The sequence below is a fragment of the Thalassovita mediterranea genome, assembly GCA_019448215.1.
Lineage (GTDB): Bacteria > Pseudomonadota > Alphaproteobacteria > Caulobacterales > Hyphomonadaceae > Henriciella.
This window is the reverse complement of the sequence record CP080408.1, coordinates 2,140,598-2,198,268: the sequence shown is the minus strand read 5'-3', so window position 1 is coordinate 2,198,268 and position 57,671 is coordinate 2,140,598. Positions and strand designations below refer to the sequence as shown.

Genomic DNA, 57,671 nt, shown 5'->3' with positions numbered 1-57,671 from the left:
GTCAGTCTTGTCGCCCTGCCTGCTTTCGCGGCTCTGCCTGAACCAGTCATGCGCGTCGGAGGTGTGCGAGTAGACCTGATCGATAATGACTTTGAGCCCGAGGTCATGCGCCTTGGCGATCAGCCGGTCAAAGTCTTCCAGCGAGCCGAAGAGCGGGTCCACGCCGCAATAGTCTGCGACGTCATAGCCGAAATCCTTCATGGGCGAGGTAAAGAAGGGCGACAGCCAGATCGCGTCGACACCGAGAGATGCGACATGGTCGAGGCCGCCTATGATGCCTTCAAGGTCCCCGACGCCGTCGCCATTGCTGTCTGCAAAGCTGCGCGGATAGATCTGGTAAATCGTGGCACCCTTCCACCAGGGCTGACTGTCTTCTGTCATGTCGGGTCACTAGCCTTTCATCGGGCGATGGGTGGTCCCATTCATTTCATGCGAAATCGTCAGAGGTAAAGCGACACCTGAACGACGCGTTGAGTTGACGCTACGTTCGCCTCTGAGGCTGCTTCACGAGCCCGCCGATTTCTGAGACGATGACGTCAAACATAAATGTGGGAGGAGAGCGCGATGCTCATCAATGTCAGCGAGACCGCACAGGAAGAGGCCAGCGTCCAGCGCGGCCACAAGTTCGAGCGCGCCTATCCTGTCGCCCCGGCGGCCGACCTCACTGATCTTGATCTCTTCACGAAAGGCCAGCCGTTCAGCGCCTTTGCAGAAATGCGCGAAAAGGCGCCTGTCTGCTGGCATGAAGAGGCCGAAGGCGCAGGCTTCTGGGCCCTTACCGGCTATCACGACGTCCGGGCGACGGAGCTCAACACTCAGTTATTCTCGTCCCAGAAGGGCGGCATCCTGATGAATTACGGGCATGCCGACGCGCGCCACCCCCTGCTCCACCGGGCATCGCTCGACGCCATGATCAACCTTGATCAACCCTACCATATGCCGCTTCGCCGTGAGCATATGCCCTTCTTCACGCCGGGCTATGTGGCAGAGCTACGTGAGCGCGTTGATGCCAAGGTGAGCGCGCTTCTCGATGCGATGGAGGCGAAGGCGCGCGATACGGGCAAGCCAATCGACATGGTGGAGGCGTTCTCTGCCGAGCTTCCCCTCTTCACCTTGTGCGAGATCCTCGGCGTCGCGGAAGCCGACCGACCCAAGCTCATCAAATGGATGCACTACCTGGAGGTCTCCGCTGACACGATGCGCAAGGGCGAAGCGATCGATCCGCAATTCTTCGGCGACTTCGTCAACAATGTGCTGGAGATGTTCGAGTACGGCAAACACGTCCTCCATGATCGCCGCAAGAATCCAAAGCCAGACCTTCTGTCCGCCATCGCCAATGCCAGGGTCGAAGGCGAACTCCTGTCCGATGAGATGCTGGACGGGTCGTGGCTGCTGATCGTGTTTGCGGGTAATGACACGACGCGCAATTCCCTGTCCGGCACGATGAAGCTTCTGACCGAGTTTCCAGAGCAGAAACAGATGCTTATCGAGGATCCGTCAAAGATCCAGAATATGGTGCATGAAGCGATCAGAATGGTCTCGCCGGTCATCTACATGCGCCGTACGGCGAGCGCAGATGCAGAGGTCAACGGGCAGAAAATCGCCGAGGGCGAAAAGGTCGTCATGTATTATGGCGCCGCAAACCGGGACCCGTCCGTCTTTGCTGATCCGGACCGGTTTGACGTGATCCGCGCGAACGCCAAGGACCATCTTGCCTTCGGCATGGGGCCGCATGTCTGTCTTGGCCAACGCGTTGCGAACATGCAGCTGGAAACTGCCTATCGTCAGATTCTGGCCCGTTATCCGAACGTCGAGTGGACGGGTGATATCGACATCGCACCCAACAATTTCGTGCATGCCATCTCGCGTCTCAGCATAGACTTGGGGCTTTCGCGGTAGATATACAAAACCTGTGGGTGATCATTTTCTTTGGCTTGTTAAGGTTTGATTTCCGTCAGAATGATAGAAATTGAAACGTCAAAGAGGTGGGGAAGAATCAGCCTTGGATCAGGCCATTGCAATCGGCTTTACGGTGCCGGCCATCGCGACTGCGATGTGCGCGATATTCCTGTGCTTCTGGTACTATAACCGCGAAGATCGTGCGGCGCTGGTTTTCGCCTTCGCCTTCACGATGTGTGCGGTCGGCTTCACCCTCAATCACTTTTTCCTGGCCAAGGAGTCGCTCGCGAACGCGGTGCTCCACAATGCGTGCTACGCCGCAGGATTGTACCTGCTGAGCGATGGCATTCACCGCGCCTTCGAAAAGGAAACGCCTCGGCGCGCACTGACCACCCTAGGCGTGATCAGCGTTATCGCCGCCGCGTTCATACAACTCAGCTTCGTCGGTCTTTCTGTCAGAATTATCACCATCAACTTCATCCATGGACTGATGCTGATCGTGTCTGCCTGGACACTTCGTGAAATCTGGAGCCGTTCATGGACGGGCACAGCTGTGCTCGCCGCCATGGCGCTTTGCATCATCAACTTCATTGTCGTTTCGCCCATCACCGTGCTTGGCAATACGATCCGCGATGACACCTTCTTCCAGTCAGCCTACTGGCAGATCATCAATCTGATCAGCATCTTTTCGGTGCTCGCCATGGGCGGTGCGCTGGTGTCCGTCTGCGTCATGCAACGGCTGGAAGCGCTGCGCGATGATGCTGAGAGCGATTTCCTCACCGGACTGAAGAGCCGCCGCGCCTTCGACCAGGCTGCCCGTCATTACTGTGAAGCCCGCTCAGGCGATTATGCGGCCTGCGTGATGATCATCGATCTCGACCACTTCAAGAATGTGAACGACGCGTATGGACACGCGGTCGGCGATACAGTCATTCGCGGGGTTGGCACCCTGCTCTCAGCAAAGACACGCATGAGCGATATGGTTGGGCGCATGGGCGGGGAAGAATTCTGCCTGGTGCTACCAGGGACCGATATGGCCGGCGCGAAGGTCCTCGGCGAACGCCTGCGCCTCGCTATATCCGAACTTCCCCTCGAAGGCGTTCCTGACGAGCTGAAAATCACAGCGAGTTTCGGCGTGGCAGAACTTGGCCGCCACATGCTGTTCGAGGATGCCTATCCGATTGCGGATGCTGCGCTTTACGCGGCCAAGTCTCTTGGGCGCAACCGCGTCGAATGTGCTGAGCGTCCGGCCAACACCGGAAAGCCGGTCCGCCGGAAGAAGCTGGAAAGCGTTCCCGGCATGGACGTAAATGGCGAGCGCCTCGCCTCCTGACACCGCGCCAGTCTGCAGGCTCGCCCCTGACCCGAGGTTAGACCTGTTCAGCGCTCCCCTCCCATGCTCTTTCAGGCGAAAGACAACCGAGGAGGATATTATGTCAGACAAGCCGGAAAGCGTTGGCAACGAAGTCACCTATGAGGTGAAGGATCATGTCGCCGTGGTCACGCTGAACCGCCCCGACAAGCGCAACGCCGTCAATGGTGCCGTCGCTGCCGCGCTGGGCTGGATCTGCGAGGAAACCGAGCGCGATGACGATGTGCGCGCCTGCATCCTGACCTCGTCGCTTGAATCGACTTTCTGCGCAGGCGCTGACCTGTCGGAAATCTCCAAGGGTAATGGCGCTGCCCTGTCGACCAAGAAGGGCGGCTTTGCGGGCTTTGTGAAATTCCCACGCACCAAGCCATGGATCGCAGCCGTTCGCGGCAATGCGCTCGCCGGTGGCTGTGAGCTGCCGCTCGCCTGCGACATGATCGTGGCCGCCGACAATTCGCGCTTCGGCCTGCCTGAAGTGAAACGCGGTATCTTTGCCGGTGCAGGCGGGGTGTTCCGCCTGCCACGTGCCCTGCCCCGCAACATTGCGCTGGAGATCGTTGCGACCGGTGACCCGCTTCCAGCCGAGCGCCTGTACCAACTCGGCCTGGTCAACCGCATGGTGGCTTCCGACAAGGTGCTGGATGAAGCGAAATCACTGGCGGCCCAGATCGGCGTGAATGCGCCGCTCGCGGTTCGCAAGAGCCTTGAGGTCGCGCGTCAGGCCTATGACGGCACCGAAAGCGACCTCTGGAAGGCGTCCAACGAGGCGTCCGCCATCGTTTTCTCAAGCGAAGACGCAAAGGAAGGCCCGCGCGCCTTCCTCGAAAAGCGCGCACCTGTCTGGAAAGGCAAATAGCGCCGCGGGTTCGCAAACGGACCTTTTAAACAGAAAAACCCCCGCATCAGGCGATGCGGGGGTTTCTTTTTGGCTAGAGCCCAAACGGGCCGGACGATGAGTTACCAGGCGGCCTGGAAGCCAACGCGGGCCCCCGTGCTTCCGCGGTCGACGCCCTTCGCAATACCGGCATTAAGCTGCCAGGTCGGGTTGAGACGGAACGCTGCCGCCATGGCGAGCGCACCTTCCTCGTCATAGTGACCATAGCCACCGCTGAGAGCGAATTGCTTGCCTTCCGGAACAAACGGCGTGTCGAGCGCGATGGCTGCTGCAATACCGCCGCGATTGTCGCGGATATCGTCAGCGTACTGGCCGAGCAGACGCGTATTCTGCGCGAGCCCCGAAGACAGGGTGTAGTCAGCCGCGAGGTTGCCATTGCGGTCGGTGGTCACCACACCAAGCTCACCCGACTGGGCAGCCGTGCTGGCGGCAGAGTTCAGACCCGCGAAATTGTAGGTCGCATCGGAGCCACCAATCGCGATCTGGTTATCGGCCATTGCCGTTGCGCCGTTACCGATTGCGATGGAGTTGGCACCAACTGCAGAGGTCTGGTTACCGATAGCGACGGAGCCCGCACCGCTGGCATTGGCTGCTTCGCCAACTGCTGTGGAGCGCACGCCAGATGCCGTGGCCAGGTGACCGAAGGCATGCGCGCGTTCAGCCGTTGCTGCCGAGCGCCAACCATACGCGGTTGCCGCCGTCGCATTTGCAACGGACTCGCCGCCGACAGCCGTCGAGGAGGTGCCGCTTGCAATGGCTTCGGTACCCATGGCGACCGCGTCCTGACCGGATGCGACGGCAAGGTTGCCCTGTGCGATGCTTTCGAGGCCTGAAGCAGTGGCCGCTTCACCGACGGCAAGCGAACGAACGCCCGACGCATTGGCAAGGTGACCAAAGGCCTGCGCACGCTCTGCTGTTGCTTCTGAACGCCAGCCATAAGCGCTTGCGCCCGGGCCCATTGCCACGGCCTGACCACCTACAGCCGTCGTGGACGGACCGCTAGCGACGGTGGCCCGGCCGGTTGCACCGTCACGGTTGCCGCCGATTGCGATTGCATCGCCGCCATTCGCTTCGGCTGTGTTGCCGATGGCGATTGCGTTCGTGTCGGTCGCGGATGACTGGTTGCCAAGCGCCACGGACTGATCACCCGAAGCGGTCGCCGCTTCACCTACAGCAGTAGATCTGACGCCGGATGCATTTGCGAGGTGACCGAAGGCCTGCGCGCGTTCTGCGGTGGCCTGTGACTGCCAGCCGACAGCGGTTGTGCCAGCGGCGGTTGCATCACTTTCACCGCCAAGCGCGGTCGAGGACGTGCCTGACGCGTTTGCCTCTGTACCTACGGCGACGCCATCGGTTCCTGAGGCGTTTGCGAGATTGCCAGCGGCGAAGCTCTCAAGACCGCTGGCCGTGGCCGCTTCACCGACAGCCGTCGAGCGGACCCCGGATGCGGTCGCGAGATGGCCGATGGCGTGCGCGCGCTCAGCGGTCGCCGAAGATTGCCAGCCAAAGGCTGTGGCGGCTGTACCCGTTGCGTTGGACTCTCCACCGACTGCGGTGGTCGATGTGCCTTCTGCATTCGAATCAGTACCGACGGCGAGGGCGTCGGAGCCATCAGCGTCTGCGTTTACGCCGCATTCAAGCGAGGTCGCATCGACAGCGCCTGTGTTACAGTCTGGGGTCGCATCAGCCGAAGCCGTGGTGATTGGCAGAACCGCCCAGCTTGCACCTGCAAGCGTGAGTGCACTGACGGTTTTCTTGAGATTGGAGAGTCGCATATTTGCCTTCCCTGTTTCCTCTTGGGACCGGCATGGTCGAGGTAACATGCCGGCTTCAGGCGCGCGCCTGACGCTTCAGCTACGACAGAGAGACGCGGCGGGGTGCAGGCATTGGCAAAATTTTGAACTTTTTTCGTTCGACTGGTTTATCGCGCCGATCAGGCGGGTGGCGGGCCTATCAGACGCTGACATCCTGTCACCGACAGCGCCAATCACCCGAAAGTTACCAATCACGGGTTTACTTTTGTCCGCACGATCTAGTTCATTGGGCAGTGTGAGGGGTGCCCATGAGCAAACCAGAGTTCGCAAAACTCAATCTCGACCTGACGATGGCCCTGGCGGCCTGCGCCGAGGGCGATGCTGCGGCGTTCAAGGAAGTCTACCGTCTGACGGCCCCGAAATTCTTCGCCATCCTCAAAAGCCAGCTGAAGGACGCCGAAGCCGCGAAGGATGTGCTTCAGGAAGCCTATGTCTCCATCTGGAAGAATGCCCACCGGTTCGATGCCGACAAGGGCAACGCCTTTACGTGGATGCTGGTCATCATGCGCAATCGCGGGCTCGACCGGCTTCGGGCTGAAGCACGCGCCCCCGTGACGGAAGAGATTGCGGAAACCGTGCCCGATAGCACTGCCCGCCCTGAACAGCAGGCGCGTACCCAGCACCTCGGGCTCTTACTCGAGCGACATCTGGCAAAGCTGCCTGAGCAGGTCTCGCTATCGATCTCGCTAAATGTGGTTCAGGGAATGACCTGCCGTGAGATTGGCCACATCCTGGAAGTGTCACCAAATACGGTGAAAGCCTGGGTCCGGCGAGGCTTGAAGAAGCTGCGCGCGGACATGCCTGTCGATAGCGTCAGCGCAGTACTCTAAAACTTCAAAGATTACTGAAAATCAGATCGGGCTGACCGCACCGGTGAACACAACCGGCCCGGTTGGACCAGCCTCTGGCGAGCCTCCTTCCGGCTCCACGCTGATTGCGAGCGTATCAGACCCGGCAGCAAGCTCTGTCGCGATGGACAGGTTGATGACGCCATCATCTGACAGCTCTGTTAGAAGGCCGAGCGACTGCGGCGCATCGAGCCCTTCGCGCAGAAGCCAAAGCTGCCACACGCCATCGGCGGGTGGCTGGACATTGGTCAGGCGGCCCGTGATCTGATTGCTGTCCTTGTCATAAAGGAGCACGACAACGGTCGGGGCCTCCTCGCCTGACGTCATCAGCGTCAGCAGCTCTTCCTGGACGCTGGCGACTTCTACAGGTGCAGGCGCCGGCGTTTCGGCATCCGGAATGGAATGCACTGCCAGCGAACCAACCGCCAGAATGAGCGACGCGGCTGTCGCATATTGCCAGGGCCGCTCTGGATGGCGGCGGGCTTTGGAGCTGCGGCGCCGCCTGACACGCTGAGGCGCTTCAGGCACGGGCGTTGGTGCTACGGCACTTGGTGCAGGCTCCGCACCGGTGATCTGAACCATGATGTCGTCCAGCAAACCTTCAGGCGGCTCAGCGTCTTCGCTCAGCGAGCTCAGCGGCGACAGGAATTCCTCCATCTCCGCCACCAGGGTCCGGAAGCTCTGATCTTCAGCGTAAAGACGCTTGAACTCCGCGAGCTCGCCTGCATCGGCGTGCCCGAGGATGACAGCGCTGGCGAGTTCCTGGCGCTTGTTCGGGGTCATGTCGCTCATTGTGCGCCCCCCGATCTGCGGCAGGCGATTTCAGCGAGGCGCGCGCGAACGTCTGCGACCGGCACACCTGTCCGGCTGGCAATCTGTTCGATGCTCTCGAAATTGAGATACGCTGCGGTCAGCATCTCCCGGTCGGCCTCGCTCAATTCTTCCAGGGCGGACATATCCATGTGAGGCGCCCCATCAGAGGGCGCGTTTGGCACATGATGTAAGAGTTCGCCATTGCTTGCATCACTGAAACGAATATCGATCGCTATTTGGTGCGCAATTGCAGCAATAAAATGCATGTAATCGCACCCGGACGCAGGTATCGATGCATGATTTTTCCATAAGCGCAGATATGTGGTGGTGAGTGCGCGCTGCGCAAGCTCCGGCGTTTTCAGGAGCGCGACGAGCTTGCCGTAGATTTTCGGAGAGGTAAGCGCAAACACCTGCTTCATCGCCTCGGCATGGCCTTGGCCGAGCGCGCGCATGGCGTCATTCAACTGTTCGCGTGCCCCAGAATTCATCTGCCTACCGTTTCCAACGCCGCCGCACCTGTTCCCCACTGGTCCAGCGCCAGATATGTTAACCTGTAGAAGCGTCAATAAACAGGTTTTGTTCCCCGTTATATTTATCAAGGCTCAAATAATTCTTTGCCTGCCGCTAAGGTGTGAATGCTTGTAGTGCTATTGAGAAGTCCAAAGAAGTCTATCTATGAGATCGGCACGCGTATTTTTTGAACAAGTTCTAAAATTTCTTTGGGCGGAGGCTTTGTCGCCAGCGTCGTGACCACGCCAACACCTGCGGCCAGCCACATGAACACAAAACCGATACCCTCCGGCGAGACGCCAAAGAGCCAGTGCGCCGGATCGGTATCAACGAATTTGAACCAGTAGATATAGCCGAACGTCGTGATGAGGCCGGTCAGCATGGACGCGATGGCGCCTTCCTTGTTCATCCGCTTCCAGAAGATGCCAAGGAAGATCACCGGGAACAGGGACGCCGCCGCGAGGCCAAAGGCGAACGCGACGACCTGAGCGACAAAACCCAGGCTATTGGAGAAGATGCCAAGCAGCCCGGCGGCAAAGACGGCACCCGCTGCCGCGCCGCGCGCAACGCGGAGCTCTGTCTTGTCGTCCATGGATTTGAACAGGGTCCGCCGGCAAAGATCGTGGCTAACGGCAGAACTGATCACCATGAGCAGGCCAGCCGCGGTGGACAGGGCGGCAGCGAGACCACCGGCGACAACCAAACCAATCACCCAGCCCGGCAGATTGGCGATCTGCGGATTGGCGAGAACGAAGATGTCGTTGTTCGGGCTGACTTCATTCTCAAGGCCGTCAGGGGCGTTCGGCCCGCGATACTGCATGACACCGTCGCCATTCTTGTCTTCGAAGGCGACGAGCCCTGTCGGCTCCCAGTCCTTGTACCATTGGGGCACTGGCTTGCCGCCTGCGGCCTCAATCTCGGCGGAGCGGGCGTCATAGTCGTCGTCGTCAGCGATGTAGGTCGCTTCATTCACGGTATCGATGAAGTTGATGCGTGCGAACGCGCCGACCGCTGGCGCGGTGGTGTAGAGGATGGCGATGAAGATCAGCGCCCAGCCAGCCGAGACGCGGGCGGCATCGGCGCTTTTTACGGTGAAGAAACGGATGATGACGTGCGGCAGGCCCGCCGTGCCGAACATCAGCGCAGCGGTGATGCAGAATACGTCGATCATCGACTTGTTGGTCTCTGTGTATTCCAGAAAGCCGAGATCGGTGACGACCGTGTTGAGCTTAGCGAGCATCGAAATGCCCTCGCCTTTCGCTTCGCCGATGAAGCCAAGCTGCGGCACAGGGTTTCCGGTGATGATCAGCGACATGAAGATCGCAGGCACCGTGAAGGCAAAGATCAGCACGCAATATTGCGCGACCTGCGTATAGGTGACGCCCTTCATCCCGCCAAGCACGGCGTAGAAGAAGACGATGACCATGCCGATGATGATGCCCCACTCGAACGGCACGCCAAGGAAGCCGGAGAAGGCAACACCCACGCCTTTCATCTGTCCCGCAATATAGGTGAAGGATACAAACAGTGCGCAGACGACCGCGATCACGCGGGCCGTCGTAGAATAATACCGGTCGCCAACGAAGTCCGGCACGGTGAACTTGCCAAACTCCCGCAGGAATGGCGCAAGCAGAAGCGCGAGCAGGACATAGCCGCCCGTCCACCCCATCAGATAGACAGACCCGCCATAGCCCATGAACGCGATGAGCCCGGCCATGGAGAGGAAGCTCGCCGCCGACATCCAGTCAGCTGCCGTCGCCATGCCGTTTACGGTCGGGTGAACATCATGGCCCGCAACGTAGAAATCATCGGTCGAACCGGCCCGCGCCCAGATGGCGATGCCGATATAGAGCGCGAAGGTCGTGACAACGAAAAAGAGTGTCCAGGGATCCAGCATATCAGCCCCTCACCCCATGCTTCTTCTCGATCTCGCGCATCGCCCAGCAATAGAAGAAAATCAGGACCACAAAGACATAGATCGAGCCTTGCTGCGCAAACCAGAAGCCGAGCGGCGCGCCGCCGACAGCCCATTGGTCGAGGAAATCGCGAAACAGGATGCCTGCGCCGAATGAAACGGCGAACCATATGACCAGCAGACCGATGGTCAGCCTGATCGTCGCCTGCCAGTAGGCGCGGCCTTCATCTGCGCTCGTATTTTCCTGCACGGCGCCCTCCCTCTTTTATTTGGTGTGAGCCTGCCGCCTTAGGCGCCGCTTTGCAATGATTATGGACGAAGCTGCCGCGAGGTTTATTGCGTTGGCGCAAAATGAAAACGGCGAGGCCGAAGCCTCGCCGTCTCGTTTCCGGTCAACCAGCCGACGTTCTAGTTACTCGGAACGTCGAGGGGGTCGCTGGTCCGATCAATCGGTGTGATCGTGATCGTGTCCGGATCAATTGGCGCGCCGAAGCGGGCCGTAGCAAATGCCGCCCCGAAACCTGCTCCAAAGCTCGACGCCGGATCGACCTGCCCTCCCGGGGGCGGAGGCGGCGGCGGTGGAGGAGGCGGTGGTGGCGGTGGAGGCGGAGGGGGTGGTGCTGGGGGCGGCACAGTCGGGCCGCCACCTCCATTGTCGCCCCCACCGCAGGCACTGATCCCCATGGCGGCAACGCCAGCGAGCAGTGCGAGCTTCAGATAGGAGTGTCTGTTGGTTTTCATGATCGCGCCTCCCTAGTTGTTCGGTGAGCCGGCGATCGGCGTGTTGAGGTATGGGAACTGGTTCTGCAGTTCGACCGCAGTGATCGGCGCGCCGTCGGTGAATGGCGCGGTCCCGACATTCGCATCCTCAGGGTCGCAGAAGCCGAGATCCGTTGAAGTACCGCCAATCGTTACCGGATGGCAGAGGCGCCCCATGACCACGCGCAGTGCGATGTCGACAGTGTCATCGCCTGGCCTGCGGCCATTCGGGAAGCCAGCAAGATCATCGCCCAGCACACCGAGATTGTTTTGCGACCCTCGCGGCGTTGCCGGAATGCCCATATTGAGGCGCATCATCTCTGACGGCGTCACACCGGCTGGCTGGTTCAGGCCTTCAATGCCGGTCAGGAATGCGGCAACCAGGTCCTGACGCGGCAGGTTCGTTGGCGCGATTGTCTCGAAATCCGTTCCGAGCGTGCCGTTCACGGCATCGCGGAAAAGGATATCGAGCAGGACTGGCAATGTCGGGTTGGTGACATAGTCGGCCAGAGCTGAGTCCTGCGTTGGCTGAGCTGCGTTGAACAGATCCTTGTCCGGCAGGCCAATGACGACTTCGTTCACGAGCGGCGCAGACAGGCGCGACTGCTGGACAAAGGCGCCGCCATAAAGCGATGTCTGGTTGTAGGTCGGCGACGGATCTTCAATCTCGGCCTGGGGCAGGCTCGCTGTTGTCCAGCCGCCGATAATGCCATCGCCATCCTCATCAAGGCAGCTGATCGGCACTTCAAGCGCAAGTGAGGTGACGTTCGCCTTGCCGACGAGATCGTCATTGGCGCGGTCCTGCGTAATCCCACCTGGGAAACCATTGCCATCGCCGGCACCAGCACTGCTGTCGCCCTCGATCGGCACAAGGTTCACCAGATCAAATACCTCACCGAGATTGACGGCGAAGGCCTCGGCACGCTGGCCCGCGAACACCCGGCCGGTGCCGCAACCTGGAATATCAATCGTGGAAATGAAGCTGTTTGCGTAGCCGGCATAGTCCGGCAGCGTCTTGTTGCCGATATTGTCGACTGGCTTTGTGAACCTGCCGAGCTCGGTACGTGTGCCTTCGCGGCGGTCGCCGGTTACAAGCGCAACTCTATAGGTTTCCAGTTCGCCGAGCGAGGCCTGATTGCCTGCACGAATCTGCCCCGCCTGACGAAGCGGGATGGAAAGTTGCTTGTCGCCTACCGGCACGGTGATACCAGTGCCATCGCGAAGGGTGTTCTCGAAATCGAACTGGAAGGTCAGGTCCTCAACGGCGTCACCATCGACGTCGACGTGAATCTCGTAGATCGCGTCCGGGTCCATCGTGAAATAGTTCGGCCCACCATATGGCGCCTGTAGCGGCTGATAGTTGGCGATAAAGGTCACATAGTCCGACCGGCCATTCTCATAGCTGCGGAACATGTAGAAGTCGGTGCCATCTACTTTTGGCTGTTCGGTGATTCCTGGCGCTTCGCGGTGGCTGGACGCCAGTGCTGGCGCGAGCAACGCGCCTGCAGCGGCGACAGTCAACGCTGCCATGGAGACATGAGACAATTTCATTTCGGCGTTCCCTCTCAAGAAAAGTTTGTCTGGCGCCCTTTCGTGTCAGACGCGGGGACAGTTACGACCCGGAAAGGTTTGAAGGTGCGCCGGCGGCAAAAAAAATCTGGCGGGAGCGCCGCGTGCGCTGCGAGGTCGAAGCGCTGCACCCGTTTCAGGGCGCCCATCGTAACTGTTTTGCATTTTGAGGAGGACAACCATGAAGCGCATGATTTCACTGTCGATTTTAGCCGCCACGGCGGTAGCGGGCAGCGCGCACGCCCACGATTTCTGGGTCCAGCCAGAAACCTTCACGCCAGCCGAAGGTGAGGGCTTGCCCGTCAGCCTTTTTGTCGGGCATGGCTCCGACAAATCAGATTGGCCAGTCAGCCCGCACCGCATAATCGGCTTTCAGACCCTCGGGCCAAATGGACCGCAAAGTCAGGTACGCGGCGCTGAAAGCCTGACCGGAGAGCTCTCGGTCACCCTCGACGCGCCGGGGATGCACCTCATTTCTGTCGAAACAACGAACAGCTTCAGCGAACTCGAAGCGGGCAAGTTTAATGACTATGCCGAGGAAGAAGGCATTCGCCCGATCATGCTGGATCGCGCCGCCAATCGCGCAGAAGACCAGCCCGGCAAGGAGCTTTACTCTCGCCGCGGCAAAGCGCTCGTTCAGGTGGGCTGCCCGGCGGAAGTGTCTGACGTCTGGGGCAAGGAGCTCGGCCTGACGCTCGAAGTCATTCCCGGTGCAAACCCGGTGGAGTGGGACGACGGCGACGTGATGCCAATCAAGGTGCACTATCACGGCGCCCCGGTCTCAGGCGCGACGCTTCATATCACGGATCTCGATGATGAAACGGTCCACTTCAGCGCCGAGACCGACGCCGAGGGAGAAGTTGATATCTCAGCGTCACTGACGGAAGGCCGCTGGCTCGTCCACACTGTCTGGGCTGAAGCCGCAGCAGGCCTGCTGGAAGGCGCTGACTATCAGACGGTCTTCTCAAGCTTGACTTTCGACACGCAAAGCCCCTGCCCCAGCTAAGAGGGCAGGCCGCCGGTCTAAGCGTCGACTTCTTTCAGCTCCTTCATCACCTTGTGCTCATGGCGCATGCCGAGGAAGAGGCTGATACAGCTTGCGAGCAGGATGGATGTGAAAGGCAGCGCGGCCGTGATCGTACCGGCCTGCAGGGAGTTTAGTGTATCGCGCCCGCCGCCATAGAGAAGCATGGAGGCCGTCACACCCAGCATGCACGCCCAGAAGACGCGCTGTGGCACGGGCGAATCCGTCTTGCCGCCAGACGTGATGCTGTCGATCACAAGCGCGCCAGAGTCTGCCGATGTGACGATGAACACAACGAGCAGGAAGATCGCGGCGCAGGATGTAATGATCGAGAATGGCAGGCTGTCCAGCATGTGGAAGAGCGTCAGCGCGGCGGTCGTCATGCCATCACCAAGCTCGCCCTGCCCGGCCTCATATTGCTGGATGGCGGTTTCCCCGAAGGTCGTGAACCAGAGAACGCATATCGCGACCGGCGCGAGAAGGACGACAGAGAAATACTCCCTGACCGTACGGCCTTTTGAAATGCGGGCGATGAACATGCCGACGAATGGCGACCAAGAAATCCACCAGGCCCAGTAGAAGATGGTCCAGTCGTGGAACCAGGCGGTGTCCTCACGCCCAAACCAGTTGGTCAGGCCCGGCGCATCCTTGATGTAAGCGAAAAAATTCTCTCCAAGTCCGCTAATGATGGCGATCGTCGGACCAGCGACGAGTACGAATAACATCAGGATGACCGCAATGGTCATGTTGATGTCCGACAAAAGCTTCACGCCGCCATCGAGACCGCGCAGCACGGATATGACGGCAAGGCCTGTGATGGCTGCGATCAGGAGCGTCTGGAGACCGACGCTGACCTGCATGCCGGTCAGGAAGCCAATGCCGCTGCTGGCTTGCGCGGCGCCGATGCCAATGGTGGTCGCGAGGCCGAAGACGGTAGAGATGACGGCGAAGGTGTCGATGACATGCCCCCAGAAGCCCCAGACGCGATCACCCAGGATCGGATAGAAGGCTGACCGGATAGTGAGCGGCAGACCTTTATTGTAGGCGAAGAAACCCAAGGCGAGGCCGACGACAGCGTAGACACCCCATGGGGCAACACCCCAGTGGAACAGCGTGGCACTGAAAGCGAGTTTGCGGGCCTGCTCACTGTCAGCCTCGACGTTAAGCGGCGTGCCGAACCAGTCTGAATAATAGGCGAGCGGCTCTGCGGACCCGTAGAACATGAAGCCGATGCCGACACCGGCCGCAAAGAGCATGGCAACCCAGGAGGGGATGCTGAACTCAGGCTTCGCATCAGGTCCGCCGAGACGGATTTTGCCAAGCGGCGAAAAAGCAAGCGCAAGACAGAAGAGAAGAATGAGCGGCGGCGTCAGCGCAAACAGCCAGTCGAACGTCTCAAGGGTCCAGGTTCTGGAAGCCTGCAAGGCAAAGCCGCTGGCCTGCGGGAATACGAGTGAGGTGATAGCGAAGACAAGAACAAGACCGGCGCTCAGGAAAAAGACCGGGTTGTGAATGTCGAGCCCGAACCATTCGACGTTGTCCTGTCCGACCTCATAATCTGTCGTGTACTCAGTATCACCGTCAGGTTCACTCATAATTCAATGTCTCCAGTATGGAAATCGCCGTCGATTGTTTGAAAGACGAATAATTAGAATAGTCCTGATCTTTATATCAGGGGCCGACTTTCAAGGTTTCAACAAATATCTAAACATGTTGCAATGTTGCAACCACGCATAAACATATTGAAATTATTGAATTTTTTGCACCGCAGCATACGTTCGGGTCCACAAACATGGCAAATTATTGACTATTTTATTTTATTTGATGAACTAACGCCCTATGTGGGGTCGGTGCCCGGGCGCGATTTGGTTTCAGACTGAAACCCGCGAGGGGGCCTTTCGCATGTCTACACGCGACCACGAATAAATGGGGTAATTCATGAACAAGCTTTTCGGCGGAGCATCGTTGCTCGCCATCGGCACTATTGTAGCTGCCACTCCGGCAATGGCGCAGTCTCAGGAACCGGCTGCCCAGAACAACAGACGTCTGACAACCGTAACGGTCACCGCGACCAAGCGTTCCGAGAGCGCGCAGGATATTCCTGTCACGGTCAGCGCGCTTGGCGAGCAGGAGCTCGACAACCTCGGCGTCAAGAACTTCAGCGACTATCTGGTCCAGCTGCCTGGCGTGACCGCTGGCGGCTCCGGTCCAGGCCAGAACACGATCTATATCCGCGGCCTCGCCTCCACGACACCAAACCTGACGGTTGCTGGTGTGGCAGGCCTCGCACCGAACGTCTCTTTCTATCTCGACGAGCAGCCTCTGGCGCAACCAGGCCGTAACCTCGATGTGTACGCAGCCGACCTTGAGCGCGTAGAGGTCCTCTCCGGCCCGCAGGGCACGCTGTTCGGCGCGAGCTCGCAGGCAGGTACGGTCCGCCTCATCACCAACAAGCCGTCGCTTGCTGGCTTTGACGCCGGCTTCAAGGCATCGACCGCGTTCACCGATGGCGGTGAGATGAGCAACAGCGTCGAAGCGATGATCAACCTGCCGGTGACCGACAAGCTCGCTGTGCGCGGTGTTGTCTATACCGACACCCAGGGCGGCTATATCGACAATGTCGGCGGCACGCTTTCGACCCGCGAATCCGCTCGCTTCCGTGCACAAGGCACCGTCCGCGACAACGGCGTTCCGGTCTCTGCACAGCGCGAAGGCTTCCAGGCCGGCGCTGACCTTTCAGGCGTGACCTTTATCGATGCGAATAACGGTACGATTGCCGAGAACGACGTCAATGATGTGACGTATCAGGGCTTCCGTCTAAGCGGCTATTACGAGTTCAATCAGGACTGGGACCTGCTGATCCAGCACTCGCAACAGGGCATTGAAGCCGACGGCGTCTTTTTCGCTGACCCAGAACTCGACGATTACGACATCGTCCGCTTCACGCCTGAAAAGATCGAAGACGACTTCCACTCCACCGCCTGGACGCTCGAAGGCCGCCTCGGCATGCTCGAAGCGATCTATACCGGTGCGTACACTGAGCGGACGACTGATCAGGTCGTCGATTATTCCGACTACCTCTTCGTTGGCCAGTATCTGCCCTATTATATCTGTGACTATGACGTGACCTATCCGACGGGCGCTGCGCCTGCGGGCACGTGTTACGCCCCGAACCTTTCGGTGCGTTCGCACTCGGAAACGAAGGTCCAGACGCACGAGCTGCGCTTCAACACGCCAGATGAATATCGCTGGCGCGCAACCTTCGGTGCGTTCTACAGCGACCTCGAACTCGCTGAGCGCAACGACTTTATCTATCCGGGCTCCACGCAGGTGGTTTACACCGATGGGTCTGTTGGCTTCGCGCCAAACTTCCCGCTGACCAATGGCGCGGCGACGCCGGGCGATGTGGGCGATGAGACGCAAGGCTATTTCAGTCAGCCTGGTCCGTTCCCGGCAGGCGTCATCTTCCGCAATGACGTACTTCGCACTGACGAACAGATCGGTATCTTCGGTGAGACGACATTCGACCTCACAGACCAGTTCGCCCTCACGCTGGGCGCACGGTATTACGATGTCGAAGTTGACCTTGAAGGCTCAGCCAACTCGTCCTTCTTCAACCTGTTTGCTGACACCGACCAGCAGGTCTTCGGTACGAACATCTCGTTCCTGTACGGACCTAACGGCCCTGCGGATGCTCCCGACAAGGCAGCGACCGACGGCGTTATCCTGAAAGCGACCGGTGAATGGACGCCGACCGAGAATACGCTCTTCTACGCGACGTATTCCGAAGGCTACCGCGCTGGTCTTCTCAACCGTCCAGGCGGCGCAGCAGGTCCGAACAATTACACCGTGCCTTACGCCGTCGATACGGATGAAGTTCAGAACTATGAACTCGGCTGGAAAACCGAACTGTTCGACAATTCGCTTCGCTTCAATGGCGCAGCCTTCTTCGTCGACATTGAAGGCCTCCAGACGACCATTTTCGACCCGTCCATCGTCAACCTCTTCTTCTCCGATAACGCGGCGAATGCAGAGCTGAAGGGCATCGAGGGTGACTTCACCTGGCTTCCGGCAAGCATTGATGGCCTGACCGTTGCAGGCGCCTTCTCGCTCCTGGATTCGGAAATCACGGACGTTCTTGTTCCTACTGACGATGTCGTCGTGGGCTCCGAGCTGGCTTTCGCGCCGGCCTATCAGGGCAATCTGCGCGTTCGCTATGAGTGGGATCTCGAGCAGGAGATTGCCGGTCAGCGCGTGCGGGCTCACATCATGCCGCAAGTGGTCTTCTCCGATGACTCCGTCACCGACGTGATCGAGATCAACAAGATGGACCTCGATGGCTATGTGACCTTCGGCGCCACCGCAGGCATCACGGGTGACAATTGGGGCGCGGAACTCTTCGCCACCAACCTCACCAATGAATATGCCGAGCTTAGCGGCAGCTTCATCTTCGACCGTGAGCGGGTCACCCCGATCCGTCCACGCACGATCGGCATCCGTCTGAAGTACGACTACTAGTCGTCAACGGAGCCAAACTTGCTTCTATCGCAGCGTCCCGGTTATTCGGGACGCTGCATTACTTTTGAATGGATGAAATGACCGAAGCGGAAACGACAGCCGATCAGCTGAAACAGGTTCGCGCTCTGATGCAGCGCGGGGAGTTCAAGGCAGCTTCCGATGCTTTGGATATCATCCTCAAGGACACACCGGACCATCAGGACGCCATCTATATGGCTGCCGCCTGCGCCCGGTATCTGGGTGAGACGGACACCGCCTTCCGTCATCTCGATCACCTCAAACACCTGTCACCTGATTTTGGCCGCGCCTTTCAGGAAGAAGGGCATCTGCACCGCAAGACCGGCCACGGCGATGCGGCGCTGACCGCCTATCAGCGCGCCGTGCGCTACAATCCGGCGCTTGTCGCCAGCTGGACGGCGCAGGCCGAAATCCTCTCCGCATCGGGGCGCGCTGAAGACGCCGCCCATGCTCGCGCGCAGGCCGACAGGCTGAAGCGGCTGCCTCCAGAACTGCTGGCCGTCACCAACTATGTGCATGAAGGCCGCCTCATCCATGCAGAGCGGATTGCCCGCGCCTTCCTTCAGAAGAACCCGCGTCACATTGAAGGCATGCGCCTTCTTGCAGATATCGGCACGCGGCTTGGTGTGCATGAGGATGCAGACTTTCTTCTGGAGACAGCGATCGAGCTCGACCCGGCCAATCCGCAGCTTCGCATCGACCATGTTCAGGTGCTGCGCAAACGCCAGAAATACGAAGCGGCCCTCACGCAGGCCGAACAACTTCTGAAGCATGACCCGGAAAGCCCGGTCTTCAAATCGATCTACGCCATCGAGGCCATGCAAGCGGGCAATTATAACGAAGCGCTGGGCATCTTTGACGAGGTACTCAGCGTTCTTCCCGACGATCTTGCAACGTTGACCTCGCAAGGCCACGCGCTGAAGACCGCTGCGCGCACCGAGGAAGCGATTGCATCCTACCGCCGGGCCGTTGAGGTAAACCCGCTGCACGGCGATGCCTGGTATGCCCTCGCCAATCTGAAGACCTACAAGTTCAGCCCCGCCGATATCGACGTCATGCGAGGGGCGCTATCCGATCCCAACCTGCACTTCATGGGCCGCGTCCACCTCGCCTTTGCGCTCGGCAAGGCACTGGAAGACGCGAAGTCCTATGATGAGGCTTTCGAGGCCTATAGCAGCGGCAACGGGCTGAAGAAGGCGCAGATCCGCTACACGACCGAGCAGATGCGCGCCGAGGCCGATGGACAGATCGAGCACTGTACGCGCGATCTGTTCGAGAAACGCGCCGGTGCTGGCCATGGCGACCCGGCCCCTATCTTTATCGTCGGCCTTCCCCGTGCAGGCTCGACGCTGATCGAGCAGATCCTCGCTTCGCACAGCCAAGTCGATGGCACGCTGGAATTGCCGAACATCCTTTCGCTGGCTCACCGGCTGCGCGGGCGCAAACAGATTTCAGACCGTGAGCGCTATCCGCGGATTCTGCATGAATTGCCGGATGAGGAGCTGGCAGCCCTCGGCCAGGACTATATCGCCAATACGGCGATCCATCGCCGCGGCGCGCCCTTCTTTACAGACAAGATGCCCAATAATTTCAGGCATATCGGGCTGATCAGCCTGATCCTGCCAAATGCGAAGATCATCGACGCGCGCCGTGAACCGATGGCCTGTTGCTTCTCAGGCTTCAAGCAGCTCTTCGCTGAAGGTCAGGAGTTCAGCTACAGCCTCGACGATATTGGCAATTACTACCGCATCTATATCGAGATGATGGCGCATTGGGACCGCGTGCTTCCGGGCAAGGTGCTGCGCGTCCAGCATGAGGATGTCATCGACGATCTTGAAGGTCAGGTCCGGCGTATCCTGGATTATTGCGGCCTGCCTTTTGAGCAGGCCTGCGTCGACTTCCACAAGACAGAGCGCGCCGTCCGCACGGCAAGTTCGGAACAGGTCCGCCAGCCGATCAGCCGCTCCGGCGTCGACCAGTGGCGCAACTTTGAAGCGCATCTCGGCCCGCTGAAAGACGCGCTTGGCCCTGCCCTCACGGACTATCGCTAGTTCTCAGGCAAAGTGCAGCCGGCGGTACTTGCCCTTGAAATAAAGAAGCGGATCGCGGCGCGGCTCGTACTTTGCGCGCTCCACCTTGCCGATGAGGATCACATGGTCCCCGCCATCATGCATGTCGAACTTGATACATTCGAAATTGGCGAGAGCGCCTGAAATGAGCGGCGATCCGTACTGACCTTCCTGCCATGGCGTCTGCGAGAACCTGTCCTCGCCCGGCATGGCAAACGTGTTGGAAACAGGCTGCTGGCCAATATGCAGGACGTTGACGGCAAAGCGCTTCGAGGCCTCCAGCGCTTCAAGACTGGACGAGCTTTTGGCGATGCAGACCAGCAGCAGCGGAGGGTCCAGCGAGACCGAGGTAAAGGAGTTTGCCGTCAATCCGACTGGCTCACCTTCTGCCGACATGGTGGTGACGACCGTCACCCCGGTCGCAAAGCAGCCGAGCGCGTCACGCAGTGTTCGCGCATCCGATCCCTGCTTGTAATCAGGCATCACGCGCGGGACGCGGCGTTCCAGAAAGTCGAGCAGGACGGCGCTGAATGCATCAGACCGGTCGAATACGGCAAGGTGGCCGGCGTCTTCGATCTCTGCGAACTCTGCGGTGGCAACCTTCTCGACGAAGCGGTTTGCGGCGTCGCGGTTGCCAAAGCTGCTGAGAGCGCCGCGGACGAACAGGACCGGCACTTTGAGGCCGGAGGCGGCGAGCGATATACGCTCACTCGACTTTTCGACATCGATCACGTCACCGAAGACCGGATCGACATTCTCCGTCTGAGCCGGGGCCGAGCGGATAGAGGCCGCGAGTGCGCCAGCGGTGCGAAGGTCAATTTCTGGCGGGGCATCTGCGAGGACAAGGCCGGATGCGAGGTGGGCCCCGTCCTCCCCGATTGCCGTCAGCGCGATCCAGCCGCCGAGCCCTGCTCCGACAACAACAGGACGCGAAGCAAGCTGCGCGAGCACGGCGCGCAGGTCTTCCACGCAAGCATCAAATTCATAGCGCGCATCTTCAGAGCGCGCGCTGCGGCCATGGCCGCGAAGATCAAGACTGATGACATGGCGGCCCGCCTTCACCAGCGCGTCGGCCGTTTCCTGCCAGACGTGACGGGTCTGCCCGCCGCCGTGAAGCAGCAGAACGGACGGGTCATCTTCCGATCCGCGCATGTCTGCGCTGAGTAGAAGACCGCCGAAGCCTTTGAATTCGCGTTCTGCCATCAATCCTGCCCGTTGCCGCCTGAGACGTGCTCACTGCCTCATTTAGGGCGCTTTACCAATCCGCGAAGGGGAGAAACATTGGCAGAAACAGTCGATTGCTTCGTCGTCAGCCCATTTAACTAATTCGCGTAATCGGCGACATGCATCGACGTGCCGGGCAAGTTTGGTTACTAACTTGTGCAGGGCTGCGCATGAGACGCCGTTACTGGAAAGGATATCAGGATGAGCGATCAAACAGGATCAAGCAGATCCCGGCCAAAAGTGGGGACTTTGAGGCGGATCGAAAAGATCACGCCACTGCTAGTTTTCCCCTTTATAGTTTACGTCATCATGGCCGTTATTGCGGGCGGCCAGCACATGGACGAGACGCCAGCGATTGCTGGAACGCTCAATGCAACGCTGTTCTCGATTTCGATGGTGTCCGGCGTCAGCTGGAAGATGCAGGTTGGGGATATCCTGCTACTCGTCTCGCTGGTGCTGCTGTCAATCGAACTCATGAAATCGACGAGCTCGCGCTCCAGCGCCATGATTAATCACATGGCGTCGATGGCGGTACTGCTAACCTGCATCGTATGCTTCATCCTGTTCGCCAATTTCGCGACCGCCACTTTCTTCCTCTTCACCTGTCTCGTCCTCATCGACGTCATGGTGGGCGTGATCGTGAGCATCGTGTCGGCCCGCCGCGACTTCGGCGTTGGCGACGGCTTCGGCAGCTAGCTTTCAAAATTTAACTCAGGATGCGGGCGCAGCTTTATCGCTGTGCCCGTTTTCATTTTCGACACGGCTGTCTGGCACGCCGAAGATGCGCAGATGGATGGTCAGCAGGGCTGGCAATATGAAGATGAGAAGGAAGGTCCCGATCAGGATACCAAAGCCAAGCGAGATGGCTGTCGGGATCAGGAACTGGGCCTGAATGCTCGTCTCGAGGATGATTGGCGTCACACCAAGGAAGGTCGTGAGCGTCGTCAGCAGGATCGCCCTGAAGCGGTCGAGCATGGCCGACACGACCGCTTCCACAGGCTCTTCACCATTCTCAAGCCGCTCATTGAGGAAGTCAGTCACCATCAGCGACGCGTTGATGATGACGCCCGAGAGGCCAATGATCCCGAAGAAAGACAGAAGCGTCAGGTCCGCGCCGAGCAGGCCATGTCCGATCAGTGCGCCCACATAGCCGAACGGGATGGCGCCCATGATGACGAGCGGCTGGCTGTATGAGCGAAAGTTGAGCGCCAGCAGGCTGTAGATCACGATAAGTGCCAGCATGAAGTTCCGTGCGAGCACAGGCTGGGCTTCGGCCTGATCCTCCTGATCGCCGGAAACCTGCATGGTGAGGTCTTCATAGTCCTGCTGAAGCTCCGGCAGGGCCTGTTCGAACATATAGGCCGAGACGGTGTCAGCCGTGGTGATGTCCTCATCGACGAAGGCGTTGAGCGAATAGATACGCCGCCCGTTCACGCGGTTGATGGCTGCCGGTGCGGGCGCGATGGTAAGGTCGGCAAGCGCCTCCATAGGGATATAGCCTTCACCCACTTTCACGCGCAGGCGCTTCAGCGTCTCGAGCGAAGCCCGCTCACCTTCCGGCAGGCGGACGCGGACGGGAATTTCCTCGCGGTCGCGCTGGATGCGGACGGCTTCTGCGCCAAAGAAGGCCGCACGAACCTCCCGGGCCAGATCGCTCTGCGTGAGGCCGTAATTGCGCGCGAGCGGTTTCAGCTGGATCTGGACTTCTTCAGTTGTCCGGAAGCGGTCGTCACGAACGTCATAGACGCCGGGGCGGCTTTCGAGTGCGCGTCGAAGTTCCAGCACGGCTTCGCGTGTTTCCTCGTCTGTGCGCGCAGATATCTGTAGCTGGATAGGCGCGCCGGGACTGACGAGGTCAGAGGTGAAGGTGAGCTTTTCTGCGCCGGGGATGCGGCCAACCTGTTCGCGCCAGGCGCGCTCAAAGTCACGCGCGGCAAAATCGCGGCTGCTCGACTCCTGAAGCTGGGCGACGACGAAAGCGCGGTTACCCGAGATGGCGCCGGCGCCGCCGCCTGTGGCGTTGGCTTCGTTACCGCCGAGTGGTTCGGCGATCTGCCACAGCACACCCACGAGGCCGTCGTCGCGGCTGGTTACATCTTCGATCGCGAGCGTGGCGGCCTGTTCGATCTGCATCGCAAACCGGCGCGTCTGATCTTCCGAGCTGCCTTCAGCAAGCTCCAGTTCCGCAGTGACGTAGTCGCCCTCTACTGCTGGGAAGAAGATGAATTTGACATAGCCGCTGGCCGTCAGCGCCTGCGTGGCGAAGAGGATGCCAAAACCCATCAGTAGGACCATGACCGGGCGCAGGACAACAAACTGCATCGCTTTCTTCAGCGGCCCTGCAGAGAATTTGCGCAGCGCACCGGCAACACGGTCGCGCACCGGGTCGGCAAAGCGGCGGGGCGAATATCGTCCGGGAGGCTCATCGCTGAGATGAGAGAGATGCCGCGGCAGCACGAAGAGGCTTTCGACCAGCGACAAAAAGAGCAGCACGATCACGACGGCTGAGACCTGACCCAGAAACTGTCCGAACAGGCCCGGTACGAGAAGGATCGGCACGAAAGCTGTCATCGTAGTCGAAACCGAGAAGAGGACGGGCCGCGCCACGCGCGTCACACCGAGACGCGCAGCCTCCATCTGCCCTGCCCCGGCACGCCAGTTGGCGTGGATGTTCTCCCCCACCACGATAGCGTCATCGACGATAATGCCGATGGCCAGGATGAAGCCGAACAGCGAGAGTTGGTTGATGGTGATGCCAAAGATGAGCATCGGGAAGAAAGCGCCGACAAAGCTGACACCCACCCCCAGCGCAACCCAGAAAGCGATCCTGATGTCGAGGAAGAGTAAGAGCAGCAGCGTCACCAGCACCAAACCCAGCACGGCGTTGCGGACGAGAAGATCGATGCGCGAGCGAAGGTTTACCGCCTCGTCGCGCCAGAGCACATACTCGACATTCCCCGGCAACGCCGCGTCGATCTCAGTGTCGAGATACTCACGGACAATCTGCGCATTATCGAGCGTCTTTTCCCGCCCGACCCTGAAAACGGACACCGTGACCGCCGGGTCGCCTGCATAATTGGCCTCTACCGGATCATCAGAAAGTCCGTCATGGATGGCTGCGATATCCTCGAGATAGATTGGCGCGCCATTGCGGCCTGCGCCAACCACGATGTTCTCGAACTCAGCGCCAGTTCTGCGTTCTCCGACGGCGCGCACACGAAGAAGCTGGCGGTCATTCTCGATCTCGCCTGCGGACAGATCGAGACTCTGCTGGGATATCACCTGCGCAATCGATGTGAGGCTGAGATTGCGCGCACGCAGCTCTTCTTCGGAAACGGCGATTTCGATCAGATAGTCAGCAACGCCGCCGATCTCGACCAGCGAAAGGCCGTCCTTGGCTGCGAGTTCTCTTCTCACACGGTCGGCGGCCTGTTTCAGTGTCTGCCGATCTGTATCGCCATGAAGAATGATCTGGGCGACCAGCTCGTCAGCCTCGACCTCTGAAATCTGCGGGGCCTCTGCCGCCTGAGGGAAAACAGTGATCCGGCCGATCTCGTTCTTCACCTCGTCGAGCATCTCGGAGATGTCTTCGCTTTCGGGAATATCGACGACGACATTGCCAACGCCGGAGGCGGCGAGACTGGTGATCTTGTCGATCCCCTCAAGTCCTTCCAGCCGCTCTTCAATGGGGCGAACAATGGAAGTCTCTACGTCCTCAGGCGTCGCGCCCGGGTAAGGGACGGTGACGGAAATCGTATAGGTCTCAATCGGCGGAAAAACGCGTACATTCAGGGCAGACAGAGAGGCCAGTCCCGATATGACGAGGAAGACCATCAGGAGGTTTGCCGCCACCCGGTTGGCAAGGACGCCCTCGATCATCCGGATCAAGACTGGGTCTCCTGCAGGTGCACCCGCATCCCGTCGATTTCTTCTGCCAGAACTGTAAGCATCAGACTGTCGCCGGCAGACAGTCCCGGCGCGCGGATCAGCACACCGTCCTCATCACGATCAACCGTTTCGACATTGACGCGGCGGATCTGTTCATTGGTGCCGACGACCCACACAAACGCATCCTGACGGACCGCCCCGTCTGGCACACGCCACATCGGCGTATCGGAGCGTCCTTCGATCAGGAGGTCCATATAGTCGCCTGCAAAGATGTCGCCCTGGTTCTCTGGCGCGAAGGCGTCCGGGAAGACGGCGATGACCGTTGCCGTGCGCGATTGCTGATCAATTTCAGGCGAAAATTCAGCGAGATAGCCATCAATATCTGTCGCACTGAGTGAAGTGGCGTTTGGCACAGCCCTTACGGGCAGCTGAGTGTCACCGCGCACCGCCAGTGCACTGCGCACAGCCCGGACATCCTTGGCAGGCAGGCCGGCCTGTATCTCGCCCTCGCCTGCGCTGATCAGCCGGGCGAGCGGTTGGCCCGGTGAGACGAAGGTGCCCGGCGCAACTGTTTCGGAAACGACAATGGCGTCGAAAGGCGAAACGATCGACGACTTCTGAAGATTGCGTCTTGCGATCACAAGCTGGGATCTAGCCTGCCTGACGCCGGCCTCGGCGTCCTCATAGGCGGCGATGGCTTGCTCGGCAGCCTTTTCCGGGGAGGCGCCAATGTCAGCGAGATTGATCTGGCGATCACGTTCGGCTTCGGCCTGACTCAGGCGTGCTTCAGCTGTCGCGAGCTGCGCTTGCGCACGCTCCAGATTGGCGCGGAGGTCTCCGTCATCGATCTGCAGGATGGTTTCACCCCGGCCGATACGCCCACCGGCCTGCAGGTCCGGATTGACGTTTGTGACCTTGCCAGACACTTCGCCCACTAGGTCGAGACGCTCGCGGGGCTGGATACGGCCCGGCGCCCTTACCATGAAGGTCGAGCCAGCCTGCTCGGGGCGAACCGTCTCGACATAGGGAATGCTGTCTTCCTGCGCGACGGCGCCTTCTTCAGGACCACTTCCCGCACCGGCCAGCATCATGATCAGAATACCAAGGCCAAGCACCCCGAGACCTGCGAGCCACCAGATCCAGCTCGGCTTCTTTTCAGATTCCTGTGATCGGTAATCTTCAGACATGGCTGTTTCGATCTTGTTGGCGCATTAGGTCTCTTGTTCGATTGGATATAGATCGACAGGTTACAGACAAGAGGTCAGCGAGCCGCAGGACTGTCATGATGAAAACTCTGCTTCGGATACCGGCAGTTGCTGCCTGCGCGCTCTCCCTCTCAGCGTGCCTGACCGTCGGGCCTGAATATGATCCGCCAGAGACAGAAGTCTATCAGGATAGTTGGGTCGCTGGAGATTCCGATGTGCTCGCGCCCGGCCAGCTGCCCCGGTCCGACTGGTGGACGGCGTTCAATGACGAACTGTTGACGGCACTGATCGAGGACGCAAAGGCTCGCAATCCAAGCATCGAGGAGGCGGCTGCGAATGTCGCCAATGCGCAGGCGGCCCTGGGCGCTGCGCGCTCTGCCGCCTTGCCAATGGGTGCCCTCAACGCGTCGGTGGTACGCCAGAAGCAGTCAGCCGCGAGCCTTGGCGCCAACGTACCTTTCGAGTTTGAAGCGCAAACTCTGTACTCTGCGGGCGCAGAACTCAGCTGGCAGGCTGATCTGTTCGGACGCACGGCGAACGGCATTGCGCAGGCCGAAGCGGCGCTCGGCGGGCGCGAGGCAATTGCAGCCGATGCGGCGCGCGCGATCCTGGCTGAAACAGCGCGCACCTATCTCACCCTTCGCGAGCTCGATGCCCGCATTTCAGTGAATGAGAGGAATGTCGAACGCCAGGAGGATGTGCTTGGCCTGACTGTTCGCCTGCGTGAAGCGGGTGAAGTGGCCGATATCGATGTCGAGCGCCAGACCAATCTGGTGCAGACGACCAAGGCGGCGGTCAGCGCGCTGAAAGCGGCCCGCGCGCAGACCGTAACTGGGCTCGCACGCCTCACCGGTTACACCCTTCCTGATTTCTATGAGACGTATCCAGCGCTCCAGCCGGGCGGCACCGACGCACTTGAGCCGGTGGAGGCTTTCGGCCCGGTCGAGATCGGCCAGCCGAAGGAGCTTCTTCGCCGCCGGCCCGATATCCGCGCGGCCGAGCGCCAGCTTGCTGCTGCGACCTACAGGGTCGGTATTGAAACGGCTGACCTCTATCCAAGCCTGACACTCTCCGGGCAGGCAAACTACCAGGCTGGCGAGCCCAGCGAGCTCTTCAGCGCCGATGCGCTGGGCTATAATTTCGGTCCGCGGCTGAGCTGGGGCATCTTCAACCTGCCGCTGACCCGTGCACAGATTGAGCAGGCGGAAGCGGATGTCGAAGCGGCTCGGGCCAATTTCGAAGGCACAGTGCTCGACGCGCTGACAGAGGCGGACGCCGCGCTGCTAGGCTATAATTACGCCGTGGAGGAAACAGCCTTCAGGTCTGGCGCTCTCGAGGCAGCCACGCGCGCCCGCGACCTGATTGAAATCCGGTACCGCGAAGGCGCCGAGAGCCTGCTGAGCCTGATCGATGCCCAGCGCCAGACCTTGTCAGCTGAGGACGGAGAACTTCAGGCCCGCTACGAAGCGCTCCGCCGCCGCGTCGGGATATACGCCGCCTTCGGAGGCTGACGCCGCGTCCGGTGTTTTCGGACGGCCAACTCAGTGTAAGAGTGGCCGAAACATAAAACACAGGGCGGAACATGTACTACGAGGAACTCAAGCGGGCCAAAAGCGAACTCACCGGCCCAGGCGGCGACTTTGAAATCGTCGAGCAGGAAATTCTCGGCAACCGGATCCGGGCCTGGAAGACCGCTCCGCCCAGCGTGCGTGAAGTCTGGCTCTCGACGCTTGAATTCGCTGACCGCGACTATCTGATCTATCACGACGAAAAGCTGACCTATGGCGAGACGCACGCGCTCTCCAACTCGGTCGCGAACTGGCTGTTCAAGCAGGGCGTGAAGCCCGGCGACCGCGTCGCGATCTCCATGCGCAATTTCCCCGAATGGATGATTATCTACTGGGCCTGCTGCGCGGTCGGCATCACCGTCGTGGGCATGAATGCCTGGTGGACCGCTGAGGAGATGGCCTACGCGCTGAAGGACTCCGATCCGGCCGTGCTTTTCCTCGACGAGGAACGCCTCGCCCGCGTGCGCCAGAAGCCGGACATGGTACAGGGCGCCAAACTGGTCGGCGTGCGCCTTGATGAGGTGCCCGAAGATGTCATCGACTGGAAAGACGTTATCGCGACCGGCGGCGACCTTCCTGATGTCACCGTCGACCCGGACAGCGACGCCTGCATCTTCTACACGTCCGGCACCACCGGGTTTCCGAAGGGCGCCCAACTTACCCATCGCGGCTGCGTGTCGAACCTCTACAATATGCTCTATGCGCGCGCCTCATCTGCGCTGGCGGTGATGTATGCGACGGGCGAGGTGCCGCCTGATCCACCACCTGTTCCGGTGACGCTGATCAATACGCCCCTCTTCCACGTGACGGCCAATAATTGCGCCGCCTATGCGGTGACCGCGGCGGGCGGGAAGATGGTGCTGATGTATAAATGGGAAGCGGGCGAAGCGCTGCGGCTGATCGAGAAGCATCGCATTATGACGGTCAGCGGCGTTCCCGTCATGGCACGTGAGCTGATCAACCATCCAGATTTCGACAAGACCGATACGTCCAGCCTCCTCGCGCTTGGTGGCGGCGGGGCGCAGGTGCCGCCGGACCTCGTGCTTGCCATTGAGGAGAAGGTCGCCACGGCCCGCCCGAATACGGGCTATGGCATGACCGAAACCTGCGGGATCATTACCTCCATCGCCGCAGACTTCTATGTTGACAGGCCAGATAGCGCAGGCCCGGCCATGCCGAGCTATGAGGCCAAATGCGTCGACCCTGATGGCAATGAAGTCCCGACCGGTGAGCGCGGTGAGCTCTGGGTGCGCGGCTCATCCGTCATCAAGGGGTATATCAACCGCCCTGAAGCGACGGCGGAGACCATCACGGATGGTGGATGGCTTCACACTGGCGACATCGCCAAGATGGATGAGGATGGCTTCATCTATATCGTGGACCGCAAGAAGGACATGGTCCTGCGCGGCGGCGAAAACATCTACTGCGCTGAGGTCGAAGCGGCCCTTTATCGCCACAATGACGTTGCCGAATGTTCTGTCTTCGGCATCCCCGATGAGCGCCTTGGCGAAGAAGTTGGCGCAGCCATCGTTGCAAAGCCCGGCAAGCAGGTCACCGAAGACGCGATCCGCGAGCATTGCGCCGCGATCATGGCGAAGCACAAGGTGCCTCGTTACATCTGGATCCTTGATGAGCCCCTGCCCCGCAATGCCAGCGGCAAGTTCCTCAAGCGCGAGCTACGCGACAGGCTGAGCGCCAATATCTAGACCTGCAGGGTGACGCCGGGCCGAAAGGTCCGGCGAGCCTATTCGTGACCAATATAGCCCAGCGTCGAGGCGCGCTGGATGGCGCGGGCCTTTCCGGCCACGCCAAGCTTGGTCGCGCTATTGGTGATGTGGAACCGCACCGTTGGCACTGAAATGTCCATGATTGTGGCTATTTCTGCATCCGTCTTGCCAGCAGCCGCCCATTTCAGGCACTGGATTTCACGGCGCGTGAGATAGACCGCAGGCCCCTGCGGCCCCAGATCGCGCGCATCGTGATAGGTGGCAACGAACCGCAGGGCGAGCGCGTGCAGGTAGTCTGCCTGCTGGGCGAAGGCTTCGGTGATGTCGATCGCCTGATCAGAAGCCCAGACAACGGCACCGATCGCGCCACCGGGAAGATGGACCGGGCAGATAATCGCCGCACCGATGTTTGCCGCTGCGTACTGGTCCGGGTCCGTAGCTGCAACGAGCGCATCATTTGGCCGCCAGCTCATGACCTTCCCACCGGAATAGAAGAAGGGCTCAGCGCAGGTGCGCGTCGCATGAACCAGAGTTGAGCGCAGGGCAAACATCCGATCTTTCCAGTATTCGAGCTTGGGATCGATCCAGTGAAAGATTGTCTCGGCAAAGGGGCGGCCTTCGGCATCGCACATGGGCTCTGGGCTGGAGATATCTGCACTCACAGCATTGAAGGGCAATCCTATGCGCTTGCCAGCATCAGCGACTTCGCGGGCAAGGGACAGCAAAGCATCTTCGAGCGACCGGGAGGACAATGCGTTGGACATGATCTGACCTATTATTAGTATTAGCTTGTTCTTGACCGCGCTATTCTGCAACCCTGCCGCTAAGACATGTCGACACCGATCATCAGAAAAAGGGCGCAGGGATGAAGTTAGCACTCGAAAAGAAGCATGAACTGTTTCGTGAGGAAGTCCGCAGCTTCCTCGCAGAAAACCTGCCACCGGAACTTGCGAAAGCAGGACGTCTGACCACGAGTGCCTTCAGCGAGCCCGAACATAACCTGCCCTGGCTCAAAATCCTGAATGAAAAGGGCTGGGCTGCGCCGCATTGGCCGGAAGAGTATGGCGGCCCGGGCTGGGACGAGATGCAGAAATACATCTTCGCGTCGGAGTGCGCGAAGGCTGGCACGCCGTCTCTCTCGCCCATGGGGCTGCAGATGGTTGGCCCCTGCATCATGGGCTACGGCACTGAGGAGCAGAAAGCCTATTACCTGCCGCGCATCCTGAATGGTGAAGACTATTGGTGTCAGGGCTATTCAGAGCCCGGCTCTGGCTCTGACCTTGCCAGCCTCCAGATGCGCGCGGTGTCCGACGGCGACGACTATATTCTGAATGGCTCCAAGATCTGGACGACGCAGGCCCATCACGCGAACAAGATGTTCTGTCTCGTACGCACGTCGACCGAAGGAAAGCCGCAGCAAGGCATCACATTCCTCCTGCTCGACATGAAGACGCCAGGCATCCGTGTCGAACCAATCATCACCATGGCCGGCGAGCATGAAGTGAACCAGGTTTTCTTCGACGATGTCCGCGTGCCGAAATCAGGCCGCCTTGGAGAAGAGAATGACGGCTGGACCGTCGCCAAATATCTGCTCGAATTTGAGCGCGGAGGCGGGTCCTCCGCAGGCATTGAGGCAGCATTGGAGCGGGTTCGCGTCATGGCGCATGCAGAGGCAGGCCATGATGGCAAGCCGCTGGCGAGCGATCCTGCCTTCAAGCGTCGCTTCTCTGACACAAGGATCGCGCTTGAAGCCATTACCGTCACAGAGCAACGCGTTGCGTCTGCTCTCGCGGGTGGCCAGAATCCCGGTGCAGCCTCATCCATGCTCAAGACTGCGCGCACCGAAGTGATGCAAAAGGTCGATACGCTCGGGATTGAAGCGGCAGGCCTTTACGGAAATGTCGACCAGATGGCTGCGCGCCAACCCGGCTCCAACGTCGAACCCGTCGGCCCGGACTACAGCTTGACCGCAATGCCCCGCTATCTCAACAACCGCGCGGCTACGATCTATGGCGGCTCGAACGAGGTTCAGCGGAACGTGATGGCGAAGCTGCTCCTGGGCCTCTAGCAATTGTTGCAGAATTGCATCCCCTGTCAGTTTCAATAGCTTGTTTGGGAATGACTCTGAGGCGACCCTCCCCGGGCATAACAACCGGTCAAAAGCCGGAATCCCAGGGAGGAAAATTTGATCCAACGAGTCACACTACGCCACACCCTCATCTCGAGCACGGCTATCGCGCTTGCAGCAGGCCTGTCGCCGGCTTTTGCGCAGGACACCTCGAGCGACGAGACGGTCACCACCACGCAGCAGGAACCTGAAGAGGCCCAGCGTCGCCTCACTTCGATCCAGGTGACCGCCCAGCGCCGCGAGGAGTCCGTTCTCGACGTGCCAATGTCGATCCAGGCTTTCGGTGAAGACCAGATCGAAGACCTCCGCGTCGATAGCGTCGATGACCTTCAATCAGTCATCCCGAGCTTCTCGGTCTCGCAATCCTATCAGGGCGTGCCGACCTACACGCTTCGCGGCATCGGCTTCAACACGATCAACGTCTCGGCGACGTCCACGGTCGGTACCTATGTCGACGAAGTCGCCTATCCGTTCCCGTTCATGAACTCAGGCCCGGTGTTCGACGTGAACCGCGTCGAAGTCCTGAAAGGCCCGCAAGGCACCCTCTTTGGCCGCAACACCACGGCCGGCCTGATCAACGTTGTCACCAACAAGCCATCTGACGAGCACGAACTGTTCCTGGTCGCCGATGTCGGCAATTATGATACCTTCAACTATGAAGGCATGATCAACGTGCCGATCGCTGATACGCTGCAGTTCCGCCTCGCGGCCCGTCAGGAGACCAGCGACGAAGGCTGGCAGCGCTCCGATACCCGTCCAAACGAAGACCGCGGCAAGGTCGACAAGCTCGGCTTCCGTGCGGCCATCGCCTGGCAGCCGACCAGCAATATCGATGTTGACCTGTCATGGAATGGCTGGACCAACCAGTCTGACACCATTGGTGGTCAGGCCATCGGTCTTACGCCGGCAACCAACCCGTTCAGCCCGTTCGCTGGTGGCGGTGCGGGTGCGAACGCCCCCGGCGTCGTCAACTATGTGCTGAACAACAATCCGACCGAGGCTGAGCAAGCCGACTGGGCCCCGTACACGGCCCGCGCAGATACCGAATTTGGTATCACCGGCTTCCGCGGACCGCTTGAAGAAGACTCGACCTTCAATGCCTACAAGCTTGGCGTCGACTGGGGTCTTGATAACGGCATGCGGGTCGTGTCGCTGACCGGCTACAACCAGCTTGAACGCGAAGCGCTTCTGGACTGGTCGGGTGCGCCTGCCGCGATCCTTCTTCAGGACATCAATGCTGAGATTGATTCCTTCAGCCAGGAACTTCGTCTTGAAGGCTCAACCGGCATCGCTGACTGGATGGTCGGTGCCTACTACTCCAAGGACGAGATCACCGACGCCAACCAGACACTGCTGCGCGACAACGCAAACAGCAACTTCATCAGTGCTGTCGCGACGGGCCTTGCCTATGACACTGCCAATACGCTCGCCCTTCTTAACGGCGTGCCAGTTGGCGCCCTGCCGCCAGCCCTCGTCGCGCAGACACAGGCCTTCATCAACGCAATCAACGTCGATCCGGAAACCGGCCTGCCATACACGCCGAATGAACTTCTCGGTTCCTTCCAGAAGTATCAGGACATCGGTGAGTTCGAGTCGACCAGCGCAAGCATCTTTGCGAATGCCAACTGGCGTCTGACCCCAGAATGGGAGCTCATCACAGGCGTTCGGTATACCGAAGACGAGCAGGATTATGTCGGTTGCTCGGCGGACATTGATGGCTCGATGCAGCCGAACGTGAACGTCTTCAACCGCTTCTTCTTCGTGAACTTCTATCCGAACGTGAACGTGCCACCGGCTCCGGTTCTGGAGAATGGCTGTAACACCTATAGCGATGTGAACAACGCGTTCGGCCCTGTGGTGTCGAATGTGAAGGAAGACAACGTCTCTTGGCGCGTTGTGGCGAACTACACGCCAGAGCGCTTCCAGGACCTCCTCCTCTTTGCGTCCGTGTCGAAAGGCTACAAGTCGGCTGCAACTCCGGTGAACGCTGCATCGAAGGCAGAGCAGAACTTCCCGGCGACGCAGGAAAGCCTGCTTGCCTATGAAGTCGGCATGAAAGCTGGTCTTCTCGACGGCCGCATGCAGGCAAACGCTGCCCTGTTCTACTATGACTACACCGACAAGCAGGGTGCACAGTTCTTCCCGGATCCGATCTACACGGCGCTCTCGCAGCTCCAGAACGCTCCGGAAGCTGAAGCCTACGGCCTCGACGCTGAAATCACCTGGCTGCTGACGGACAATCTGACGGCAATCGGTGGTCTGACCCTGCTCAACACCGAGTATGGCAGCTTCGACACGTTCGACTTTGCTGGACGGCCGACCAATGTTCAGGGCGATCCGTTCCTGTACAGCCCGGAAACGGCAGCAAGCCTGACCTTCCTCTATGATCGTCCGCTGAATGAGAGCCTCGGCTTCTCCGCTGCACTCAACGGCCGCTGGCAGAGCGACTCCACGGCTGGCGACCCGGACAACCCGCTGTACGACATCGACTCCTACGGCCTGCTCAACGGGTCGGTCGCGCTCTATTCACTGAACAGCGGCTGGGAAGTCTCGCTCTGGGGCAAGAACCTCACCGACGAGTATTACTGGCAGCAGATCACCTCGAACGCGAACGTGATCATGCGCTTTGCTGGCAAGCCGCGGACCTATGGTGCGAGCCTGTCCTACCGGTTCTAGGCCCAAAGGGTCTTTTGCCCGACCAAAACAGAAAGTGCCGGCCTCGTGGGGTCGGCGCTTTTTTATTGGCTGAGAGAAAAGGTACGCTCTGCGCGGCCTTGCGCCGATCCACAGCTTCCAGACTAGTGCTTGGTTTTCTCGATAATCTCGTCTGCGCGCACACGCATCGTCATGCTCGCACGGATGGAGTCGCTCATCTCGGACGCGGCTTCCTCAATCGCGTCGGCCTCACACGCATTGGCGAGCAGCACGAGCGCCTCGCTCAGAAGCATCATGGATGTCGCCCGCTCACGTTCAGAGCTTGGCAGGTCCACCCGGTGATCTTCAATGTTCAGCAGAACGGTATCACCGTCCATAATACAGAGTTTCATGAAACTCTCCCCTTCCCCCCACGCACGCTAATCAGCGGTTTGACGGCTTGTCCAGCCCTCTTCAACCGTCGCGCGAATCCATGCGTATGCGGAAGGCCTCAGGAGGCGATGCTGGCCTTCATGGCACGCGCCGCATCATCGCGGTAATAGCGCGCAGCAAGAATCAGACAGATCACGCTTGCGGCGTTGAAGCCAAGGATCACCTTCAGGGCATCCGCCAGCGGGCTCGCATGACCGGCCGCCGCGAAATAGTCGCTGATCGTGCCCGCGATGAGCGGTCCCCCGCCGATGCCGATAAGGGTCAGGCAGAACAGGGTGAAAGCGGCGCCAACCGAGCGCATCCGGACCCGCACCAGCTCCTGCGTCGCTGTATAGGCGATGGAGGCGTAGATGAGACCGACAAAGCTCGGAACGATGTTCCAGATATAGGCCATCTCAACGGTCCGCGCGCTCAGGAACATCCAGGCAAATGGTAGCGCGACAGCGCTGGTCGCGGCGATGATCCATGGACGCCAGCGCAAATCCTTTGTCGAGAGCCGGTCACACGTCGCGCCAAGGATCATGGCCCCTGCCCCGCCGACACCGCCGATGAGCAGCCCGAGCGGCAAGGAGACATCCTGTGGCTGCAGATCGAATGTGCGCTGCAGATAGCTGGAGGTAAACGCGACGAAGGCGTTAGCCGAGATACAGATGAGAAGACAGCCAAGCAGGATGAGCATGTAGCTGCGCTGGCTCAGCATGAACTTCATGGTCTCGCCGAAGCCCGGCGCGTCCTCAGTCGGCTGGCTCGCGTCAGAAAAACCGCGCACCGGCTCCTTCACCGTGAAGCGGACCAGCAGGGCGAGGACAAGCCCCGGAATACCGGCGGCAAAGAAAGCCGCGCGCCATCCGAAATGGGCGTAAACATAAGCGCCCAGAATGTAGCCGATCATGATCCCGAAGCCGATCCCGCAGGTGTAGACACCAAGCGCAAAGGCCCGCTGCTGGGGCGGATAGAGGTCTGCAATCATGCTGGTCGCGGGCGGCGTGCCACCGGACTCGCCAATGCCCACGCCCATACGGGCAAGAAAGAGATGCCAGAAGTTTTGCGCAAAGCCCGACAGCGCCGTCATACCGGACCAGATGGTGAGCGCGAGCGCGATGATATTGCGCCGGTTACCGCGATCCGCCCACATGGCCACCGGAATACCCAGCGTGGCGTATAGCGCTGCGAAAGCGAGGCCCGTCAGCCAGCCAATCTGCCCATCGGAAAAACCAAACTCCGCCTTGATCGGCTCGATGACGGTGATGAGGATCTGCCGGTCAACATGGTTGAACGTGTAGACAAGGGTCAGGACAGCAAGCACCCAGGCGCGCCCGGGGACTGAACTGGTGCTCGGGGCGGCGGCTTGCTGGCTCATCACTTGGTCTCCAGGCGCTGAAGGAATGTCGAAATGGCGCTGATGGTGGCGGGCTCATCAAGCAGAGGTGCATGGCCGCGATCCGGAATGGTCACTAGCTCGCTGGCTGGATGCCGGCGCGCCATCCGTTTGGCGGTCGATGTCGTCAGGATGTCGGACGTCTCGCCGCGCAGGATCAGAATCGGCACCGATTTCAGTGACCCAAACAGACGCCACATCGCAAATCTGGTCATAAGCCCGGCCTTCGCTTCGCCGAGCGAGCGCGTGATTTCGGGGTCATAGTCTGCACGCACAGAGCCATCTGGCTCCTCGCGCCATGTCCTCTTTGCGAATGCCATCCAGTCATCATCGCCAAAGCCCGGAAAGGCGTCGGCCTGCGCGGCTTTCACTTTCTCGGCCGCCGCTTGCCATGTCGGGGCAGGCTTGGGGTCCTTCGAATAGGCGGCGATCCGCGCAAGGCCAGCCGGGTTCACCACGGGGCCGACATCGTTGAGGACCATTCCACTGATCCGCTCCGGCGCGACCCTCCCCATGATCATGGCCATGAGGCCGCCCATGGAGGTTCCGATCAACGCCATGCGGGAGAGCTGAAGCTGGTCAGCGAGCGCGAACATGTCCTGTGCATAGACTTGCGGCGAGTACGTTTCAGGCTTGGTCGACCAATCCGACTGGCCACGCCCCCGAACATCGACCGCGATAAAACGGTACTGAGGTCCAAGCCGCTCAATCATCGGCTCGAAATCCTTATGGTTCCGCGTCAGCCCGTGCATGCAGATCACGCTGAGCGAGGCATCCTCCGGACCGTAGGATTTCGCGAACAGGTCGAGACCGTCGGCGGACTTGTAGTGAATATCGCTCAAGGCACGTCCCTACCGTAAAAAACAGGGTGCGGCCGGCACAAACTGGCGCCCGCCGCACCCCTTGGGAGGAAAGATCTGACTAGAACCGGTAGTCGATACCGGCCGTCACCGTACGCGGGTCGCCATAGAAGGCGGTCAGCGTGCCTTCGAGACCCAGCGTTGGCGTGAACGTGCCGTTCGGGTTCACCGTCACGAAGTTATAGCCAGCAACGATGTACTCTTCATCGGTGAGGTTCTTGCCGGTCAGATTGAAGCCCCAACGGCCATCCTCGGTTTCCCAGCGGATGCTGGCATCCCAAAGCGTGAACGCGTCCTGATCGAGGAACGGGTTTGGCACTTCGAACTGGCTGGACTCGCCGCGATAGGAAAGCTGCGTGTTGAGAAGCAGATTGCCCCCGGCAAACGGCGTGTCATAGGAAATCCGGCCGTTCGCGGTCCAGTCTGGCGTGTTCTGGATAACGCGCTGGTCAGAGACATCATTGCCGAAAGCATCGATGAACTCGTCATACTGCGCATCGAGATAACCGACAGACCAGCCAAGGTTCAGAAGGTCGCCTGCGCGCGCCATGTCTTCGGCAAGCGTTGCTGTCCCTTCGAACTCGACGCCCCAGATCGTCGCCGCGCCGGCATTCGTGGTCACGCCCGAGAAGGAGTCGTTGACGCCGTCACCATCGGTATCGACACCGATAGAACCAGGCACCTGCACGTCCTTATAATCGGAATAGAAACCCGCGAGGCTGTAGTTCACACGGCCGCCAAGCTGGCTCGCCTTGTAACCCACCTCGTAGGAGTCGACCTCTTCCGGGTCGAACTGCATGAAGGTGTAGATTTCATCCTGCGAAACCGTGCCATCCTGATTGAGGTCAGGTGCCGCCGTCGTCTGACCGCGTGGGTCGAAAGAGCCGCCTTTGAAGCCCTGCGAGTAGGTCGCATAGAGGTTCGACTCTGGCGTCACCGCATAGCTGAGCGAGATGCGCGGGCTGAAATCGTCAAACGTCGCTTCGCCATTAAAGTCTGACGTTGTCGCGATCGGGATGCCTGCGCCGCCGAAGAATTCGGAGAAGCCGCCGATATAGGTGCGACGCTGAACGAGCGAGGTGCGTGTATCCTCAGTGTAGCGCCCGCCAAGCGAGAGCGACCACTGATCGGTCAGGTCATAGGTGAAATCACCAAAGATCGACCAGGTTTCCGTGCCCACATCACCAAAGGTCTGCGCATTGAGACCCGGAAGATTGAGGACAGCACCGGTCGTGGCCAGCAGCACGTCGAAGACGGTCGAAGCATTGGCGTCGAGATAGTAGACACCGATGAGACCGTTCAGACGGTCGCCCGAATAGAGGAACTGAAGCTCTTCGGAGAACTGGTCGTTCTCATAGATCGCCGGGACGTCGACATCGGCTTCAGGCAGCGAGTCAAAGTCGATCGGCGAGGTGCTTTCATCCTCGCGGTAAGCCAGGATATTCTTGATCGTCCAGTTGTCGTTGAGGTCCCACTCAGCGATGAGAGAGCCGCCATAGGCTTCGACGCGCTGGTCGACCGCATTCAGGCCAGCGCGCGTGTCAAACACGTCGCCAAGCACCGGATAGGTGAAAGGCGGGAACTGGTCCGGAATCAGACGGTGGCCCTGACGGGCGTTCGACTTGTCCAGCGAGTAGTCGGCCGCAGCGCGCAGCTGGAAATTATCGGCAAGGTCGAGCTCGGCTGAAACACGCGCACCGAAGAGTTCCTTGTTATAGTTCTCTTCGCCGGTGATCCGGTTTTCACCGAAGCCCTCACGGTTAAAGCTCGCAACAGCTGCGCCGACACGGAAGGTGTCCGTCACTGGCAGCGATGTGGTCAGGACGCCATCAAGCTGGCTGTAGCTACCAACTTTGACATTGGCTTCAAAGGTCGGCTCATCCGAGAGACCGCGCGTCACGTATTTGATCGCGCCACCAATCGTGTTGCGACCATAGAGCGTGCCTTGCGGGCCACGCAGGACTTCGACGCGCTCAACGTCATAGACATCAAGCACAGCGCCCTGCGGACGGTTGAGGTAGACGTCATCGACATAGATACCGACGCCAGCCTCAAAGCCTGCGACTGGGTCCTGCTGGCCAACGCCGCGGATAAAGGCCGACAGCGTCGTGTTCGTGCCGCGGGAAACTTCCAGCGTTACGTTCGGCGAAATCTTCGCGACTTCTGTCAGGTCAGCCACGCCAAGGTCTGCCAGAAGCTCGCCATCAAAGGCCGAAACGGACAGCGGAACGTCGACAAGGCTCTGTTCGCGGCGCTGGGCGGTGACGGTCACCGTATTGAAGCGGCGCTGGTCCTGGACTTCGTCAGCCGTATCGGAAGCGGCTGTGTCGGTCTGGGCCGTAGCGGCCATACCGGCGGTCAGGGCAATGACCGAGACGAGCGCCAGGCGAGCGGAATGCGGGGTACAAAGTTTCATGATATCCTCCCTTCATGCATCTTCGCGCATTGCAGGCAGGTGTCTCATCTTGCCGGGTCGCCGCCATGACACTTATCGTCAAGGCCAGTGAACACTTTCGCTCAATCGACGGTGATCAGGACTGGAAATCCTGCGCAAACGCGGCGGGCGTCTTCCCCTTCCAGCGCTTGAAGGCGCGGTTGAAAGCGCGGATGTCGGAATAATCCAGCGCCTCGGTCGCCTGTGCCACGGAGGCGCCCCGTTTCAGCATGCCTTCAGCGCGCAGGAGGCGTGTCTCAAGCAAGAGATCGCGGAACTGGACCCCCTCTTCCGAGAGGCGCCGGCGCAGTGTTGCGACGCTGATATCCAGCTTTCGGGCCACGTCAGACTGGCGCGAAAGACCATCCTCCAGCAAATCACGCGTACGCGCCGCAATGCTGCGCTCTCCGTCAATCGCTTCGCGCGCATCAAGGTGGCTGATGACGCGCGAGAACAGTCCGTCCGTACTCATATCGACAGTTTCGCGGATCTGAAGCGGTGCGCAGGCAAGGTCGAAATCGTAGATCAGCTCATAGGCTGGCGCGCCATACTCGAGTGGTACCGACCAGAATGCGTTCTGCGGCCGGCGCGTCTCGCCTCGCCGTCGCTTGAGCTTGATCCGCCGTAGCGCCGCACTCGCTGCCCCTTCGGTCAGACTGTCCAGCAGGCAGTGGATCTTGATCGTCAGGCAATCGCCGACCAGCTCGACGAAGTCAGTATTCTCACGCGAGCGATACGGAAAATGACTGTCATCAATGATCAGGGCCAGGCGGCTATCGCCGAACCGGACCGAGTTATACGTGTCACCATGCATCATGTTCATATGCTCAGCGAGGATCTCGATCGTCGCCATGAGCGAGGTGGCATTCTGCATCTGTGCGATGAGAAACTGGCCGGTCTTGAAGGTCAGCTTCCGGCTGGAGATGACCGCCGTGAGGTCGTCAGACGCGAGCGCCAGCGATCTCTGGATGCGGAAATAGTCAGCAATCTCGATCCTGGCGTCGCCGCCCTCGTCTGAGCGCTGAATGAAAGGCGCAAGATCGACGCCATGCTCAACCGCTGCATCAACGAGCGGCTGGATATCCCCGATCTCTACAAATGCTCTGGACATCGGCCTGCGCATACTCTGACGAAACTGTACAGCGACCCGCAAAAGCGGCTCTCACGAAAGTATACCACAATTCACGCCGGGCCGATGCCCCAGCGCAAGCAGCTGAATTATCAAGGAAAACAAACCCGAAAATGGTGCCAGGAGAGGCATCAAACCCACCAATCAATCTCTTGATTAATTTGGATATTTAGAAAGTCGTCTGTCAAAATACCCGCAAATGTACCCGCAATAATCTTGGGTGCTCTGCCGGTTCGGAGCGTTATTTACTCGCCATTCGTCTCTAAGAATGGCTCAAATGCATCCTTGAACGTCTTGTTGGTCGCGCCTGTTTCGTTGAAGAATGGCAGGCCATAGACCGCGTAGTCCTTGCTTTGAGTGACCAGTTCAATCCGCGCTTCCTTGTGCACGTCCGACAGGAAATCCGCTTTCCACGCATCGTCTTGGAGCAGGTGCTGTCCCTTAGGCTCTATGAACAGCTGCATCATGGTCGCCTTAGCTGCCCCTTTCTTCTTCAGGAATAGCAGAAAGTCCGGCTCAAAAGCTCGCCCGTCCCTAAAAGCGTAGACCTTTACAGCCTTCTCATTCCTAAGAAGATAGAACTCTTCATAGAGATCCATCAACCGTTCGGCCTGATCGTGCATGAATTTTACGAAGTGCTTCTCCTGATCGGTGCCATAGCAGTCATCGTAGGCATGCCAGTCCTTGCTATTCAGATCGATCTGATCGAGCCCCGGAATCTCACTTTCCGCCCAGCTGCGGCCCGTTTCACCTTCCAAGCGAAGTTTTAGTCTGGTGTCGATGAAGCGCTCACGGATGAGGTGAGGCTTGAAATCCCTCGTGCCTACAAAGTCGATACTCTCACGCTTGATACCGGCCTCTATCTGGTTGAGGATATATTGGGTTATTTCAAGCTTTTGACCGGCCCGTAGGTTTGCCAAATCGGACGGCAGGCCACGCACGCTGACGGTGACGCCGCCCAAATAGCTTTGCGTTGTCATGAACTCAGCAATGCCCTGCAGCTCCGGGAAGTAGGAGCGAAGTTTGCTGAAGTGAAAAAATGCGTTCGCGTCCAATGCGAACTGCAAGATTGGTCGCCCAAAGTCCGAAAGCTTGAACTCTCTGGAAACGGGCTCTTCTCCAGCCTTCTCAGAGCCTGGCTGCGCCCCACCGAAAGCAGAGCTCTCTGTAATGCGGCCGGTCATTAGTGTGGGGTAAGAAAATTGTGTCCCGACTTGGTATGCCTGCAGCTCGCAAATACCTTCTCTCGAATTGGCTTTTCGCTCATTCAGCCAGACAAATTCCGACTTGTAGAAGTCTGTGTCCTTGAAGCTCGCTTTCAGCTTTAGCGATACAGTTCTCGCCGCCTCATCCAGCATACCCGTTTCGCGAAGGGCATTTCGGATGTCTAGGATGTATTTCGGGTTGTGGGAGCAGTGATAGTGAAGCTCTTCCAGTATTCTTAGAGGATGCTCGATCGCGCTATCGTACTTGCGCTTTTCCTGAACCGCGTCAGGCTGGTTCGGAGCCACGAAGGGGAAGTACCTCGCTCCGCGTCCGATCAACTGAGCCTCGGCCATCGTGGTCTTGCCCACTTTGTTGGCCTTCCCGTCGCGAGTGTCGTACAGGCGCACAATGTCAAACAGGTTTAGTACGTCCCAGCCTTCGTTCAGCTTATCGACGGCGAAGATCACCCGTATCTCGTTGTCACGGTCCTCCAAGGCGTTGAGTTCTATTTGTCTGTTTTCCAAATCCTTGGGGTTGTTGACGTTCACCACCTTCTCGGGCGCAAAATCGCCCTTTAGCTCACGGGCGAAATCCGCTCCGCTCATGTCCCTTTCATCCATGATGAAGGCGAAGGCTCGCGAAAGGGTCTCATCGCCCCCAGAAGCCGCCCTAAGCGCTTCGAGCGCCTCGCCCGTCAGTCCCGCGACCATCGCCGTGAATGCGGCTTCGTTGTCGGCGCTTTCCTTGATCGTCTTGGACTTCATCAGGATCACCGGCTTACAATGCAGCCCATGCGCCTCGGCCACCTTGCGGCGGTATTGGCTCAGGACCATCGCCTGCATCATCCGGGCCTCGGGTGGCAAATCGGCCTGCCGCAACTCGATGTCCTTGGAATAGCCGTCTTCCCGAAACTGCCGCAGCGAGTAGTCGTAAAGTATCTTGTCGGCATACTTCGCCCGTATCGCCTCATGGCTCAGGTCCACCGTCGCGGTAAACTCCAACAGCATGTTTTCTGGGTGCTGGCGGAAAATCTCGGATACCGTGCCTTCCCAACTGGCCTTCTCTGCCTTCTCGCCTTGCGTCAGCGTCTTCTTGGTCTCGGCGTTCAGGTGGTGTGCTTCGTCCGAGATCATCACCACCTTGTAATCGCGGAAGTCTTCGATTGTGACGGCGTTCTCTTTTGGGGCCTGCATCCTTGTGTGCAGCCCTTGAATGGTGGTGAAGTGGATGTTGATCGCGTCCGTGTTCACCGCGTCGAAGGTGTCCACTGCGCGGATATCCACGGGCTTGTTATCAATCCGCACTGTTGGCGCGAACAGGTGCTTGGCCGATGCGGGGTTGAGGAAGTTGTCCTTGGTCTTCTCGATGATCTGGGCGGAGTTCACGAAGAACAGGAAGTTGCGATAGCCGCGCTGATACAAATCTAGGATCAGCGCCGCCATCAGCACCGTCTTGCCGCTGCCCGTGGCCATGTGGAACAGCAAGTGCGGGGCCTTGGGGCGCGCGTCGTATTTGTCGATGTAGAACAGCCAGCGTTCCAGCGCCGTGCGCTGATATGGGCGCAACTTGATCTTGGACGCTAGATTACCGGTAACGTCGTCGGGGATGTTGGCCTTGAGCATCCCAAACTTGGCAACTGCGTCAATCTGTTCGGTAAGGGTCTGGCTCATGCGTCCAGCCCATAGAAAGAGCGGGTCGCGCGGGCGTCTTCGTCGGAGATGTTAAAGTCCGCATCCCCTAGAGAACCCAGATTGACACACAGGTGGTTGGCATCGAGGCAGTCCATCAACACGCGCTTGGCGTCGTCCAATGGAAGTACGGCGAAGTCGTCGGTGTCGAAGGCGCTCAGATCAACGTCATAGCGCAGATAGCCGGTGGCTTGGATGTCGGCATGTATGGCTTGTAGCGCTGCCATGTCCGGCGCCGCTTCAATACGGTCAGCAAATGCGGAATTGGAGGCCGCGAGTTCGGCATAGACAAACGATCCGCCGCCTTGCCACTCGACAGCTTTAGAGATACCGCCCTGTTCCCCTGCGACGACTTTCTTGAGGCGTGAGTTTGGTAGATCAAGGATGTAGTCCATCTGCTCCACGGCAAGCCATTTTCTACCCAACTTATGAGCCACCGAAGGTGTCGTTCCAGAACCTGAAAAGAAATCCAAAACAGTATCGCCAGCGTCCGTTGCTATCTCGATTATGCGGCGCAAGAGTTTTTCTGGCTTCGGCGTTATGGAAAAGTCTGCATCCCCGAATAGCCCTTTGGCCTCGGACCGAGAAGTTCGGTTTCCTCCTACGTCTGCGTTAAACCAAATGGTCTCCGGCGGACGAGTGCTATTTTGGTCAGCATAAATCCGGTAATAAGGTGTCCAGTTACCATCATTTGACACCCACTCAATACGATCAGCCTCGCTCTGAGATTTACCTCTACTCCACCGCCAAGCACCGTCCCGCCCATCTTGCCGAACCGGGAAAACCTCTGTGCCATCCGGTGCAGTCAAGGCGTAATACAGGTTTGGGCGTGCTACTCTGGTGTCACCTTGCCCACCCATCGCCCTCAGCGGCTTAGTATAATATTTTCGGCCTTTTTCGTCTTGCTTCGTATAATGTTCCCCAATGTCCTCATCACTAACTTGCAGGTGCTTCCAGTGCGCTCGCTCCTTGTCTTTCGCGTAGGCCAAGATGTGGTCATGACGACTTGACACGTGAATGGCATCCATACGGGGACTGTCCGCCTTCTCCCAAACGAAGTTTGCGATGAAGTTCTCACGTCCAAACAAGTCGTCCATCATCACTTTGCAATAGTGCGCCTCGCCATCGTCCAAATTGACGAAGATCGTGCCATCCCGGCTTAGCAACTCTTTCGCCACCTCAAGCCGGTTCCGCATAAACGTCAGCCATGCAGAATGGTTGAAGCGGTCATTGTACCGGAACCCGTCGTTGCCGGTATTATAGGGCGGGTCGATATAGATCAGCTTCACCTTACCGGCATAGCGCGCTTTCAGCGAATACAGCGCCAGCAGATTGTTGCCCTTGATAAGCAGGTTGTCGTCCTCCGACACCGCGCCCACGGGCTTGGCCTTGCCCTCTGCCACGGCCTCCGCATCCCAGCGTTCCCAGCCGGTCAGCGCCTTGGGTTCAAACAGCCGCGTAATGTCATCGGGGGCCAACGTCGTGTTCCAGAACACCTCGTTGCGGCCCCGGTCCTCTTTCGTCATGCCGCCTTCCAGCACGCAGTCCTTATAGGGCCACGCCAGCACCACGTCGCGCGATTGGCTCAGGTAATCGCCGCGCCCATCCGTCAGGCCGATCCGGTTCTTGAAGGCAGTGTAGCTGTCGGGCAAGAAGGCTTTGTTGGACACGAAGTCCTGAAACTTCACCTTGTCGAAGACCAGCGCGCCCGCCACCGGCGTAAAAAAATGCGCCTTGATTGTGTCGGACTGCATCAGCAATTCCAACAAGCGAGCATCCATGTTCAGCGCCGCCTCGATCACCGCATTCTTGAGGATCGCCCCATCCGAGATGAATGCCTGTTCGGCCTGGAGAAGTTCTGTCAGGTCATCGAGAAGGTTTTGCATGAAGGAATCGCTTCTTGGCTTTAGGAACGTGCGAAATCATCGAAGGCCAAAGCCGCAACGCCTTCAAGTCTCAATCTTTGAGTTAGCTGCGTCCTCTTGCGCACGCGCACGAGAAAATTGGGTTAGCGTTTCAACTTCGGAAAGCCGCCGGTATCGCGCGGAAACGTTTCCAACATTTTCGTCCCCCTCCCAATTCTTGAACTGAGGAGACGCGCGGAAAGGATATGAAGCCGGTTTTAGCGCTTGTAGTCTCAGAGATTGCCATGCCCCCCCTACGACCGCTTTCGCCCCAACCTTAAAACGCTTTGTGCGAGTACAGCATCAATCCGTATCTGCGCTGCCCAGTCCGCCTCCTGCAGCCGGTAATAGGTCTTCCAATGCATGCCCTTAGGACGATCGGGGAAAGCATAGGCGAGACCAATCTCACCCTTCAGCTTCTTGCGCACGCGCATCGCACGGGTCACGCCAGGGGCATAGATGCGCTCATATTGGCTTTCGTAGGTGAGGCGGCGGCATTGCCTGCAGCGGAAGTATGTCGCGCCATAGAGTACCCTGCATTGGCGTCCGCAACCATTGCACTCAATCCACCAACGCTGCCCGCCTAGCGGCTGCTCAGTTGGGCACATGACAAAGCTTTCCTCTATGTGCTGGCGCTCGCCATCTTTCGGCACGCTGTAGCGCAACACCATGCGATCGGGCGACAGGCGGTAGCCAACGCTGCCGGTCTTATGATCACCGCGTGACCAAGTGACCGTGCCGGACAGGTGACGCTGAAACCATTCACGGGGAAAGTCCGCCAGATCCAGCTTATGAAACTGATCGCTCCTGGCGGCGCATCGCGCATGTCTTCCAGATCCGTATCCGCCCATGTGTCAGTCCTCGGTTTTCGCAATCATGTGGGAAGTGGATGTGTCGGGACCTTACTGGACCGCCGCCCGCCTTGCCCCGCTCGTGTGAGCGGCGGGGCGGCGTTAGGCTCAGCGTCAGGTTTTGTCAGGTTCAGCATGTCTGCTGCAACGCTATATGGTTCGAACGGGAATTACTGGCTCCAGCTACATCTCGATTAAACACTTGCTGTAGCTTAGGTTTTCTCAGGTTCACCAGCATGCCCAGTTCTCGTCAGACGCATCAGATTGTAGGCGTTCACACCACAGATTTAAGGTGTGCCGACTTTTGCTTCCGCTGCCAGGTCTTCACGGGCAAACTCGGATCGCCAACGCTCGTCTCTGTGTCGTACTGCGTCAGCGAAACGATCCTTTCCCGGCCCGACGCCTTGCCTCTGTTGCGGCCTTTTTGTTCAAGCTTAAGAAAACCGCCTTCAATCAACTCATCAATCGCATTTTTGGCAGTCGCAGGCGCGCATCCGATCGTTTCAGCCATGCGGCTTTCGCCCACTGGGAAGACATTTGCTTGGTCTGGCCGATAGCTAGCCATCAGCATAACGATTGCCTTGAATGCAAACGGCGAAAGCTCTCTCCATGATGCATGTTCAAGATAGTGGTCATAAATCCGCGCGTGTGGAAGATCCTTTCGACGAACTGAAAATAGAGCATAGGACAAAGCAGCCGCTCCTACCCGGCAACTAAGCCGCGCCCTTCTCGATCAGCTCACGAATGTCTTCGACACGCCAGACGGTCACGCGTGCGCCCAGCTTCTTCGGCTGCGGAAAGCGCCCGTCTTTCACACCAGCCCACCAAGTCGATTTGCTGACAGGGATGGGACCATGAGGCGCGAGGATGGACTTCAGGCGAAGGAAGCCCGTTTCAGGAAGTTCGGAATGGTGGAACATAGTTTGTCTCCGTCTTTGCGGTGACAATAAAGTCCAGCGTAGAGGCCGGTGATAATAGGCCCCACGGTTTCAGAAAGTTCAGACCAGGTAAGACGACAACCTATTGCTGGCTTGACTCAAAACCTTAGAAGATACACAGCGGCGGAGCGCATAATACATTGAAATAGCGCGAAAATTAAAATGGGATAGAATTTTCGCCCATTTGCCTTGGAGCGCCTCCGGAGGTCGCCCAATTTGCAACTTTGGCGAGTTCCTCAATAACGGATTCGCTCGGATTTCCATCTTCATTGGTGAGCCCAAAACGGGCAGCATTCAACCTGAGCCACTTTGCTAAACGCTGCTTCACGGTGCCAGGCTCAACTGAGTTCTCGTCGAATGACTGCCAAGCCTCCACCACTGCCGCAAGCTTTGCGGAGTACCGCGCGTGTGCCGGGTCACTGAAAGCAGCTCTATTCCGGCGGTCCTGAAAAAAGAAGCAATCCGTCAGGCCGCAACTTTCAAGCCATGCCATTAAACTCTCTCTGCACACCCAAGAACTTCTTGCGTCCATTGAGTCCTTCACCTCTTCGATGCCTTCCGGATATACCTCTTCATAGCAAGGCAGAACGAGACCCTCTACTTTGCCGCCTTTTATGGCCGCTCTGAGGGCTGACAATATTGCCTCGTATCCACTCGGAAGGTCCTTATCAACGCAACGGTCAACCTTATAACGCGCCAACTGCGGCTCGAGACCCAGAACCAGAAGCGCCGCGTCTTGCACCTTCAGTTCATCAGAAAGAAGCCAGAATTTCGAGACGTTTCGATACCGCGACCACGCATCTATAGGCGCGTTATCGAAAACCGGGTCCCAGTCTGCCCCTTGGCTTTCAAAGTCCTCCAGGCAATGCTTCACGCCCATATCTGGTGCTCCTAGCCGATCCCATAACAACCTATAGCGTACCGTATGGTCCTTTTGTGACAGTTTTGTTTCAAGCGTACTTTTTATGTTCCGCCCATGCAAAGCAAAATCCTAGGCTGTGGAAAACTCCCGTGCAATTTGTCTGGCCCACCAGTTCGCCATCTTCACGCGCTCGTCCCAATAGAGCGAGCGGTGATAGGCCCTACGCACTTCATCCGCACCAACATGACCAAGCTCCGCTTCGATCGCATCAGCATTCCAAAGACCGCTTTCATTCAGCAAGCTGGACGCACTCGCTCGAAAACCGTGCGAGGTGTGCTCGTGCTTGTCAAAGCCCATGCGGCGTAGCGCCTGATTAAGCGTGTTTTCGCTTATCGGCTTGTCGCGCGCGATCGATGACGGAAAGGCGCGGTAGTTGCTACCGGTTTCAACTTGCAGACCTTGAAGAATCTCGACTGCGAGAGGAGGCAATGGCTTCACATGCTCCCGACGCATCTTTGTGCGATCCGCTGGAATGGTCCAGATAGCGCGCTCAAGATCGAACTCTTCCCACAACGCCAACCGCATTTCGCCTGGGCGCGTGTACAGGAGCGCCATCAGCTTCAAAGCGGCGCGTGTTGAGGGTGAACCGCCGTCATAAATCCAGATGGCTTTCAGGAGCGCTGCAAAGCCGTCCCAGTCTGTAATCGCTGCCATGTGCGAGACCCTTGGCGTGATCAGCGCACCTCTCAAACCAAATGTGGGATCGTTTTCTGCCTTCGCGGTCGCAATGGCATATCGAAACACTTGCCCGATTGTGGAGCGCAAGCGTCTGGCGGTTTCGTAATTGCCTTTGTCTTGCACCTTCTCAAGCGGCTTCAAGATATCAGCGGCCGTAATCGCTGTTATGGGTCGATTACCAAAAGCGGCATTCGCCATATCCAGGAGCCATTGTTTCTTCGAAAGCGTGACGTCCGCCTTGCCTTCTTTACGCAGCTTCTCCAGCAGTTCTGCGGCTATCTTCGAGAAGGTGTGTTCGGTGACCGCTTCTTGCGCTGCCTTCTGCGCCTTCGCGTGCGCGCCGGGATCTATGCCCTCAGCCAGGAGGGCTTTGGCTTCTGCCCGAAGCTCTCGCGCCCGCGCCAGACTGATCGCCGGATATGCCCCGAAGGCCAAAAGCTTTTCCTTGCCATCAAAGCGATAGCGTAGCCGCCAAAGCCGTGAGCCGGTCTTGCTGACGTGAACATATAGACCGCCGCCGTCGGCGCTCTTGTAGTCTTTTTCTCGCGGTTTGAGCTGGCGAAGTTGAATATCGGTGAGCGGCATTGCGGGTATCTCGGTCAGCAAAGCGGGTATTCTTACCCACGATACCCGCAAATCTACCCGCAAAATACCCGCATGCCAACGCACATACCCGCACCGCATCGGACAATGCGAGAGGGTCTGATATCAAAAAAGCTCTACTTTAGAAGGCTTTAAGGGCCGCATTGGACGTTTTGGGATTTTCCGATGGTGCCCAGGAGAGGACTCGAACCTCCACGGATTGCTCCACACGGACCTGAACCGTGCGCGTCTACCAGTTCCGCCACCTGGGCACTTTCGGAAGGCGGGTTGATAGGACTGCTGCGCGCCGAGGTCAACGCGAAATTCCAGTGAGATGACCAGCAAGCGGCAACTTATTTCTGCGGGCAAAACAGCGCTTGACCCTCCCATGCGTCAGCCCGCTAGCGCTGGAAGATGAACGCCGCCGCAAGAGCAGGCGTCTGATACACCGCAGGGAGAGACACCATGTCAGAGACAGACACTGCCGCCAGCGTCCTTTATGAGGTCGACAATCATATTGCGACGATCACCCTGAACCGGCCAGAGCGGCGCAATGCACTCAATTTCGACGCCTATGACCGGCTGGAGCGCGCGCTGCGCCGGGCTGTCACAGACGCCGATGTACGCTGCGTGATCGTGACCGGGGCAGACCCGGCCTTCTGTTCTGGCGATGATGTCCGCGAGATCATGGCCGCGCCGAAGCCAAAGGACGCCGCGCCAAAGTCCCCAACCGTCCGTCACCAGCCAACCCCTGCAGCGATGGCTGCGCTCGAATGCGACAAGCCTCTGATCGCGGCCATCAACGGCGCCGCCATTGGCTGGGGCATGGAGCTTGCGCTTTACGCCGATATCCGCATCGCCTCAGACAAGGCGAAGTTCTCTGAGATGTTCATCAAGCGCGGCCTCGTTTGTGATGTGGGCGGCTTCTACCGCCTGCCCTCGATTGTCGGGCCCGCCAAGGCCGCCGAGCTTCTGTTCACCGGAGACGTGATCGACGCGCAGGAGGCAGAGCGCATCGGCCTCGTCTCCCGCACCGTTCCGCATGAGCAGCTGATGGATGAGGCAAGAGCGCTTGCCGGGCGCATTGCAGAGAACCCGCCGCTCGCGCTTCGCTATATGAAGGAAGGCATCCGCAAGGGGACCTATGGCGACCCGCGCGAGCTTGGCGCGTGGGCGATCGAAACCATCCGCGCGCTGATGCAGACCAAGGATCACAAGGAAGGCGTGGCGAGCTTTCTGGAGAAACGCCCGCCTGTCTTCAAAGGCCGCTAGGCTGCCTTTGCAGCGCGCCGGTCGAACAGCTCGAAGGCCAGCATGCCCGCTGCCATCGCCGCAAGGAAACCGAGCGCTGGAACGCCGCCAATCGTAAGCGCCGCGATCGCTGGCCCCGGGCAGAGACCGACAAGGCCCCAACCGATGCCGAACAGGACAGCGCCTGTCGCGAGCTTCGCGTCGACCTTGCGGTTGCCCGGCACCTGGAAGCTCTCTGCCAGAACGGGGCGTGGGCGCAGCCAGACGAGGCGATAGCCAACTGCCGTCACGATGAGCGCGGCGCCCATGACGAAGGCAAGCGACGGGTCCCAATTCCCGAAGAGGTCGAGGAAGGCGATTACTTTTGCCGGGTTGACCATTTGCGAGATAACCAGCCCGAGACCAAAGGTGAGGCCCGCCAGAAGGGCCATGAGATTACGTGCCATGAGCATCAGGCTCCGATCAGGGGTTTGAGAAGCGCGACAGTCGCCATGCCGGCGGCCATGAACAGCACGACCGACACCATGGACCGCGGCGACAGGCGTGACAGGCCGCAGACGCCATGTCCGCTCGTGCAGCCCGAGCCAAGCCGCGTGCCAAAGCCGACCAGCAAGCCACCAGCGATGATGAGCGGCCAGCCTGCCTCCAGTTCAAACGCAGGCTTCTCAGCAGCTGCGAGCCAGTAGACGAGCGGCGCCGCCACCAGCCCCAGCACAAAGAAAACACGCCAGCTCCGGTCACCCTTGGCCGCGAAGACCGTGCCGGAGAACAGGCCGCTGATCCCGGCAATCCGTCCGTGAAACGCCATGAGCAGGACGGCTGACAGGCCAATGAAGGCTCCGCCGATGCTGGCGCTGACAGGTGTGAAATTTTCCACTTTCGACTTCCCAAACTAACAATTTACGCTTATGTAAAATGTAAAGTGACTTTGCGCAAGATGTATCGGACCTCGCTATGATCAAGGATGTGAAAAACATGGAGCCGCTCGCCCGCGAGGCGACCACGCTTCTGAAGTCCCTGTCACATCCGGACCGGCTCATGGTCTGCTGCCAGCTTCGCGGCGGCGAGATGAGCGTTGGCGAACTTGAGGTCCAGCTCGAAATTCCCCAGCCCCGGCTCTCGCGTGAACTCGCCAAGCTTCGCGAGGAAGACATCATCTCAGCCCGCCGGGATGGCAAGGTCGTTCACTATTCGCTGATCGATGCACGCGTTCATGCGCTGGTCGACGCAATCTGCACCGTGATGCTCGGCTCGAACGCGGACCCGGACGTCCGCTTTGAGCCAGAGCCCGAAGGAGAAAACCGATGACGAAACCCGAAGTGAAAGGCTTCTTTGACGAGGCCACGAATACAATCAGCTATGTGGTCTGGGACAAGGCCACCAAGCAGGCAGCCATCGTTGATTCACTGCTCGACTTCGACCAGGCATCCGGCCGTACAAAAACAGACTCAGCAGACGTCATGATCGCTTTCGTCAAGGAAGCCGGCCTCACCGTCGACTGGATCATCGACACCCATGTCCACGCCGATCACCTGACAGCAGCGCCTTACATCAAGAGCCAGCTAGGCGGGCGCACGGGCATCGGCGAGCACATCGCCACGGTTCAGAAAGTGTTCGGTGAGATCTTCAATGAAGGCCAGGAATTCCACACCGATGGCAGCCAGTTCGACCATTTGTTCAAGGATGGTGAGACCTACAAGGTGGGCAATATCCATGCCCGCGCCATCCACACGCCGGGCCACACGCCTGCCTGCATGAGCCACCTGATCGGTGATGCGCTTTTCGTCGGCGATACGATCTTCATGCCTGACTTCGGCACGGCGCGCTGCGACTTCCCGGGCGGGGACGCCGGCACGCTCTACGACTCAATCCAGAAGCTGTTTGCGCTGCCCGGCGAGACACGCGTATTCCTCTGCCATGACTACAAGGCACCGGGCCGCGATGAGTATGTGTGGGAGACCACGATCGCCGAGGAGAAGGCGCACAATAAACACGTCCATACGGGCATCTCGAAAGAAGAGTTTGTGAAGATGCGCACCGAGCGCGATGCTACGCTCGCCATGCCAAAACTCATCCTGCCATCGGTGCAGATCAATATGCGCGCCGGCGAAATGCCGCCCGCCGAGGAGAATGGCAAACGCTACATGAAGATCCCGATCAACGCGCTCTAAACCCTTAAGGACGCCGAACATGGCATTCCGAGCCGCCAGATATTTCCCCATACTCGAATGGGGCCGCGAATACCGCCGCGACACGCTGATCAACGATCTGATCGCGGCGGTGATTGTGACGATCATGCTGATCCCGCAATCGCTGGCCTATGCGATGCTGGCGGGCCTGCCACCCCAGATCGGGCTTTATGCATCCATCCTGCCGCTCATCGCCTATGCAGTCTTCGGGACCAGCCGGACGCTGGCTGTCGGCCCTGTGGCCATCCTCTCGCTGATGACCGCGGCCGCTGCCAGCAAGATCGCACCGCAAGGCAGCGAGGCCTACATACAGGCCGCGCTGATCCTCGCTTTCCTGTCAGGGGCGATCCTTCTGGTGCTTGGCCTGTTGCGTGCCGGGTTTCTGGCCAACTTCCTCAGCCACCCTGTTGTCTCCGGCTTCATCACGGCGTCGGGGATAATCATCGCGGCGTCCCAGCTGAAGCATATTCTGGGCATCAATGCAGGCGGCGGAAACCTGCTGGAGATCGTCACATCCCTCATTGCCAATGTGGCCGACACGAACGCGCCGACTTTCATCATTGGCGCGGCCTCGCTCATTTTCCTGTTTGGCTCGCGTAAATTCCTGAGGCCCGCGCTGATGAAGCTTGGCTTGCCGGAAAAAGCCGCAGCCATCATGACGCGCACCGGACCGGTCTTCGCCGTAGTCGCGAGCATTCTCGCTGTCGCCTTTCTGCAGCTAGATGAGGACGGTGTCCGCATCCTCGGAGAGGTGCCGCGCAACCTGCCCGAAATCGGCCTTCCGGCCTTCGACCGCGAAATCTGGATGCAGCTTTTAGGTTCTGCAGCCCTGATCAGCCTGATCGGCTTCGTGGAATCGGTATCGGTGGCCCAGACGCTCGCGGCCAAGCGCCGTCAGCGCGTGGACCCGGATCAGGAACTGGTCGGCCTCGGTGTCTCCAGCCTCGCAGCAGGTATCTCGAGCGGCTACCCGGTCACGGGCGGTCTCGCCCGCTCAGCGGTGAACTTTGATGCAGGTGCTGAAACCCCGGCCGCAGGCGCTTTCACGGCTGTCGGTATCGCTCTCGCAACGCTGTTCCTGACACCCTACCTCTTCTTCCTGCCGCAGGCGGTGCTGGCAGCGACCATCATCGTCGCCGTCCTATCGCTCGTCGACTTCAAGGCGCTCCGCCAGGTCTGGTCCTATTCAAAGTCTGATTTCAGCGCGATGGCCGCGACGATCCTCGTCACGCTGTTTGCCGGCGTGGAGCTTGGCGTCACCACGGGCGTCGGCCTCTCGCTCTTCCTTCATCTCTACAATACCAGCCGTCCGCACTTTGCCCTCGTCGGACAGGTGCCGGGCACGCACCACTTCCGCAATGTGAACCGTCACCGCGTGGTCATTTCCGACACGGTCCTCACCATCCGGATCGATGAGAGCCTCTATTTCGCGAATGCGCGCTTTCTTGAGGACACCGTCTATTGCGTTGTCAGCAACAGGCCGGATCTCAAACACCTCGTCCTCATGTGCTCAGCCGTGAACCGGATCGACGCAAGCGGTCTGGAAAGCCTCGAAGCGATCAATCTCCGGCTTCGCGATGCAGGCATCAAACTCCACCTGTCAGAGGTCAAAGGCCCTGTCATGGACCGGCTGCAGCGCTCACACTTCCTCGATGAGCTGAGCGGGAATGTCTATCTCAACACCTATGACGCCATGGAGGACCTGGACCTCGACTGCGTGCAGGCCGCCTTCAGCAAGGACGCCAAGACCACCAGCCCCGAAGCCATCCCTTGTCCTTCGCTGACCCTTGCCGGGCTTGAGCGGGTGTAGCGCGATTGGCATACCTCTTCCTAAAGCGGATTCGGCGTCAGTCAGTTATTCAGGCGGGTGTCCAACAAGGGATGTGTCCCTGAAATCAAGCGTGTGCAGCTTTGATTGAGGCACAAGGTCCTCCCAACCTTCGCGAAGTGCAACTTCGGATACCGGCTCAAGCGTCTTCAGGATGATCTCGAATGCGTCGCCTGGCGCAGCCCGAAAGCTGTATCGCACTGAGTTCCTTGTCTCTTCTCGCGTGTTAAGCTCGCCATCCGGTGACGCTGCAGAGCCATAGAGAAGCGCGGAGTCATGTGGCCATGGGATCCTGAACGACACCTCGACCTGGCTCGGCGATAAGTTCTGCGCGAGGATTCTGATCTCATTTTGCTCGCGAGAGACCGCTTCGACAACGATGGTCTCAGAGACCTCAACACCACGCCTCAGTCGGCCAGTTTCCAGAAGCGGATACACCAATTCTTTTGCTGCACGCGCAGACCGGGCGGGATCTTCACCACTCGAAGACACAATTGCATAGTTGAAAACGCGTTCGGGCTGCCCTGAGTAGAGTTCATTCTCCTTGGCCCGGTAGTGCGGTTGGGCATTCATCAGGAAGTGATCGACAAACGTCTCACCCCATTCGCGGCCCGAAAGGCCCTGATCGAGAAGAACGATACCGTGTCCGTTCTGAAGGTGGTGACTGGACCAGAGCGATGCTGGCGCAATTGAGTCATTCAGCCCCAGATAAAAGTGGTCATGGGAAGCGCGCACATCGTCCATGCCCCTGCTCGGTCGCGGCCTGTCCCTATCGAACCCGAAAGGCGTGCCGCGAAGCGATTGTTCAATCGCCGCCGCAAGATCGTGCCTGGCAACCAGCATCCGGCCATAGGGGACATTTTTTGACACCGTCTGGAAACGGATCTGATCGCCGGTATGCGGGATGAATACATACCGTTCGAAATGGCTTCCGTCGTCGGCAATGCTGGTGATCTGGACAGTCGTGTAGACGTCGCCCCTGTACTGTTTGAATTCGGCTTCGATTTCAGATGTGCGGCCGATTATCTCGCGCCCGGACCATGGGGCCAGAAGGTCTGTCGGGCTGAAGTCCTGCTCTGGTGTCTGATGGTCAACATACCAGACCAACTCGTTCAGCCGTCCTTTGATGGGCTCAGACATGTTTTTGCTCTGGAGCGCAATGATGTCGCCGGTGCGCTGGTCGAATTCCACGGTCAAATCGCCTGCTTCAACGTTGCCCGTGAATGGCTCCGCCACGGGCAACCCGGCCCCCGACGTCTCCAGTTCGACTGTCCCCATCGGCATGAGCGCCCCTCGGCACCAGGCGCCATCGTCACGCGTTGAGGCCTCGCAGACCGCATTGAGCGGTCGGCGTTCGGTCTCCGGCCAATAGAAGGGATAGGTCCGCTGCCACGCGATCGGGTCGAATGCGAAACCACTCCCAAATTCACCCGATATCTGGTCGAGGCGCCGATTTACCGAGGTCTCCCGGTCCATATAGTTCCAGTCACGATCACCGATGAATGCATCGCCCGCGCCAGCACCCCATTGAAGTGCCCGGTCTGAATTGAGCAGAAGCAGCCACCAGGCGTCATCCAGCTCCTGGGCAGGATACGTATTGGCATTGTCCATCGAGAGGAGCGAAGCCGCGATCTCTGTTGATACAAGCCGGGATTCGGTTGCACGGAAGCCCTGCTTGATCTGGGGAAGGTTTCCCCAGAACGCGTTGTAGGCAAACAGGCTTGGGGTGGAGACAGTTTTCAGGCTGCTGCGGTCGATATCTGCAGCTTCAATGCTCGCCCAATAGTCGTCGAGCGTGCCGAGACAAGCGACCCTGCCGGTCTGCTCCTTCACCTCTCCAGTCATTTCATACAGTCGTCGAGGATCCTCAGGCTTCGCCGAGTAATCTCCTGCACCAATCGGCCAGACGAACGGAATCTGCGGCTGGTAAGCGATCTCGGGGTACAGCTCCCGCATCATGTGTTCGCGCCAGTGTTGAGGCAACGGCCCGGTTTCCCGATAGCTGATCCGCCACTGCGCATAGTTATTCATTGATGAAACTATGGTCTGTGCACCGCTTGCAGCTTGCAAGTAATAGAGCTGGTCTTTCGTCTCGGCGTTTCGCACGTGCATCATGGTGCGGATGCCGAGCAGATCGAGAAACTCAGCCATATTTGGCGTCACGCCGAGAACATCGATAAACCATGCATTATCGGGCCGCACACCGAGAGCTTTTTCATACCAATCTATCCCGGTGCGCCCCATTTTCATGATCGTTGCCGCCTGAACCAACGAAGGCTCAAACTCGAGCATGAAGGCGTTTGCGATGGAGACTTTCTCTTCACCAAGCGCGATCTTGAAGCGCTCGAAAGCATCAGGCGCCAGCTCTTCCATGGCAATGGCTGTAGGCACTTCAGAGAAGCTGAACGGAAATCCTGCCTCCTCAGAAGCATCAAGGAGCGAGCTGTAATTGTTGACCATGTAGTTCCGCTCACGCGCGAAGCCCGTCAGCCAACCGGTTGCGGTGCCGTGTGTGTTCGGGACGAGCCAGATAGGATTGGCCACCGCCTCACAAGCATCGGTCTCGAACAAATCTCCCGTCATCTCGTCGTAGGCCGTCTGTGGCGGGATCTGAGCGGACGCAGGACCCACCAGAAAGCTGAAGACGGCGCCGAGCAAGCCGCTGCGCGCGGCAAGCCGTTCAAGTTTACGTATACCCAAGGTCACCCCATCCGATCGGTTTCTCACAGCCTCTCGTGAGCCAGCCGCTAACACCTAAAGACCTATTTCTGCGAACCCCAAGGTTGTGCGAAGCGCCTTGTCGGCGCAAGACTTTTGTGGGCCCAATGCGAATGTCGAGAAGGCATCGCAGATTCGGGTGCGGGGGACATGCAGACACCAGAACAAACAGGTGCGCTACGGATAGAGCTCGAACAGGCACGCCTGCTCCGCGACAATGTCGTGCGCTCCTGCGTCTTCGTCGAAGCCGTGATCGTCTACCTGA

At 59.1% G+C, this 57,671-nt stretch carries 45 protein-coding genes and 1 tRNA gene (2 of these 46 running past the window's edge); 17 read left to right on the top strand and 29 right to left on the bottom strand.

Annotated features, from left to right (window positions below):
* On the bottom strand, positions 1-381 hold the 5' end (the start) of the coding sequence (locus KUV46_10860) for an alpha-glucosidase family protein (GenBank protein QYI99842.1). The gene continues 1,236 nt to the left of window position 1, outside the view; only the first 381 of its 1,617 coding nucleotides appear in the window; the start codon lies at positions 379-381; its stop codon lies off the left edge, out of view.
* Positions 382-564: 183 nt separating this feature from the next.
* Here KUV46_10860 and KUV46_10855 point away from each other — a divergent pair, with 183 nt between their 5' ends.
* The 3 genes from KUV46_10855 (at position 565) to KUV46_10845 (ending at position 4,127) form a co-directional block, all read left to right on the top strand.
* Positions 565-1,899, top strand: a complete 1,335-nt coding sequence (locus tag KUV46_10855) for a cytochrome P450 (protein QYI99841.1) — start codon at positions 565-567, stop codon at positions 1,897-1,899.
* Between the two features lie 103 nt (positions 1,900-2,002).
* On the top strand, positions 2,003-3,232 hold the full coding sequence (locus KUV46_10850; GenBank protein QYI99840.1) for a GGDEF domain-containing protein: 1,230 nt from the start codon (positions 2,003-2,005) through the stop codon (positions 3,230-3,232).
* A gap of 100 nt (positions 3,233-3,332) precedes the next feature.
* Positions 3,333-4,127: a crotonase/enoyl-CoA hydratase family protein gene (locus tag KUV46_10845; protein QYI99839.1), complete on the top strand. Its 795-nt coding sequence runs from the start codon at positions 3,333-3,335 to the stop codon at positions 4,125-4,127.
* Between the two features lie 101 nt (positions 4,128-4,228).
* On the opposite strand, the gene KUV46_10840 is transcribed toward KUV46_10845, so the two are convergent.
* A complete protein-coding gene (locus tag KUV46_10840) occupies positions 4,229-5,941 on the bottom strand; it encodes a YadA-like family protein (protein QYI99838.1) in 1,713 nt (570 codons plus the stop codon).
* 287 nt (positions 5,942-6,228) lie between these two features.
* On the opposite strand from KUV46_10840, the gene KUV46_10835 reads away from it, so the two are divergent.
* A complete protein-coding gene (locus tag KUV46_10835; GenBank protein QYI99837.1) occupies positions 6,229-6,810 on the top strand; it encodes a sigma-70 family RNA polymerase sigma factor in 582 nt (193 codons plus the stop codon).
* 21 nt (positions 6,811-6,831) lie between these two features.
* On the opposite strand, the gene KUV46_10830 is transcribed toward KUV46_10835, so the two are convergent.
* The 6 genes from KUV46_10830 to KUV46_10805 all read right to left on the bottom strand — a co-directional run bounded on the left by KUV46_10830 (position 6,832) and on the right by KUV46_10805 (position 12,376).
* Complete coding sequence (locus tag KUV46_10830) at positions 6,832-7,620, bottom strand: anti-sigma factor (protein QYI99836.1); 789 nt, start codon at positions 7,618-7,620, stop codon at positions 6,832-6,834.
* Positions 7,617-8,093 (bottom strand): hypothetical protein, encoded by a 477-nt coding sequence (locus tag KUV46_10825; protein QYI99835.1) that lies wholly within the window; start codon positions 8,091-8,093, stop codon positions 7,617-7,619. The genes KUV46_10830 and KUV46_10825 overlap by 4 nt, the downstream gene beginning before the upstream one ends.
* 221 nt (positions 8,094-8,314) lie before the next feature.
* On the bottom strand, positions 8,315-10,045 hold the full coding sequence (locus KUV46_10820) for a cation acetate symporter (protein ID QYJ02394.1): 1,731 nt from the start codon (positions 10,043-10,045) through the stop codon (positions 8,315-8,317).
* Positions 10,046-10,049: 4 nt separating this feature from the next.
* A complete protein-coding gene (locus tag KUV46_10815) occupies positions 10,050-10,316 on the bottom strand; it encodes a DUF4212 domain-containing protein (GenBank protein QYI99834.1) in 267 nt (88 codons plus the stop codon).
* Positions 10,317-10,474: 158 nt separating this feature from the next.
* Positions 10,475-10,807, bottom strand: a complete 333-nt coding sequence (locus tag KUV46_10810; GenBank protein ID QYI99833.1) for a hypothetical protein — start codon at positions 10,805-10,807, stop codon at positions 10,475-10,477.
* A 12-nt stretch (positions 10,808-10,819) separates the two neighbouring features.
* Positions 10,820-12,376, bottom strand: coding sequence for a DUF4331 domain-containing protein (locus tag KUV46_10805; GenBank protein ID QYI99832.1), 1,557 nt, complete (start codon positions 12,374-12,376; stop codon positions 10,820-10,822).
* A 199-nt stretch (positions 12,377-12,575) separates the two neighbouring features.
* Between KUV46_10805 and KUV46_10800 the strand changes: the two genes are divergently transcribed.
* The gene (locus KUV46_10800) at positions 12,576-13,400 is read left to right on the top strand and encodes a DUF4198 domain-containing protein (GenBank protein QYI99831.1); all 825 of its coding nucleotides are present in this window, start codon (positions 12,576-12,578) and stop codon (positions 13,398-13,400) included.
* Positions 13,401-13,417: 17 nt separating this feature from the next.
* Here the strand turns inward: KUV46_10800 and KUV46_10795 are convergent, their stop codons facing one another.
* Positions 13,418-15,013: a BCCT family transporter gene (locus tag KUV46_10795; GenBank protein QYI99830.1), complete on the bottom strand. Its 1,596-nt coding sequence runs from the start codon at positions 15,011-15,013 to the stop codon at positions 13,418-13,420.
* A 343-nt stretch (positions 15,014-15,356) separates the two neighbouring features.
* Between KUV46_10795 and KUV46_10790 the strand changes: the two genes are divergently transcribed.
* Both KUV46_10790 and KUV46_10785 read left to right on the top strand, forming a co-directional pair.
* Entirely contained in the window at positions 15,357-17,936 is a 2,580-nt protein-coding gene (locus KUV46_10790) for a TonB-dependent receptor (GenBank protein QYI99829.1), read from the top strand.
* Positions 17,937-18,013: 77 nt separating this feature from the next.
* Complete coding sequence (locus tag KUV46_10785; protein QYI99828.1) at positions 18,014-20,005, top strand: sulfotransferase; 1,992 nt, start codon at positions 18,014-18,016, stop codon at positions 20,003-20,005.
* Positions 20,006-20,008: 3 nt separating this feature from the next.
* On the opposite strand, the gene KUV46_10780 is transcribed toward KUV46_10785, so the two are convergent.
* A complete protein-coding gene (locus tag KUV46_10780) occupies positions 20,009-21,226 on the bottom strand; it encodes an alpha/beta fold hydrolase (GenBank protein QYI99827.1) in 1,218 nt (405 codons plus the stop codon).
* Between the two features lie 330 nt (positions 21,227-21,556).
* Between KUV46_10780 and KUV46_10775 the strand changes: the two genes are divergently transcribed.
* Positions 21,557-21,943 (top strand): hypothetical protein, encoded by a 387-nt coding sequence (locus KUV46_10775; protein QYI99826.1) that lies wholly within the window; start codon positions 21,557-21,559, stop codon positions 21,941-21,943.
* A gap of 15 nt (positions 21,944-21,958) precedes the next feature.
* Here the strand turns inward: KUV46_10775 and KUV46_10770 are convergent, their stop codons facing one another.
* Together KUV46_10770 and KUV46_10765 are read right to left on the bottom strand one after the other, a co-directional pair.
* A complete protein-coding gene (locus KUV46_10770) occupies positions 21,959-25,135 on the bottom strand; it encodes an efflux RND transporter permease subunit (GenBank protein ID QYI99825.1) in 3,177 nt (1,058 codons plus the stop codon).
* The gene (locus KUV46_10765) at positions 25,132-26,322 is read right to left on the bottom strand and encodes an efflux RND transporter periplasmic adaptor subunit (GenBank protein QYI99824.1); all 1,191 of its coding nucleotides are present in this window, start codon (positions 26,320-26,322) and stop codon (positions 25,132-25,134) included. The genes KUV46_10770 and KUV46_10765 overlap by 4 nt, the downstream gene beginning before the upstream one ends.
* 95 nt (positions 26,323-26,417) lie before the next feature.
* Here KUV46_10765 and KUV46_10760 point away from each other — a divergent pair, with 95 nt between their 5' ends.
* Both KUV46_10760 and KUV46_10755 read left to right on the top strand, forming a co-directional pair.
* Positions 26,418-27,851, top strand: coding sequence for an efflux transporter outer membrane subunit (locus KUV46_10760; GenBank protein QYI99823.1), 1,434 nt, complete (start codon positions 26,418-26,420; stop codon positions 27,849-27,851).
* Between the two features lie 71 nt (positions 27,852-27,922).
* Positions 27,923-29,614: an acyl--CoA ligase gene (locus tag KUV46_10755; protein QYI99822.1), complete on the top strand. Its 1,692-nt coding sequence runs from the start codon at positions 27,923-27,925 to the stop codon at positions 29,612-29,614.
* Positions 29,615-29,652: 38 nt separating this feature from the next.
* Here the strand turns inward: KUV46_10755 and KUV46_10750 are convergent, their stop codons facing one another.
* Positions 29,653-30,399 (bottom strand): helix-turn-helix transcriptional regulator, encoded by a 747-nt coding sequence (locus KUV46_10750; protein ID QYI99821.1) that lies wholly within the window; start codon positions 30,397-30,399, stop codon positions 29,653-29,655.
* Between the two features lie 101 nt (positions 30,400-30,500).
* On the opposite strand from KUV46_10750, the gene KUV46_10745 reads away from it, so the two are divergent.
* Positions 30,501-31,703: an acyl-CoA dehydrogenase family protein gene (locus tag KUV46_10745; protein ID QYI99820.1), complete on the top strand. Its 1,203-nt coding sequence runs from the start codon at positions 30,501-30,503 to the stop codon at positions 31,701-31,703.
* 117 nt (positions 31,704-31,820) lie between these two features.
* Positions 31,821-34,439, top strand: a complete 2,619-nt coding sequence (locus KUV46_10740; protein QYI99819.1) for a TonB-dependent receptor — start codon at positions 31,821-31,823, stop codon at positions 34,437-34,439.
* A 122-nt stretch (positions 34,440-34,561) separates the two neighbouring features.
* Here the strand turns inward: KUV46_10740 and KUV46_10735 are convergent, their stop codons facing one another.
* From KUV46_10735 to KUV46_10675, 13 genes are all read right to left on the bottom strand, one after another.
* Positions 34,562-34,810, bottom strand: a complete 249-nt coding sequence (locus KUV46_10735) for a hypothetical protein (GenBank protein ID QYI99818.1) — start codon at positions 34,808-34,810, stop codon at positions 34,562-34,564.
* A 98-nt stretch (positions 34,811-34,908) separates the two neighbouring features.
* Positions 34,909-36,210, bottom strand: a complete 1,302-nt coding sequence (locus KUV46_10730) for an MFS transporter (protein QYI99817.1) — start codon at positions 36,208-36,210, stop codon at positions 34,909-34,911.
* Complete coding sequence (locus tag KUV46_10725) at positions 36,210-37,070, bottom strand: alpha/beta hydrolase (GenBank protein QYI99816.1); 861 nt, start codon at positions 37,068-37,070, stop codon at positions 36,210-36,212. Before KUV46_10725 ends, KUV46_10730 begins: the two co-directional genes overlap by 1 nt.
* 79 nt (positions 37,071-37,149) lie before the next feature.
* Positions 37,150-39,504, bottom strand: a complete 2,355-nt coding sequence (locus KUV46_10720) for a TonB-dependent receptor (protein QYI99815.1) — start codon at positions 39,502-39,504, stop codon at positions 37,150-37,152.
* Positions 39,505-39,619: 115 nt separating this feature from the next.
* On the bottom strand, positions 39,620-40,633 hold the full coding sequence (locus tag KUV46_10715; GenBank protein QYI99814.1) for an AraC family transcriptional regulator: 1,014 nt from the start codon (positions 40,631-40,633) through the stop codon (positions 39,620-39,622).
* Between the two features lie 263 nt (positions 40,634-40,896).
* Entirely contained in the window at positions 40,897-43,527 is a 2,631-nt protein-coding gene (locus KUV46_10710; GenBank protein ID QYI99813.1) for a DEAD/DEAH box helicase family protein, read from the bottom strand.
* On the bottom strand, positions 43,524-45,431 hold the full coding sequence (locus KUV46_10705) for a site-specific DNA-methyltransferase (GenBank protein QYI99812.1): 1,908 nt from the start codon (positions 45,429-45,431) through the stop codon (positions 43,524-43,526). Before KUV46_10705 ends, KUV46_10710 begins: the two co-directional genes overlap by 4 nt.
* Before the next feature lie 272 nt (positions 45,432-45,703).
* Positions 45,704-46,300, bottom strand: a complete 597-nt coding sequence (locus KUV46_10700) for a hypothetical protein (protein QYI99811.1) — start codon at positions 46,298-46,300, stop codon at positions 45,704-45,706.
* Between the two features lie 274 nt (positions 46,301-46,574).
* Complete coding sequence (locus KUV46_10695) at positions 46,575-46,991, bottom strand: helix-turn-helix domain-containing protein (GenBank protein QYI99810.1); 417 nt, start codon at positions 46,989-46,991, stop codon at positions 46,575-46,577.
* A gap of 22 nt (positions 46,992-47,013) precedes the next feature.
* Positions 47,014-47,220 carry an AlpA family phage regulatory protein gene (locus KUV46_10690; protein ID QYI99809.1) on the bottom strand — a complete coding sequence of 69 codons (207 nt, stop codon included), beginning with the start codon at positions 47,218-47,220 and terminating at the stop codon, positions 47,014-47,016.
* Positions 47,221-47,395: 175 nt separating this feature from the next.
* Positions 47,396-48,118 (bottom strand): hypothetical protein, encoded by a 723-nt coding sequence (locus KUV46_10685; protein ID QYI99808.1) that lies wholly within the window; start codon positions 48,116-48,118, stop codon positions 47,396-47,398.
* 111 nt (positions 48,119-48,229) lie between these two features.
* Positions 48,230-49,423, bottom strand: a complete 1,194-nt coding sequence (locus tag KUV46_10680; protein ID QYI99807.1) for an integrase arm-type DNA-binding domain-containing protein — start codon at positions 49,421-49,423, stop codon at positions 48,230-48,232.
* A gap of 184 nt (positions 49,424-49,607) precedes the next feature.
* Positions 49,608-49,692, bottom strand: a tRNA-Leu gene (locus KUV46_10675).
* 193 nt (positions 49,693-49,885) lie between these two features.
* On the opposite strand from KUV46_10675, the gene KUV46_10670 reads away from it, so the two are divergent.
* Positions 49,886-50,692, top strand: coding sequence for an enoyl-CoA hydratase/isomerase family protein (locus KUV46_10670; protein ID QYI99806.1), 807 nt, complete (start codon positions 49,886-49,888; stop codon positions 50,690-50,692).
* Here KUV46_10670 and KUV46_10665 read toward each other — a convergent pair.
* On the bottom strand, positions 50,689-51,117 hold the full coding sequence (locus tag KUV46_10665; GenBank protein QYI99805.1) for a YeeE/YedE family protein: 429 nt from the start codon (positions 51,115-51,117) through the stop codon (positions 50,689-50,691). The genes KUV46_10670 and KUV46_10665 overlap by 4 nt on opposite strands.
* 5 nt (positions 51,118-51,122) lie before the next feature.
* A complete protein-coding gene (locus KUV46_10660; protein ID QYJ02393.1) occupies positions 51,123-51,479 on the bottom strand; it encodes a YeeE/YedE family protein in 357 nt (118 codons plus the stop codon).
* 146 nt (positions 51,480-51,625) lie between these two features.
* Here KUV46_10660 and KUV46_10655 point away from each other — a divergent pair, with 146 nt between their 5' ends.
* The 3 genes from KUV46_10655 to sulP are packed head-to-tail and all read left to right on the top strand — an operon-like array spanning position 51,626 to position 54,670.
* Positions 51,626-51,979, top strand: a complete 354-nt coding sequence (locus KUV46_10655) for a metalloregulator ArsR/SmtB family transcription factor (GenBank protein ID QYI99804.1) — start codon at positions 51,626-51,628, stop codon at positions 51,977-51,979.
* The gene (locus tag KUV46_10650) at positions 51,976-52,842 is read left to right on the top strand and encodes an MBL fold metallo-hydrolase (GenBank protein QYI99803.1); all 867 of its coding nucleotides are present in this window, start codon (positions 51,976-51,978) and stop codon (positions 52,840-52,842) included. Before KUV46_10655 ends, KUV46_10650 begins: the two co-directional genes overlap by 4 nt.
* A gap of 19 nt (positions 52,843-52,861) precedes the next feature.
* Entirely contained in the window at positions 52,862-54,670 is a 1,809-nt protein-coding gene (gene sulP, locus KUV46_10645) for a sulfate permease (GenBank protein QYI99802.1), read from the top strand.
* 45 nt (positions 54,671-54,715) lie between these two features.
* On the opposite strand, the gene KUV46_10640 is transcribed toward sulP, so the two are convergent.
* A complete protein-coding gene (locus KUV46_10640; GenBank protein QYI99801.1) occupies positions 54,716-57,415 on the bottom strand; it encodes a hypothetical protein in 2,700 nt (899 codons plus the stop codon).
* 141 nt (positions 57,416-57,556) lie between these two features.
* On the opposite strand from KUV46_10640, the gene KUV46_10635 reads away from it, so the two are divergent.
* On the top strand, positions 57,557-57,671 hold the 5' portion of the coding sequence (locus KUV46_10635) for a hybrid sensor histidine kinase/response regulator (GenBank protein ID QYI99800.1). 1,646 nt of this gene lie beyond the right edge of the window; only the first 115 of its 1,761 coding nucleotides appear in the window; the start codon lies at positions 57,557-57,559; its stop codon lies beyond the right edge, outside the window.

Coding starts and splice junctions, on each gene's coding strand:
- KUV46_10775 (QYI99826.1), top strand. CDS start 21,557: ATGGCCGTTATTGCGGGCGGCCAGCACATGGACGAGACGCCAGCGATT.
- KUV46_10765 (QYI99824.1), bottom strand. CDS start 26,322: ATGTCTGAAGATTACCGATCACAGGAATCTGAAAAGAAGCCGAGCTGG.
- KUV46_10855 (QYI99841.1), top strand. CDS start 565: ATGCTCATCAATGTCAGCGAGACCGCACAGGAAGAGGCCAGCGTCCAG.
- KUV46_10760 (QYI99823.1), top strand. CDS start 26,418: ATGATGAAAACTCTGCTTCGGATACCGGCAGTTGCTGCCTGCGCGCTC.
- KUV46_10755 (QYI99822.1), top strand. CDS start 27,923: ATGTACTACGAGGAACTCAAGCGGGCCAAAAGCGAACTCACCGGCCCA.
- KUV46_10655 (QYI99804.1), top strand. CDS start 51,626: ATGATCAAGGATGTGAAAAACATGGAGCCGCTCGCCCGCGAGGCGACC.
- KUV46_10660 (QYJ02393.1), bottom strand. CDS start 51,479: ATGGCGTTTCACGGACGGATTGCCGGGATCAGCGGCCTGTTCTCCGGC.
- KUV46_10795 (QYI99830.1), bottom strand. CDS start 15,013: ATGAGTGAACCTGACGGTGATACTGAGTACACGACAGATTATGAGGTC.
- KUV46_10665 (QYI99805.1), bottom strand. CDS start 51,117: ATGGCACGTAATCTCATGGCCCTTCTGGCGGGCCTCACCTTTGGTCTC.
- KUV46_10705 (QYI99812.1), bottom strand. CDS start 45,431: ATGCAAAACCTTCTCGATGACCTGACAGAACTTCTCCAGGCCGAACAG.
- KUV46_10735 (QYI99818.1), bottom strand. CDS start 34,810: ATGAAACTCTGTATTATGGACGGTGATACCGTTCTGCTGAACATTGAA.
- KUV46_10730 (QYI99817.1), bottom strand. CDS start 36,210: ATGAGCCAGCAAGCCGCCGCCCCGAGCACCAGTTCAGTCCCCGGGCGC.
- KUV46_10845 (QYI99839.1), top strand. CDS start 3,333: ATGTCAGACAAGCCGGAAAGCGTTGGCAACGAAGTCACCTATGAGGTG.
- KUV46_10780 (QYI99827.1), bottom strand. CDS start 21,226: ATGGCAGAACGCGAATTCAAAGGCTTCGGCGGTCTTCTACTCAGCGCA.
- KUV46_10810 (QYI99833.1), bottom strand. CDS start 10,807: ATGAAAACCAACAGACACTCCTATCTGAAGCTCGCACTGCTCGCTGGC.
- KUV46_10825 (QYI99835.1), bottom strand. CDS start 8,093: ATGCGCGCGCTCGGCCAAGGCCATGCCGAGGCGATGAAGCAGGTGTTT.
- KUV46_10670 (QYI99806.1), top strand. CDS start 49,886: ATGTCAGAGACAGACACTGCCGCCAGCGTCCTTTATGAGGTCGACAAT.
- KUV46_10745 (QYI99820.1), top strand. CDS start 30,501: ATGAAGTTAGCACTCGAAAAGAAGCATGAACTGTTTCGTGAGGAAGTC.
- KUV46_10700 (QYI99811.1), bottom strand. CDS start 46,300: ATGGGCGGATACGGATCTGGAAGACATGCGCGATGCGCCGCCAGGAGC.
- KUV46_10710 (QYI99813.1), bottom strand. CDS start 43,527: ATGAGCCAGACCCTTACCGAACAGATTGACGCAGTTGCCAAGTTTGGG.
- KUV46_10785 (QYI99828.1), top strand. CDS start 18,014: ATGACCGAAGCGGAAACGACAGCCGATCAGCTGAAACAGGTTCGCGCT.
- KUV46_10790 (QYI99829.1), top strand. CDS start 15,357: ATGAACAAGCTTTTCGGCGGAGCATCGTTGCTCGCCATCGGCACTATT.
- KUV46_10805 (QYI99832.1), bottom strand. CDS start 12,376: ATGAAATTGTCTCATGTCTCCATGGCAGCGTTGACTGTCGCCGCTGCA.
- KUV46_10680 (QYI99807.1), bottom strand. CDS start 49,423: ATGCCGCTCACCGATATTCAACTTCGCCAGCTCAAACCGCGAGAAAAA.
- KUV46_10840 (QYI99838.1), bottom strand. CDS start 5,941: ATGCGACTCTCCAATCTCAAGAAAACCGTCAGTGCACTCACGCTTGCA.
- KUV46_10685 (QYI99808.1), bottom strand. CDS start 48,118: ATGGGCGTGAAGCATTGCCTGGAGGACTTTGAAAGCCAAGGGGCAGAC.
- KUV46_10690 (QYI99809.1), bottom strand. CDS start 47,220: ATGTTCCACCATTCCGAACTTCCTGAAACGGGCTTCCTTCGCCTGAAG.
- KUV46_10720 (QYI99815.1), bottom strand. CDS start 39,504: ATGAAACTTTGTACCCCGCATTCCGCTCGCCTGGCGCTCGTCTCGGTC.
- KUV46_10830 (QYI99836.1), bottom strand. CDS start 7,620: ATGAGCGACATGACCCCGAACAAGCGCCAGGAACTCGCCAGCGCTGTC.
- KUV46_10835 (QYI99837.1), top strand. CDS start 6,229: ATGAGCAAACCAGAGTTCGCAAAACTCAATCTCGACCTGACGATGGCC.
- KUV46_10800 (QYI99831.1), top strand. CDS start 12,576: ATGAAGCGCATGATTTCACTGTCGATTTTAGCCGCCACGGCGGTAGCG.
- sulP (QYI99802.1), top strand. CDS start 52,862: ATGGCATTCCGAGCCGCCAGATATTTCCCCATACTCGAATGGGGCCGC.
- KUV46_10715 (QYI99814.1), bottom strand. CDS start 40,633: ATGTCCAGAGCATTTGTAGAGATCGGGGATATCCAGCCGCTCGTTGAT.
- KUV46_10750 (QYI99821.1), bottom strand. CDS start 30,399: ATGTCCAACGCATTGTCCTCCCGGTCGCTCGAAGATGCTTTGCTGTCC.
- KUV46_10650 (QYI99803.1), top strand. CDS start 51,976: ATGACGAAACCCGAAGTGAAAGGCTTCTTTGACGAGGCCACGAATACA.